The organism is Millionella massiliensis (assembly GCF_900104655.1).
Lineage (GTDB): Bacteria > Bacteroidota > Bacteroidia > Bacteroidales > Rikenellaceae > Rikenella > Rikenella massiliensis.
On record NZ_FNWD01000002.1, the window covers coordinates 2824077 to 2881747 of the forward strand.

Consider the following 57671-nt stretch of genomic DNA (forward strand, 5'->3'; position numbering starts at 1 on the left):
TTCGAGGTAGTCGATCATCGTGTTGTATTGTTCGACCAGCATCCCGACCTCGTCGCTGATTTTGCGGCTGGAGCGGATAGCGTCGATCTTCTGCATCTTCGAGATGTTGCCCATGGCTTCGTGGAGCTGGTTGAAGGGCTTGGTCAGCACGCGGTAGAGCAGTTCCGAGAGGATGATGGCGATGCAGAGAATGATTAGGAAGAGGTTCAGAATATCGGACAGCAGTTCGTGTTGCAGCACGCTGCTGTTGATGTTGGGGCTGTAGTATTGCAGGTTGAGGTAGCCGCGCACTTGGCCGTCGACGATCAGCGAGGTGAAGGCCGAGGTGTATTTCGAGTCGTCGGTTTCGGTCACGAACAGCGGGCGTTTCAGGTAGTGCAGGTAGCGGTATGCCGCGCTGTTCATCCGCGAGATGTATTCGGGATGGGCGGTCGAGGTGGCGAGCAGTTCGCCGAGCGGGTTGAAGAGGCTCAGACTGTAATCGATGTCGCGGTGTTCGTTGGCGAGCCACTCCTGAGCGGTTTGAGTGTCGAGCGGGTGGGTTTTGAGGTACTGTTTGAGGCTTTGGCTGAGTCGCTGGATGTTGTTGTTGACAAAACGGCGTTGTTCGGCGCTGAAGTTGGTCAGCGTGTGGTTGACGATGACCAGCGTCACGGCCAGCATCGCGAATACGACTACCCCGATCACCACGGCACGTATCTTGAACGTCATCCGGGTACCGAGCCGCTGGATGTTGAACGAGTAGCCAGCCAGTTCGAGCAGCAGACCGCACAGAATGAACAGCATCAGGAATATGTAGACGTAGAGCGATATGGCGTCGAGCAGTGTGGTCGCCTTGCGGCTGACGATCAGCACGCCGTAGTTGCCGTCCTGGTCGAAATAGTTATAGAGAAAGTGTTTTTGTCCGCCGCGGGTCAGGATGGTGTCGTGGCCGGGTGTGAACAGCAGGCTGAGCCCCTGGTAGTTGTTGCTGTTGTTGTGTCGGAAGGTGATCTGGTGGTCGGCCACGCGGGCATAGGTGAAGTCCCGGAAACGGATATCCAGATCGGGTTCGCTCCCGTTCGGTTGCATCTCCTGGCTATTGGTCAGCAGTTTGTCCTGCGGCGAGGTGGCCAGAATTCGGGCATACAATTTTTGGGCATTGTTCTGTGCCGTGGTATTTTCCTGCGTGACGAAGAATGAGATGTAGGCGCTGAAGATAACCAGCGATGCGACGAACGAACCGTAGTGGCGGTAATTGTGTCGGAGGTAGTCGGTGGCGGCCGAGATGGCGTAGAACAGCACCAGAATGTAACCCGTCTGACGGATTTGGAGCTCGACGGGCCACAGGATGAGCAGGATCAACAGAACGGTCAGCCCGATGCGCAGTACCAGTCGGCGGGTGCCGAAGAGGGACAGGCCGGTATGGACCAGCAGCAGCCGGATGCTGACGAACAGGACCGTCAGCAGGTAGAACATGGCGCTGTTGTACGACAGGTCGAAGATGTCGTAGATCTGGATGTTGATTTTCGGGGTGTAGATCGAGAGGATCAGCGCGTAGTGGAACACCGACACGACGACGGCCAGCAGCAGCGACATGAGCAATACGACCAGCGCTTTGCCCCGTTTGGAGAGGTGTTTGTACTGCCAGCTTAGTTTGGCCCGGACCTGGAACAGATAGGCGGTGTAGATAAAGAAGATGCCGAAACTCAGCAGCAGGTCGCCCAGCGAACTGAGTACCTGATTGTGCAGGCCGTAGATTTTGGTAAACAGGAATCCGTTACTGTTGGGCAGACCGGCATAGTGCAGTCCGATGCGCAGCAGGGCATAGATCAGCAGAAGCAGACCGGCATTACGGAAGGCATTGTGTCTGGTGGTGTTGAGGCGGGTGATGTTTTTGATGAAGAGGCAGAACAGCAGAATGGCTCCCCAACCGCACAGCTCGGCGCCCCAGGGCATGCTGTCCAGTGGTTTGGCCTGGATGTAAAAACTGTTTGACGGGGTGTCGATCCGTTCGGCGTTGCCCAGACGGCTGCGCAGGCTGTCGCCGGCCGGCAGCAGGGTGATGCGTTGTTCGGAGAAGATGGTGGAGTTGTAGTGGTCGGTCTCGCGGTTGTAGAGTTTGATGACCACGGCGGCGCTTCGGTTGTTGCGGCTGTGAAAGGTGGTGATGACCTGGTGGTCGCCGATTTGTCGGATCGTGTGGGTCGGGTTTCGCCACGTCTCGTTGATGTTGGGCCGGAATGCGTAGCTCGACCAGTAGACCATCGTCGAATCGCGGAACAGCAGCACCGAGACCCCTTTCGAGGCCCATTGGGCGGGCCGGTTTTCGTCCCAGATCCGTTGCAGGTAGAGACTGTCGTCCGGCGAGTCGAGCCAGCTTTCGACGATGGGGGTGGTTTCGCGTTCGATCTCGCGCAGCTCGCGGGTGACGCGGTCGCTGTCGGGGTCGATCTTTTCGCCTACCCGGAAGTGGGCATAGAACAGGTTGATTGCCAGCAGAACCAGCGCGAAGGGCAGTACGACGGGGCGTATCAGCCGGCGAAGACGCAGACCGAACGAGCGTAGCGGGTTGGACGTATGGTGGGCGGGGCGGAGCATGGACAGTGGGCGGGCAGGACGGTTAACGGTGGTGGTAAGGTTCGCCGTTGAGGATCGTGAAAGCGCGGTAGAGCTGTTCGACGAAGATCAGGCGGACCATCTGGTGGGAGAAGGTCATCCGCGAGAGCGAGATTTTCTCGTTGGCGCGTGCGTAGACAGCTGCCGAAAAACCGTAGGCGCCGCCCACGACGAAGACCAGTTTGCGGGTTCCCCGGTTCATGATGCCCTGGAGCCATTCTGAAAAGGCGACCGATCCGTCGGGCAGCCGTCCGTTTTCGTCCAGCAGCACCACGTGGTCGCCTGGTGCGAGACGGCTCAGGATCAGTTCGCCTTCGGTGGTTTTGATCTGCTCTTCGCGCAGGTTTTTGGCGTTCTTCAGCTCGGGAATCACGCTCTGGCTGAAGCGGACGTAGTGTCCCAGACGGTCGGTGTATTCGCGGATGCCGCTCTCGAGCCAGGCTCCGACGGTTTTGCCTACGACGATCAGTTCGATGACCATGTTTTACGGTTTGGGGTGCGTTGTTTTCAACAAAGCTACAAAATTGAGTCCGATTCCTATCGTATTTATTTCCTATTTTTGTGAGCCGGTCGTTGCGCCCGGGGCCTGTGAACGGGGAGAGGGGTGGAGTGAGCAGGAGGACGGGGGTGAGTAAAAGAAGGAAGTGGCGGTGTGAGTAGGAGACGAGGGGCCGGTGTGAGTGGGAGCAGCGCGTAAGCGTCTGCCGGAAAACGGACGGGCAGGCATCTTTCGGGGTGCAGCCATCAATCGGAACAAACGGAAAATACAATACTAAAGAATACGGACATGGAAAAAGCCTATGAACCTTTTGTCGATAAATTGATCGAACTGGCCATTGCCGAAGACATCGGCGACGGCGACCACACCTCGCTCAGCTCGATTCCGGCCGGCGAACGCGGTCGGATGAAGCTGTTGATCAAACAGGCCGGTATTTTGGCCGGTGTCGAGGTGGCCGAGCGGGTCTTCCTGCGGCTCGACCCGACGGTGACCTTCGAACACATACTGAAGGACGGCGACCGCGTGACGCCGGGCGACATTGCCTTCTATGTTGAGGGCAAGCTCATCACCCTGTTGCAGTCCGAGCGCATCATCCTGAACATCATGCAGCGCATGAGCGGTGTGGCGACACAGACCGCCATCTATGCCGATGAACTGAAAGGGTTGAAAACCAAGGTGCTCGATACGCGTAAAACCACGCCCGGGATGCGGGTGCTGGACAAAATGGCCGTGAAGATCGGCGGCGGCGAGAACCACCGTATTGGTCTGTTCGACATGATTCTGCTCAAGGACAACCACATCGACTTCGCAGGCGGCATTGCCAAGGCGCTGGCCGGGGCGCGTGCCTACCTCAAGGAGAAGAACAAGGATTTGAAGATCGAAATCGAGGTGCGTTCGCTGGAGGACATTGACGAGGTGTTCGCTGCCGGCGGTGCCGACCGGATCATGTTCGACAACTTCAGCGTCGAACAGACCCGCGAGGCGGTGAAAAAGGTGGCCGGACGGGCCGAAACCGAATCGTCGGGCGGCATCACCCTCGAAAACCTGCGGGCCTATGCCGAGTGCGGCGTCGATTTCGTCTCGGTCGGTGCGCTGACCCACCAGATCAAGAGTTTGGATATGAGCCTTAAAGCTGTCGAATAGATGAAAAAACGAGGATTTTGTCTGGCCGCTCTGGCGTTGGTCGCGGGAGTGGCAGTGGCCCAGCCCCGACAGATCGGATACGACGATATTGCCGGCGGTCGTCTTTCGGCACGGAGCGTCGGCGGTTTCCGACCGATGGCCGACGGCGAACACTATACGACCCTGCAGAACGGCGCCGTGTTGCGCTGGCGCTATGTCGACGGTCAGTTGGTCGATACGCTTTTCTGCGCTCCGGCCGACTTTCCGGCCGTGAACGGCTATGCGATGAGCGACGACGAAAGCAAGGTGCTGATTACGACGGGGCGTGTGCCGATCTACCGCCATTCGGCGCTGGCCGACTACTATGTCTTCGACCGTGAGACGAAAAGCCTTAAACCGCTGTCACAGAACGGGAAACAGCAGGAGGCTACCCTCTCGCCCGACGGCACGAAAGCCGCTTTCGTGCGGGACAACAACCTTTTCCTGGTGGACCTGACCGCCGCCCAGCCGACCGAACGGCAAATCACGACCGACGGAAAACGCGGGTCGATCATCAACGGCATTCCCGATTGGGTCTACGAAGAGGAGTACAGCTTCGCGCGTGCCTACGAGTGGGCTCCCGGTTCGGATGCCATCGCTTTCTACCGCTTCGACGAGAGCGGCGTGAAGGAGTATTCGATGAATACGTTTAAAGGCGCCCTTTACCCGCAGAACTACGACTTCAAATACCCCAAGGCAGGCGAAGCCAATTCGGTGGTCGGGATCAAGGTCTATCGCCTGGACGACGATTCGGTGGTCGATGTCGATCTCGATTCGGAAACGACCGACATTTACGTGCCGCGGATCGAGTGGGCATCGGACGGCCGGCTGGTGGTCCACTGGCTCAACCGGCTTCAGAATCACTACCGGATTCTGCTGGCCGACGCTTCGACCGGGGCTTCGTCGGTGTTGTACGAGGAGAAAAATCCGCGCTACATCGAACGCATCAACAACGAGACGGCCACCTTCCTGCCCGACGGGAAGGGCTTTGTGGTCAAGAGCGAACGCGATGGCTGGATGCACCTCTACCGGTACGACATGCAGGGCCGTCTGCTGAACCGCGTGACCGAAGGCGAGTGGGAGGTGACGGCACTCTACGGCATCGATGCCAAGGAGGGCAAGGTCTATTTCCAGTCGTGCGAGGGTTCGCCGCTGCGCCGGGGAGTTTACAGCATCGGGCTGAACGGCAAGGGCAAACGGCTGCTTTCGGCCGAAGAGGAGGTCGGAACCCACAGTGGGGTGTTCGGTGCGGGTTATCGCTATTGGATCGACTACTTCTCGAACAGCACGACGCCGACCGTGGTGACGCTTCGCCGCACGTCGGACGGCAAGGCGGTGCGGGTACTGGAGGACAACGCCGCCCTGCGCGAACGTCTGACTCGGGAGTACCTCCTGCCTACCAAAGAGTTCTTTACCTTCACCACGCCCGAAGGGGTGGAGCTGAACGGATATATCCTGAAACCGGCCGACTTCGATTCGACCAAACGCTATCCGGTTCTGATGACGCAGTACAGCGGACCGGGCTCGCAGCAGGTGGCCGACCGCTGGGGGTGGTCCTGGGAGGCGGCTCTGTTGCACGAAGGGGTGCTGGTGGTCTGTGTCGATGGCCGTGGGACGGGGCTGCGCGGCGAGGAGTTCCGCAAATGCACCTATGGCAACCTGGGCGGACTCGAAGTGCAGGACCAGATCTCGGCGGCTCGCTATGTGGGGTCGCTGCCTTTTGTCGATCCGGCGCGGATCGGGATCTACGGCTGGAGCTACGGCGGTTTCATGGCCCTGAACTGTATCCTGAAGGGGGCCGATGTATTTGCCCTTGCGGTGGCTGTGGCTCCGGTTACCTCGTGGCGTTACTACGACACGATCTATACGGAACTCTACAACGGTCTGCCGCAGGACAACGCTGCGGGATATGACGACAACAGCCCGATCCACTTTGCCCATCTGCTGAAGGGCAAACTGTTACTGGCTCACGGTACGGGTGACGATAATGTGCACATCCAGAATAGTTACGAGATGATCGAACAGCTGGTGCAGGCGGGCAAGGAGTTCGAGTGGATGATCTATCCGGACAAGAACCACGGCATGGGTTCGTCGCGCGACCACCTGTTGCGGCGTGCGATTCGCTTTGTGAAGGATAATCTGTAGCGTACGATCCGCACACGTTGCGGATGAATAAAACGGCGCGGGGTCAGGAACCGAATGTTCCTGACCCCGCGTGCTATATTCGCACTCCCGATACAGACGGGTAGATATGTTTCTATATAAGGCGTTGTATTTGTGGGTGTTAGTTTATGGTCTGAGCTCGGGTAGAAGGGTAAGTATGTATGTGCGCAAGCTCGGCGGAAGAACACACACACTGTACGGGCTCGTGTAATCGGATTTTGTTCCGGAGTCTTATTTCATTTGCTTGATCTCCCGCTTGGTCATTTCGGCCTGTACCAGTTCAGGTGAAGATACAGCCTGGTAGGATCTCCCGTCCTGTAGTTGACAGGTACCTTCGGAGGTGGCGAAATGGGGATTGTAATAGACCCACTCGAAGAAGGTTTCGGCGTTCGGCGAGGTGACATTGGGCTTTTCGTCCGGGAAATAGATAAGCATGCGGAGCTGTGTCTCCGCTGTGCCTTCGTTGTAGCTGCCGGCGCGGGCTATCGGTGTGCCGGGATAGACGATGTCGCCCTCCCGGACCTGAATGCTGCCGGCCTCCAGCACCGAGTAGTTGCAGAGCGTTCCGTCGGGATGTTCGATCAGAACGTTGTTGTTGTCGCTGTGGTAGCTGGCCGAAAGATGGGACTCCAGTTGTGCTGCTCCGTCGTGGACTTCGACCACGGTGCCTTTCCGGGCGGCGAAAACGGTGTCACCCGGGTTGAGCAGGAATTGCCAGGAATGCCAGCCGCGGGCGGGCTTCCCGTTGAGGAAGGTCTCATTGAGATTCAGAATGGATCGTGCCATGACGGGGGCGTGGGAGGTGCTGTACGGCAGACGGTAGACGAACGAACTGTCGAGCTTGGGATGGTGGTAGCCGCGGACGTAGGTGTAGCGGTAGGCACATCTGACCGGTCGTTCGGCATTGGCGGCTTCTACGGTCAGCAGACGTTGGGAGGGACCGCGCATGATGGTTTTGAAGGTGGGAGCCTGGCGGGTGTTCTGCCGTTCGGTGAACACGATGGCGATGGTGTAGCTCCCGACGGTGTGTTTGACGGCTGAGATCTCCAGGTTGGTGTTATCGACCCATTTGCTGTCGATTTCGATGTCGGCTTGTTGAGCGGATAGTGTGAGTGAGGTGCTGAGCAGCGCTGCTGTCAGCAAAAGGTGTTTGGTAATCATGGCGGGGGAGTTTAGACGTGCTTTCTGAGATATATACAAAAATTGCGCCAGATTTTACGATAAATCTGGCGCAATTCTTTCAGTTTGTAGTCTTGCCGGTGGGCTATCGGCTGTGCTCTACTTGACGAGTTTTGCGAAGAGCGGACGCAGGCTGACCATGTCGTGAACGATCTTGGGCAGGTCGGCGATGGCGACGCGTTCCTGCTGCATGGTGTCGCGGTGACGGATCGTGACGGTCTGGTCTTCGAGGCTCTGGTGGTCGACCGTAACGCAGAGCGGGGTCCCGATGGCGTCCTGACGGCGGTAGCGTTTCCCGATGCTGTCTTTTTCGTCGTACTGTACGTAGTGGTCGAACTTGAGGTCGTTGACGATCTGACGGGCGATGTCGGGCAGTCCGTCTTTCTTGACCAGCGGCAGTACGGCCACTTTCACCGGAGCGAGAGCGGCCGGGAAGCGCATCACGATACGTTCTTCGCCGTTTTCGAGTTTCTCTTCGGTATAGGCGGCCGAGAAAACCTGCAGGAACATGCGGTCGACCCCGATCGAGGTTTCAACCACGTAGGGGGTGTAGCTTTCGCCGCTTTCGGTGTCGAAGTATTGGATCTTCTTGCCGGAGTATTTGGCGTGTTGCGACAGGTCGAAGTCGGTACGGGAGTGGATCCCTTCGACCTCTTTGAAGCCGAACGGGAATTCGTATTCGACGTCGGTGGCTGCATTGGCGTAGTGGGCCAGTTTCTCGTGGTCGTGGAAACGGTAGTGTTCGTCGCCGAAACCGAGGGCGCGGTGCCAACTCATGCGGAACTGACGCCAGTGTTCGAACCACTGCATTTCGGTGCCGGGTTTGACGAAGAACTGCATCTCCATCTGTTCGAATTCGCGCATGCGGAAGATGAATTGCCGGGCGACGATTTCGTTGCGGAAGGCTTTACCGATCTGGGCGATCCCGAAGGGGATTTTCATGCGGCCGGTTTTCTGCACGTTCAGGAAGTTGACGAAGATACCCTGTGCGGTTTCGGGACGCAGGTAGACGGTGTTGGCGCCGTCGGCCGTGGAACCCATCTGGGTCTGGAACATCAGGTTGAACTGACGAACGTCGGTCCAGTTTTTGGTTCCGCTGATGGGGCAGACGATTCCGAGCTCTTCGATCAGGGCTTTGACGCCGGCCAGGTCATTGGCGTTCAGCACTTCGGTCATTTTCTCGTGTGCGGCGTCGCGTTTGGCCTTGATTTCCAGCACGCGGGGGTTGGTGGTGACGAACTGTTCGCGGTCGAAGGCGTCACCGAAACGTTTGGCGGCTTTGGCCACCTCTTTTTCGATCTTTTCGTCCTGTTTGGCGATCCAGTCTTCGATCAGCACATCGGCGCGGTAGCGTTTTTTGCTGTCTTTGTTGTCGATCAGCGGGTCGTTGAAGGCGCTCACGTGGCCTGAGGCTTCCCAGGTTTTGGGGTGCATGAAGATGGCGGCGTCGATGCCGACGATGTTTTCATGCAGTTTGGTCATGGCGTCCCACCAGTAGCGTTTGATGTTGTTCTTGAGTTCGACGCCCAGCTGGCCGTAGTCGTAAACGGCGGCCAGACCGTCGTATATCTCGCTGGAGGGGAAGATGAATCCGTACTCTTTGCTGTGTGCGATCAGCTTTTTGAAAAGTTCCTCTTGTGTCATCGGGATCTGTGTATTAGTCGAGGGGCAAAGTTAACTATTTTCCTTCGGGTTTGGGATAGTTCGGGGTCAGTACCGGCACGTTTTTGTTCACGAGCAACTGGCCGTCGGGCGATACCCATTTGTCGCCGCGTTCGCTCAGGTGGCAGGCCATGCTCTTGCGGAAGGCTGCCATGCGTTCGGCCTGTGCGGGATCGGCATGCAGGTCGCGGGTCTCGTTGGGGTCGGTTTTCAGGTCGAACAGCTGTTCCTGGCCGTTGCCGTAGAACCAGATGTATTTGTAGCGGCCGTCCACCAGACCGACCCAGCCGCTGCCGCCGTAGCAGGTGGAGTGCTCCAGGTCGAGCTGGGTGCGCCATTCGGCTTTTTTCGGGTCGCGCAGCAGCTCGAGGATCGACTGACCGTCTACGCCCTGCGGAATCTCGGCGCCGGCGGCGTCGAGGAAGGTGGGCAGGATGTCGCGGATTTCGACCAGCTCGTCACGGGTGGTGCCGCGTTTGACCTTTGCCTTCATCCCTTCGGGGTAGCGCACGATGAACGGAATGTGGGCCGAGCCTTCGTAGGCGTAGGTCTTGCGCCAGTGGTAGTGATCGCCAAGCATGTCGCCGTGGTCCGAGATGAAGATGATGATCGAGTTGTCGTAAAGCCCTTTCTCTTTGAGGGCTTCGATCACGCGGCCGATCTGTTCGTCGACGAAGGTGACGTTGGCTGCGTAGTGGCGGCGTGAGTTGAGGGCGTACTCTTCACCGAAGTCGCCATAGGCGGCAATCGGGTTTTTCACCGGATCATGCGGGTAGCGGATCGAGTAGGTCGAGTCCCAGCCGCCGGTGGCCGGGGCGGGCATCGGTACGTCGGCATACTGGTCGAGATAGCGGCGTGGCGGGTCGTACGGGCTGTGGGGGCGTGCGAACGATACCTTGAGGAAGAGGGGCTGCGATTTGTCGTAGTTGCGGATGAACTGTACGGCGCGTTCGCCGGTCCACCATGTGGGGTGGAGGGTGTCGGCCAGCGGATAGACTGCCGCGGCGTGGCCGTTCCAGTCGATGTGGCTCGAGTCGGGGTTGAGGCCGGGGGCCACGCGGGCAAACCACTGGCGGTAGTCGCTCACGAAACCGGGGTCTTCGACGCGGCCTGATTCATCCAGCTCGGTATTGGCGAAGCCGTGCAGGGCGCGCTGCGGATGCCAGTGCATTTTTCCGATTCCGTAGCTGTAGTAGCCGGCGTCGGTGAGCAGCTGGGGCAGCTCGATGGGGTAGTGGGGCGCCACTTTGGCATAATAACCGATCATGCCGTGGTGCCACGGAGCCTGACCGGTGAGCAGACCGGAGCGGGCCGGGGTACTGCTGGGCGTCGAGCTGTAGCCGTTGACGAACTGTACGCCGTCGGCGGCCAGTGCGTCGAGGTTCGGGGTGATGATATTGGGGTTGACCGTGCCGAGAAAGTCGAAGCGTTGTTGATCGCTCATCAGCAGGATCACGTTGGGACGTTCTTTGGGAGCTCCGTGTGCGGCTCCTATGGCGGCCAGGGCGGCCAGTGTCGCGAGGGTCTGTTTCATGATTGGGTTGGGTGAGTGTTCAAAGGTACGAAAAGCTCGTTTTATTTCGTTACTTTTGTGTCTGGATTATGGGAAGAATCGTTGCAATAGACTACGGCAGAAAACGGGTCGGACTGGCCGTTACGGACCCGCTGCAGCTTATCGCCACCGCTTTGGATACCGTCCCGGCTCACGAGGCGGTCGATTTTCTGGTCCGTTACGCGGAGCAGAACGAGGTGGAGTTGTTCGTGGTGGGCGAACCGCGCCAGATGAACGGCGAACCGTCCGAGTCGCAGCGCTATATCCGTCCGTTTGTGAACCGCCTGCGCAAGGTGCTGCCCGACATTCCGGTCGTCTTTCATGACGAACGCTTCACCTCCGTGCTGGCCCACCGGGCGATCATCGAAGGCGGGGTCCGGAAGATGGAACGGCGCACGAACAAGGGGCTGGTCGACCGGGTCAGCGCCGTCATCATCCTGCAATCCTATATGGAGTCGCGACATTGACCCGCGTGCGGTATCGGGCCGGAGAGAACGTTCGGCGCCAGGCGTGCATCGTGCGGGTGGTTATTGCGTGAGTCCGATGAATGTTGTCCTGAAAAAACACTGATAAACCATGATATTACCGATCTACATCTACGGATCGCCGGTTCTGCGCGAAGAGGCGCAGGATATTGACGTGAACAGCTATCCCAATCTGAAGGAGTTGATCTCCAATATGTTCGAAACGATGGAAGAGGCCGATGGCGTCGGGCTGGCCGCTCCCCAGGTGGGGCTCCCGATCCGACTCTTCTGCATCGACCTGACGCCGGTGGCCGACGAGGTTCCCCAGGGGATGCCCCTCAAACAGGTCTTCATCAACGCCCATATCTATGAACGCAGCGGCGCCGAAGTGAAGATGGGCGAAGGGTGTCTGAGCCTGCCCGGGCTGAACGAAGACGTCGTACGGCCCTCTCAGATCCGTATCCGCTATATCGACGAGAATCTGAAGGAACGTGACGAGGCGTTCGACGGTTTCCCGGCCCGCGTAGTGCAGCATGAGTACGACCACATCGACGGTATCGTCTTCACCGACCGCATTGCCCCGATCCGCAAAAACCTGATCCGTTCGAAACTGGCCGCCTTCACCAAAGGCAAGTGGCGGGCCGCCTATCGTTGCAAACTGGGAAAATAGTCACCGACGGCCGTGTCGCTCTGTTGCCGTCCGGCCCCGAACAGCGGAGGGTAGTCCATGAAAAGATTTTTAACCGAGACGGCCGAAGCACTCTATGCGGAGTACGGGAGCGGTATTTCCGATCTGCATATCATCTTTCCCGGTAAACGCGCCCGTCTTTTCTTCAACGAAGCGTTACTGGGCATCAGTGGCGGGCGTCCCATGTGGCAGCCCCGCTACCTCTCGATGGACGATCTGATCCGCAGCCTGTCGTCCCTGCAGAGCGGCGACCGGTTGCGGCTCGTGGCGGAGTTGTACAAAATTTACAGCCGTTACCACTCTGAACCTTTCGACCGTTTTTTTCGCTGGGGCGAGATGCTGCTGGCCGACTTCGACACCATCGACAAATACCTGATCGATGCCGGAGCGCTCTACACCAACATCAGCGACCTGCGTGACATTGAGGCCCGTTTCGGCGGTCTCTTTGCCGGGAACGACGAGGCCATGGAGCTGGTGCGCGGTTTCTGGCAGACGCTCGACCGGAAAAGCGTCCGCTCGGCCGAACAGCAGCAGTTTCTGCGGATATGGCGGTCGCTCCATGCGATATATTCTGAATACAAAACCCGCCTGCGCGAGCTCGGCATCGGATACAGCGGCATGATCTACCGCGACGTGGCCGAGAGTCTCGATCCGGAGGCGGTCGATGAACGGTTTGCCGGCAAACGTTTCTGTTTTGTCGGCTTCAACGCACTGAACGAGTGTGAAAAACGGCTCTTCGGCTACTTGAAGACGATCGATGCCGGCCGCTTCTACTGGGACTACGATAACTACTTTTTTAACTCTGAAGATCAGGAGGCCGGCCGATTTATCCGGCGTAACGTCGCCCGTTTCGGCGACGACGGGCCCGCGTTCGAACGCGACAACTTTGTCCGGCCCAAACGCATCCAGGTGATTTCGACCCCTTCCGACATTCTGCAATGCAAAGCCCTGTACAGCGAACTCGAAGAGATTAGCCGTGAACAGGGGCAGATCGACAAGGAGACGGCCATCGTGCTCACGGACGAAAATCTGCTCCTGCCCGTGCTGCACTCCATTCCGTCCGTGGCCCGGCAGCTCAACATCACGATGGGTTATCCGCTGGTCAATACCGTGCCCTATATCCTGTTGGAACGGCTGCTGATGCTGCAGAGCCACCAGCGCGAAGGACTCTTCTCCCACACCGATGTGCTGGGGGTGCTGGCCCATCCCTACGTGGCCGAGCGGTCGGCCGACGCGGCGCGTGAGGCCATCGAGCGGATCAATACGTGGCAAACCGTGTGGGTGCCGCCCGACTTTTTTGCCGGCGACGAGTTGCTGAGCTGCATCTTCCGGTCGGTGACCGACGTAGAGCAGATGCAGCGCTACATCGAGGAGATTCTCTCGCAACTGGGAGCCGTCGAGTCCTCCTCGGAGGAGGCGCGCGAACGCAAGGAGTTTATCTTTACGATTCTGGACCACGTGATTCGCCTGGGGAACACCGTGCGCGAATGCGGCATCGAGCTGCCCGTCGGAATCTACGTGTCGCTCCTGCGGCAGACACTGAACGGCACCCGTGTTCCGTACGAGGGCGAACCGCTCAGCGGGCTGCAGGTGATGGGGATTCTGGAGACCCGCAACCTCGATTTCGACAACGTGATTCTGCTGTCGCTCACGGACGACAATTTCCCTGGTAATCTGGAGGGAAGTTCCTACGTACCGTTCAACCTGCGTCAGGCCTTCGGGCTGCCCACGCCGCAGGATCACGAGGCGATGTATGCCTATTATTTCTACCGCCTGATCGCGCGTTGCCGGCGGTTGACGATGCTGTACAGTTCGGCGGCCGACGAAAAGCAGACCGGCGAGCAGAGCCGCTATATCTATCAGCTGGAGTACGAGTCGCCCCATCAGCCCGAACGGGCCAACATCAACCTGCAGATCGACTACCGTCCCGTGGAGCCGATTCGGGTCGAGAAGTCGCCCGAGGTGATGCGGCGGTTGGAACGGATGGAGTTTTACCCCTCGAAGCTGAACCGGTACATCGACTGTCCGCTGAAGTTCTACTTTGCCGACATTGAGCGGCTCGAAGTGCCCGATCAGATCGAGCCCGAAGTGACCCATCTGGATGTCGGGAATACGCTTCACCGGGCGATGGAACTGCTCTACACGCCGATGCTCGGGCAGCCCGATGCGGCCCGTCGCATCGCGGCACTGACCGATGATGAGGTGCGCGAGGCGGTCGAACAGGCCATGGCCGACGTGATGGGGGCACGCGGGCAGCAGATCGAACTGAGCGGCCGGATGCAGCTGCACCGGGACATCGTATCGCGATACGTCAGCCATATCCTTCGTTTCGATATGCGCGAGGGGGGCGAACCTTTCGTTGTGTACGGGCTGGAGCGTAAGTTGAAGCACACCTTTGTGTTCGGCGGACGTTCCGTCGTGCTGGCGGGGGTGGCCGACCGGATTGACCTGCTGGCCGACGGCTCGTTGCGGATTGTCGATTACAAGAGTGGCGGCGATACGCCGGAATTCCCTTCGCTGGAGAGTCTCTTTACGAACGACGGGGTGTCGCAACATGGCGAGGTGCGTTGCTATAAGCATAACGGAGCCATGCTGCAAACGCTGCTCTATGCCCTGGTGCTCGGTGCCGAGGAACGGGCACCGGTGGCTCCGGCGCTCTATGTGGCGCGTAAGATGGGATCTGAGGCATTTTCGCCGGTGCCCGCCTGCAAGGACGAGACGATGCCGGTGGCCCGTTTCCGGGTCGAGGAGGCTCAGCCGCTGATGCAGGGGCTGGAGGCGATTTTCGCCTCGATGCTTGACCCGCAGATACCTTTCGTGCAGACTGAATATCGCGACAAGTGTGCCGTGTGCGATTTCCGCCGGATCTGCCGGAGATAATCGGCCGGGGGAGCGAGAAACGTTTTTTCGGATTTTTCCTAAATACAAATTCTTGACGCAGATCGTGCGGGGGGGAGTAATGTTGTAAATAGAATCAGGGTTGGAAACAGGTCGAACGTGATATGAATGGAGTGCCGGGTGCTTTGCGGGGGAAAAGATGTTGGGCCTGACCGTTGAGAGATGATAAGAAAAAGGCGCGGTCCGGATGAATTCTTTGTACGAAAGATTCATCCGGACCGCGCTTTTGTGATTTAGCCGGGGGTGTTGCACCACCTCCTGCGAGGGGCTTATTGGTTGAGCAGAGTCTTGATCTGTTTGCACCACACCTCGTAACCGGCGGAGGTCAGATGGATGTTGTCGCCGGAGTAGAGGCCGGGCAGGAATTTGCTGTCGGGACCAACGAACCAGGCGGTCGGATCGACATACTCTACGTTTTGCGGCAGGTCGGCCGTCCGTTCGGCGAGCAGTTGGTGTACCCGGAGGCTCTTCTGACGCATCGGGTCGGCGTTGTCGGCACCGGTCGGCAGCAGACCGAACAGAATGATGCGGCTGTTCGGGAAACGTCCGGCGGCCTCGCGGGCAACCGCTTCGATGCCGTCGGCAACCTCGTCGGGTTGGTCGCCGGCGATCAGGTTGTTCACCCCGATGGTGATGATCAGCGTTTCGGGACGGGCAACCTCATAGTTACCGTTTTGCAGACGCCACAACAGGTTTTGGGTCCGGTCGCCCGAGATCGCGGCGCTTTCCCACAGGGTACTGTCGCCGATCACCGCGTCCATGGCGGCGCGGCCGGGCTTGTAGGCCACACGGTTGCGGCAGCCGCCGAAACCCTGGGTGATGGAGTTACCCAGCAGCAGCACGCGCAGCCCTTTGTTCGGGCCGAGTTGTTGGGCATGTCGTTCCAGCGTGGCGGTGATGTCTTCGGCTACACTGTGCCACTCCGAACCGGCGATCCATCCGGCGGCCGAACGGTATTCGTTGCCGGGAACGGGGCGGGTGCAGGGGTTGGTGTAGAGACCTGCGGCACGAAGCATGAAGGTGACGATCGGCTCCGGATTGTTGAGCGAGTGGGGGTGGTGATCGACGCCCGGTTTGCGGATGATCTCCAGATGGGTGCCTCCGGCGGCGGTGTAGCGTTTCTCGAAAACGTTGGTGTTGTCGACCGGCGGAACGACCTGGTCGGCCTCACCGACAATGTGCAGCAGCGGAATGTCGGTCCGGGCCATGGCTTCGGCGTGGTCGATCGGATTCTTTTTCCAGTCGCGCAGCTCCTGGTCGCTGTCGAAGCCGTAGGCGGCCATCATCAGACGGGTGTCTTCCGCTCCGGCTTCGCCGCGGCCTGCGGGCCAGCTCTTGAGGTCCATGACCGGCGCGTCGGCATAGATGCAGAGCGTCTGTTTCGGATGGCGAACGGCCCAGTTGTAGATGGGCAGGCCGCCGCGGCTCATCCCCTCGAGGGCGATGCGTTTGCTGAATCCGGCACGGGTCATCATCTTGTAGAATTTATCCCAGCGTTTGAGGGCCTCTTCCGCGCCGTAGAGGTTGGCTACGTCGCAGTAGGCAATGGCGAAGCCGTTTTCGAGCAGGGCGATGTCGGCCTGCGGTTCGTGGCCCCAGAAGCGGGCGCGGAGTACCCAGGGCTGTCCTTCGGCAGCGGCGCGTGGCAGGACGAGGTGGCAGGCGACGCCTTCGCCCTCTTTGCCCCACGGCATGGTGAAGTTATACTGGGCGTGGCCGTGGAAGTTCACGCTGTCGGTCGGAGCGGGCAGCACGGCCGGATAGCCCGGGGCGGGACGGCCGCAGTTGCGGAGGATGTACTCGCCGATGGTGCGGGCCATTCGTCCGGCTCCGATCGAGGAGGGGTGGATGCGGTCGGGCATCAGAACACCGTCCCAGGTGTTGCCGAACAGGTTGTAGAGGTTGATGATCGGCAGGTTGTCTTCGAAGGCGAGCTGCCGCACGAGCGGAACGATCTGACCGCCGATGACCTGGTCGCTGATGTTGTCGTCGGTGAAGCACTTGACGGGGCTGAGCAGGATCACTTCGGGATGGGACGGAAGTTCGCGGTAGCTGCGGATCAGGGCGCGGTAGTCGGACAGAAATTCGGTGGCCAGATAACCGCGGTTCTGAGGTTTGGAGTCGTTGGTGCCGAGTTTGATGAGCACGATGTCGGGCGCGAACTCGAGCGAGGCTTTATATTCGGCAGTCTGGGTGTAGGGCAGGTCGCCGTGGTTCAGCAGGGTGCGGCCTGAGACACCGAAATTGCACACTTCGTACTCGTCGCCGAGGTACTCCTGCAATTGGGCGGGGTAGCTGTTGGCGTCGCGGTTGGCGATGCCGGCGCCGTAGGTGATGCTGTTGCCGACACAGGCCACACGCAGCGGAGTTCGTGCCTGGGCGCTGATGCTGAGCATCCAGCCCAGCAGGCAGATGATGATCAGGTTGAACTTTTTCATGCGGGATAGGTTTGGGGTGTTGTAAAATGGGCCCCGCGAAAGGCGGAGCCGTGGTTCTGTGGGGTTAAGATAAAGTCCGGTGTAGTGTGCGTCTACAGGTCGGCGGCGCGGGCGGCGGGAGCCATGTCCAGCGAGGCGAACTCTTCGCGCAGGTATTTGTAGTAGCCGGTGATGGCGATCATGGCGGCGTTGTCGGTGGTCAGCGAGAAGGGCGGGATGTAGGTTCTCCAGTCATATTTCTCGCCGGCGGCGAGGATGGCTTCACGCAGACCGGAGTTGGCCGATACGCCTCCGGCGACGGCGATCTCGGTAATGTCGTATTGTTTGGCGGCCTTGATGAGTTTGTTCATCAGGATGTCGACAATGGTAGCCTGCAGCGAGGCGCAGAGGTCGGCCTTGTGTTTTTCGATGAAGTCGGGATCGTCGGCCACGTGGTCGCGCAGGAAGTAGAGGAACGAGGTTTTCAGACCGCTGAAGCTGTAATCGAATCCGTTGACCGACGGTTTGGCGAATTTGAAGGCTTTGGGGTCGCCCTCCCGGGCGAGTTTGTCGATCAGCGGGCCGCCGGGGTAGGGCAGGCCCATGATTTTGGCGCATTTGTCGAACGCTTCGCCTGCGGCGTCGTCGATGGTGCTACCGAGGATCTCCATGTCGAGGTAGTCGCGCACCAGTACGATCTGCGAGTTGCCGCCCGATACGAGCAGGCACAGGAACGGGAACCGGGGTTTGGGTGCGTCGGGCCGGTCGGGCGTGGTGACGAAGTGTGCCAGGATGTGTCCCTGCAGGTGGTTGACCTCCATGATGGGGGTGTCCTGGGCGATGGCGAAGCCTTTGGCGAAGGAAACGCCCACCAGCAGCGAACCGAGCAGACCGGGGCCGCGGGTGACGGCGATACCGTCCACTTCGGCGGGGGTGACGCCGGCCCGTTTGAGGGCCAGGTCGACCACCGGGACGATGTTCTGGCCGTGGGCGCGCGAGGCGAGTTCGGGAATGACGCCGCCGTATTCGGCGTGGACGGCTTGGGAGGCGATGACGTTCGAGAGCAGTACCCCGTCGCGTATGACGGCTGCCGAGGTGTCGTCGCACGAGGATTCTATGCCGAGAATGGTGATTTCCATGTGTGCTGGGCTATCGGGTGATGTAGAATGACAAAGATATGAATTTTTCGGGTTTTGTCTTTTTGTAATTTTTGTGTATTTTCACACGTGGATAGTTAACCAGTTTGTGGGCGTATGAATACAAAACGTTTGTGTCAGATCGCTGCCGTGGCGCTTGCGGGCGCTCTGACGGCATGTGGCGGAGCAGGCTCCGCGAAAAGTGCTGCCGGGGCGGCCGATACGGTGGTGCGTCGCTATGTGGGGACGTTGCCGGCGGCCGACTGTCCGGGGATTGTTTTCGACGTGACGCTGGCCGCTCCGGCCGACTCGGCTTCGGGTGATTTCACCCTGTCGATGACCTATCTGGAGGCCGAGGATGGCAAGGACCTGACGGTCGATTCGCGCGGACGCTGGGAAACGGCGACCGGGATTGCCGGTGATCCGTCGGCGGTTTACTATCGGCTGGTAGAGCCGGGTACGCGCCCCGACACGACCAATTTCCTCTATATGGGCGACAGTATTGTGTTGTTGGGCGCCGGTTTGCAGCGTATCGAATCGGGGCTGAACTATACCCTGCAACTGCAAAAATAGCAGTAGGACGGGACGATGATTTTTATGCCCGGCGGGGGTGAGAGGAAAAGATGGATAGCCTCGGAGAACTTTATAATAAAAAAGGTGTTCGATATCGGAAAAATGGCCTGCTTTTTGCAATAGTCAAGAATGTTCCGGGTAATTAGGAATACTCCCCGAGCGGAAATATTCGCAGATCCGGATATGTCAAATGATAATACCAGGTAGAGTAATGGCTGAAAAAGATAATAATGCGGCTGCCAAAGAAGCTTTGGCCGAAGCAAAAAACAAACTGAAAGAAGCCGGACAGGCCGTCAAGGAAGCTGCTGCTCATGCGGCTACGGCGGTGTCGATCAAAACCGAAGACGTCAAGGAGACGGTGAAGGAGCGGGCTGCTCAGGTCAAGGAGACGGTTGCTGAAAAAGCGGCTCAGATGAAGGAAACCGTGGTTGAAAAGGCTGCCCAAATGAAGGAGACGGTTGCCGAAAAGGCGGCTCAGGTGAAAGAAACCGTTGCCGAAAAGGCCGATCAGGTTAAAGAGAAAGCCGGCGAGGTGGGTGAAGCGGTGAAGGAGAAGGTGAACAGCGGAGTGGCTACTGCAGCCTCGGCCGTGTCGGCCGCCGCTCAGAAGGTGAGCGCCAAAGCCGACGAGGTGGAGGAGAGCGCCAAGGCCAAGATGGGCCGGGACTAACCTGTTCACAAAACCCTGCAATTGTTCGTCCCTTTTCGCAGACACCGGGCGGTGCGGAAGAGAGTTTCGCGACCGTGGTGCATCGGGCGGAGGGGAAGAATTGCGGGTGAGAAGTTGCGACATTGTACAAAGGGTTTCCGAATAATCGTTCGGAAATGTTGAAAAGACGGGAGACGGGGGCGACGTTATGGGCATTCTGCCCGGTGGGTTTGGATTCGCCGCCCTCGCCTCTCCGTTTTTTGTTTTTTTTGAGGGATTTGAATGCCGTTGCTCGACGGTATTCTGGTCTGGAATGGATTGAGACGGAAGCAGCCGTGTCCGGTTGAAAGTGTCTGCCGCAATTGAAGGTGCAGAATGGATTGAAGAGGCAGAGCAGAGGCCGGAGAGGGGGATGAAGAGGCGGAGCGAAAGGAGAGGATCGGGAAAACGGCCATGGAGTGAGGGCAGGGGGAGCATGAGAGACGAAGTGGAGCGGAAGGTAGGCCGGGAGGTGCGGAGTGTATCAGAGGAAGGAGAGGGTGTGGAGTGGAACGAGAGAGACGGCCGGTGAGAGAGTGTGGGAGGCGCGTGGTGCTGGAGGGGCAGGACTGGACCGAATCGGATGAATAAAAAAGCCTCAGAATGTCTGAACAGCATTCTGAGGCTTTCTGTTTTTGATATTCCCGGATTGTAGTGGGAATCTGGGAAATAAGGTTGAGAAGGGCTCTTTGCAAGGCGCGTTCCGGTCAGGGAGGAACCCCTTTACCCTATGGCCTGATGAAACGAGGCGGGAACAGGACGGGAAAATGGAACCGGTTTCAGTCGCAGTTTAGTACTCGAACCAGTCGCCCCGGGCCCGCAGCACCTGTTCTATGATGTCGCGCACGCATCCGCGGCCGCCCGGGTAGGCCGACACGTAGTGGACCACCCCTTTGACCGTGGGGTCGGCATCGGCCGGAGCCGTGGCCAGACGTACGGCCCGCATGGGTGGAATGTCCGGGAAGTCGTCGCCCATGTAGATCATCTCGTCGAGCGGCACGCCGCACTGTTCGGAAAAGTGGTGGAGCGACTCGATTTTGCTCTCTTTGCCCGTGTAGATGTGTTCGATTCCGAGCCCCTCCATGCGTCGGCGGAGCTGGTCGCCGTGGCCTCCCGAGATCACCCCGATCGGGTAACCCTTCTTGACGGCGCGGACAACGGCCAGCCCGTCGCGAACGCTGTATTCACGCAGAAATTCGCCGTCCGGCGTTATCAGAATGCGGCCGTCGGTGAAAACCCCGTCGACATCGAAAACAAATGCCCGAATCTTGGCTACCTCTTCCTTGAAATTACCCATAATACGATGTTCTCTCGGTTTGTGTTGTTTGGATCGTTCCGCCGGGGGAGGATGGCTGAAATGCCGGGGGCGCTCCCGGACGGCGGTTGACAAAGTTAATCAATTCTGTCGACAAACAAGGCTGTGGGCTGGCCGTCGAGCGTGAGGACGAACAGATCGTTCGCGCCTCCCGGGGTGACGCCCAGTGTGCGGGCGATCTGTTCGGCTGAGGCCGGGAAGCCCCGGCGGTGGATGTTGAAACGTCGGATGCCGCGGCTGCGCAGCGTACGGGCGACCTCTTTGGGGCGGTAGGGCATGCGTTGCGTGATCCGGTACGCCGTGCCGGCAAAATCGGCGGGTACATGGTCCGATACGAGGTATTCACCCACCGGCGCAATGGTCCCGTGCGTCTGGCAGACAGCGGCGTAGGCGGCCACGGCGCGTGCCTTGTAAAAGGCGACGTCCGGCACCAGCAGGATCGGCAATTCGTCCGGTCGGCTGGCGGACGGAAACGGGGTGTCGAGCGATACCTGGCTGAAATCGAAACGGCGCACCTGGCCGTGGCGGATAATCGTTGTCCGCAGGTAGGGTGTAGCTTCGGCCTCCGCGGCGAATCCCACTTTGGCCAGCACCTCCTTGCATTCGCCGTCGAGCGAGATTACTTCGGCGCACGCTCCGGGACCGAAAAGCCGGTAGACTTCGGCTACGTCGAAGAGCGGCGACAGTTTGACCACGATGCGGCGGGCAAGGCTACGCAGCGTGGGGAGCATTTGCAGGATGTCGGGCGAGCTCTCTTCGATCGAATAGACCCGTTTCCCGTCGGCCTGTTTGCGCGATGGATCGACGTAGATCAGGTCGGCGTTGCGGTATTCGTCGGGCAGGGCGGCGACAAAGTCTTCGGCCGAGGCGCGTACCACGGTGATGTTGTCGGCTCCGAGGCGGCTGAAGTTCCACCGGGCGATGGCGGCTCGCAGCGGGTCGGTCTCGACCGTCACGACCCGTTCGAAAGCGCGGCTCAGCGCCAGGCTGTCGACCCCCAGACCGCACGTCAGATCGATCGCCAGTCGCCGTTCGCCGTCGGGGATGGCGTCGAGGATCCCCGCGGTGCGGGCGGCGGCGGTCGCTTCGCTGCTGGCCTGCTCGTAGGCGATTGGCGGTACGATGCACCGTGCCGCATGGTAGCCGGGCAGTTTGGTGCGGCACTTCTGGAGCATCTGGATCTGTCGCGTGACGGCCGGATGGCGCAACTTCAGAGCCAGACGGGCCGGGTTGTCGTCGATATGTTGCTCGACCAGGGCCAATCCTTCGGGTGAGGTGAGAAAATCGAATTCGTTCGGTTCCAATCTGTTGGTGCTTTTTGTGGGTGGTGGATTTCTGGGGTAGGGTGGGGCGGGCGTTGTCTGCTGCGCTGCCCGAGATAGCGAGCGGTCGTGTCGGTTTACTGCTGCTGGCCGAAACGGTACAGGGCGTCGAGGAAGGCGACCTGAAAACTGCCCGGTCCCTGGGAGTTGGCCAGTGCCTCTTCGCCGCACAGTCCCATCAGCGTCATGGCGTTCAGCGCCGCTTCGGCCGGGTCGCCGTTCACGGCGGCGAAGGCTCCGCATATGGCCGTGGCGGTGCATCCCATCCCCGTTACGCGTGCCATCATGGGGGTGCCGTAACGGTTTTCCAGCACTCGCTCGCCGCACACGATGTAGTCTGTCGGGCCGCTGATGACGACCGTTGTCCGGAGGTGCTCCGACAGGGCCGAGGCGGCGGCTACGGCGGCGTCCGATCCGGCGGTCGAGTCCACCCCCTTGGTGTGGGTCGTCGCTCCCAGACCGAAACCGGCCGCTACGGCCATGATCTCCGAACCGTTGCCGCGAACGATGGTCGGCCGGGCGACGCGCAGCAGGTGGTCGTTCACCTGGTTGCGATAGGGGGTGGCACCGGCTCCCACCGGGTCGTAAACGATCGGTATGCCGGCCTCGCTGGCGGCGCGCATGGCGCATTCCATGCCACGCACCCATTCCGGCGAGAGGGTCCCCACGTTGATGACCAGCGCACCGGCCAGCCGCGCCATGTCGGCTGACTCCTCCTCGCTGTGGGCCATCACGGGCGATGCGCCGACGGCCAGCAGGGCGTTGGCCGTGTTGTTCATCACCACGTAGTTCGTAATGTTGTGTACCAGGGGAGACTGCTCCCGGATTGCGGCCACGTCGCGCCGCAGAGATTCGTTCCGTTCCATAAAAGAAAGGTGCAAAAGTTCAGTTTCGGTTTCGAAGCGAATGGGTCTCTTGTTGTCGCGCCGTGGGCGGCGACGGGAAACTCCGCTTCCGTGGCTTTCTGTCCGAAATCGGATAAAACGGCGGCAAAAACAGGCTTGCCTTCCTGTTTTGCATCCGGCTTTTCCTATCTTTGCAGAATAGACGCAAATCTAATAACCCGAATCCAAATATGAAAAAACTCTTCATCGCAGCCGCCGCGCTGTGCACGCTCGGTTACGTCCACGCGCAGAAGGCGCCGGCCGACTACGTAAACCCCTTCATCGGCACCTCGAATTACGGTACCACCCAGCCCGGACCGGTCGTGCCGCAGGGGATGGTCAGCATGTCGCCCTTCAACACCATTCCCCGGCCCGAACACAAGGTCCATACGAACAGCTGGTGTTCGACCCCCTATGTGTGGGACAACAAGTGGACCATCGGTTTCACGAACGTCAACCTCAGCGGGGTGGGGTGTCCCGACCTTGGCTCGCTGCTGCTGATGCCCACCACCGGTAAACTCGAAGTCGATTTCCAGAAATACGCCTCGCCGCTCGAGGACCAGGTGGCTCGTGCCGGCTACTACTCGGCTCGCGTCTCGGCCTACGACGTGCTGGCCGAAATGACCACCACCACCCGCACGTCGCGTTCGCGCTACACCTTCCCGGCCGGACAGTCGCACATCCTCTTCAACATCGGTCAGGGGCTGACCACCGAGTCGGGCGGATATGCCAAAATTGTCTCCGACAGCGAAATCGAAGGGTTCAAAATCATGGGCGACTTCTGCTATGGCGTGCCGCAGTCGGTGATCCCGATTTACTTCGTGGTGCGCACCAGCAAACCGGCCCAGAGCGTACAATACTGGAAAAAACAACCCTCCTTTGCCGAGAGCGCCGTCAAGAGCTGGAGCAGCACCAGCGGCCGCTACAAAGTGTATGACCGGTTCAAACAGCCGCTGGCCGGCGACGACATCGGCGTGGCCTTCAACTTCTCGACCACGGCCGACGAAACGATCGAAGTGAGTGTCGGCGTTTCGTTCGTGAGCATCGAGAATGCCCGCGAGAACCTCGACCGCGAACAGCAGGGCAAGAGTTTCGACGCTATCCGCACCGATGCCGTCGAGGCCTGGAACCGTGTGCTGGGTGTCGTCAGCCTCGACGGGGGGACCGAAGACCAGAAAGTGCAGTTCTACACCGCCCTCTACCACAACTGGGTGCATCCGTTCGTGTTGCAGGACTGCAACGGCGACTATCCCGAAATGGAGAGCGGCCTGACGCGCCGCATGCCCGCCGGGGTCGACCGGCTGACGATGTTCAGCGGTTGGGACGTCTATCGCCTCACGCCCTTCATGGGGGCGCTCTTCTTCCCGAAACGGCAGAACGAGATGGCGCAGAGCATGATGCAGATGTACCGCGAGTCGGGCAACCTGCCCAAGTTCGAGATTGCCGCCAAAGAGTTCATGGTGATGGAGGGCGACGCCGCACTGCCTTACATGACCTCCTGCTGGTTCCTCGGCCTCACAAAGGGCATCGACACCGAGACCCTCTATCAGGCCATGCTCAAGAATGCGACCGCTCCGGCCGAAGAGAACCGCGTGCGCGGCGACCAGTCGTTCTACAACGAACACCACTACATTCCGCTCCGCAACAAATATGACAACTCCGTGTCGCAGGCCATCGAGTTCTACATGGCTGACTGGAGCCTGGGACAGATGGCCAAGGCGCTCGGCAAAACGGCCGATTACGAGATGCTCAACACCCGCGCCATGGGATACCGCACCTATTTCGACAAGAATTACGGTCTGTTGCGTCCCGTGCTGCCCGACGGCACCTTCATGCCGGGCTTCAACCCCCGCGAGGGTGAAAACTTCCAGCCGGTGAACGGCTTCCATGAAGGCAGCTCGTGGAACTATTCGTTCGACATCCCGTACGACATTCCGGGGCTGGTCAAACTCTACGGTTCGTCCAAACGGTTCGTCGATTCGCTGAGCGTCTGCTTCGATAACGGTTACTTTGACATGACCAACGAACCCGATATGGGTTATCCCTACTACTTCTCGTATGTTAAGGGCAGCGAGTGGAAAACCCAGTACTACGTGAACCAGTGCCTGCAACGCTACTTCGGCAACAAACCGGGCGGTCTGCCGGGCAACGACGATGCCGGTACGATGAGCGCCTGGCAGAACCTTTCGATGATGGGAATCTATCCGGCCTGCCCGGGACGTCCGGACTATGTGATCACCACGCCGACCTTCGACCGCGTGACGATCCAGCTCGATCCGGAGTACTACTCGCAGAAGGAACTGGTCATCGAGGCAGTGAACCGCACCCCGGAGAACATCTACATCGAAAAAATCGAACTCGACGGTAAACCTTTCCGCGGTTACTTCATCTCACATAAGCAGCTGACCGATGCCGGACGGCTGACCATCTACTGTACCGATAAACCGAAACGGTAGGATCGAATCGCCCCGCGCGGGGGAGTGATCGTTTGTCCGCCGCACGGAGGCTTATTGTACGAAAAGACCCGGTATGGAGCGTTTTTGCAAGCTCCATACCGGGTCTTGCCCGACCGGACGGGACGATACCGACGGTGAATTGTCCCGCGCACGGGGATCGATGGGGTATCCGGGACGGTGAGAGGCTGCTTTTTGCGGCTCGCTCCAGTCCTAAGAAGGGAGTGGATGCTCCCGAAGTGATTACGTCGGAGACCGAACGGTTCTTGTGAAATTTTACTTTGTGAAACGTAATGTTTATCTAATCCAATACCCATGAAAAAAACACTCTTGACGGCTGCGCTTGGACTGCTTACGGCAGGTGCGTTGGCCGGCGAAACCTACCGGATCACCTACGCTGCGCCCGGACGTGGCGGTCGGACGGCTGCCGTGCGCACCGTGCTGACCATCGATGGCGAACAGTGCCGCATTGGCCGCGAGATCGACACCGCACTGATGCTCAAACAGCATCCCGACTGGCTCAAACGTCAGGCCGAAAGTAACATGCCGCAGGTCAACCAGGTGCAGTACATCGACTATGGTACCGGCCGGTATTACAGCGTGGCCGAGTTGCCGCAGAATCAGGTGATCGCCACCGAAGAGCGGTTTGTGCTCGACTCGGCGCTGGTCATCGAACCGAGCGATACGGTGATTTGCGGCTACCGGTGCAAGGTGGCCACGACCGTAATCCGTTCGAACACCATCAAGTACTGGTTTACCGACGAGGCCGGTACGCGCGGAACCATTCAACCGGCAGCCGACCTGCCCAACGGTCTGGTACTGATGACCTCGCGCAACGGAAACATCGGGCTGAAGGCCCAGTCGATCGAAAAGATCGACCGGCCGGCGAACGAACCGCTGATTCCCGCCTTCAGCGAGCTGGTCGATGCACCGATGTACCGCTATCGCGTCAACAATGCCGGTGTGATTACGATTCCCATCTTCGACAACGAATATATCGGCATCACGGCCTCGAATGCGCCGCGGACGATCGATTCGCTGCAGTCCGGCGTGATTTACCGGCTCAGCGGCGGCACCGTGATCCTCAAAAAGGTCAAACTGCCCCAGGCAACCCAACGGTGGAACATCTTTGCCAAGGTGGTCGAGAAGGCCGACAAGGATGCTTATGATCGTACCGGCTCGATCTTTGTGATCCCGACCGGCAAGGAACAGTCGTTCCTCGACGCGCTGATCGGCGGCATCGGCAGCGTGCCCGCATTCGAAGCGCACGACAGCTCGCGCTATCCCGGTATTATTGCGACCGACACCTACGACACGCCGGTCGAGATGATGCGCTTCTTCACCCCCTTCGGTGTCGGAGGCTATAACTCGCATCAGGTCCCCGGACAGGTTTGGGCCGATTCGGTGATCTATCATCAGGATGTAACTCACCTCGCCCCGCTGCTCGAAGGCGAAGTGTGGATCGGTGCCTACATCGGCAACTGGGCGTCGCAGGCTCACAAACTCTCCCTTACGCTCAAGTTCCACCCCGACGGGGAGTCTCGTCCGGACCATACGGTGATTCCGGTGTTCAACTCCGTGAACCTCATGGAGCAGGGCGGTCAGGGCTATCCCGCATTCCTGGGGAACGATTCGCTGCGTGTGACGATTGACGTGCCGCACAACATTCAGGGTGCACAACTCGTCTATCTGACCACCGGCCATGGCGGCTGGGGCGGCGGTGACGAGTTCAACCCCAAGGAGAATACGATTCTGCTCGACGGAGAGAAGATCTTTACCTTCATTCCATGGCGTGAAGACTGTGCCTCGTATCGCGACCGCAACCCGGCTTCGGGTAACTTCAGCGATGGCCTCTCGTCCAGCGACTACAGCCGTTCGAACTGGTGCCCCGGTACGGTCACCAATCCGGTTTACATCCCGCTGGGCGACCTGCCCAAAGGACGCCACACCATTGCTGTGACTATCCCGCAGGGCAAACCCGACGGAGGGGCGTTCAGCTACTGGTGTCTTTCGGGTGCCATTATCGGTCGTCAGGTCGAACAGTTTGGCGAGGGTACATCACGAACCGCGTTGAGCGACGTGAAAACTCACCCCGCAAAGGCTCACAAGGGCGACAAGAAAGGCAAAAAGTCGGCCAAACGAAACAAATAGCACGTTGGCCGGTCGGGGCGGAGTGTTGCTCTGTTCCGGCTCGATGAGGCGCCCGGTTCCCCGATGACCCGATGGTCTGGGAATGTTCCCGGTTTACGGACGAAAGGTGTGCCCGTGCCCCATGTGAGAAAAGAGACGTCGGGGACGGTTCCTGTTATTCTGGAATCGTCCCCGACGTTTGTTTTTAGGGGGACTTTGGGATACTGTCGGTCGACTTTAGTTGTTGTTGCGGGCATCGACACCCCAAAGCAACTTGTTGCGCAGGGTCTTGTAGAACGAGTTTCCGGCCGGGCGGATCACCCGCAGCATGTGCGTGGCTTTGGCCAGACTGAAAATGGTGCCGTTGGCGACCGTGCGCTCCCGGTTGTCGATCGTGGCGATGGCCTGTTCGCCGTTGCGGGTTTCGACGCGCAGTGTTACGACGCTCGTGTCGGGTACCACCAGCGGACGGATGTTCAGGTTGTGCGGCGCGATGGGCGAAAGAATCAGACAACGGCACCCCGGTGCGAGGATCGCCCCGCCGACGCTCATCGAGTAGGCGGTCGAACCGGTCGAGGTCGAAACGATCACACCGTCGGCCCAGTACGTCGCCACATTCTCGCCGTCGATGCCGATCTCGACCGACACCATGGCCGTGCCATTTTTCTGAATTGTGAACTCGTTGACCGCCAGTCCCTGTACGCCGCCTTCGATCTGCAGCAGTGTGCGCTCTTCGATCGTGTATCGCCCGTCGCGCAGCTCGTCCATCGCCGCGCTGATGTCTTCGAGCGCAACGGCGGCCATGAAACCCAGCCGACCCGAGTTGATTCCGAGAATCGGGATGTGGCTCTCGCCCATTTTGCGCACGGTGCTCAGGAAAGTGCCGTCGCCGCCGAAACTCAGTGCCAGGTCGTGTCCTGCGGGGCTTTCGGGGTTGAGCGTAAAGTCGAGGCCGCGTCGATGAAGCTCGTCGGTGATGATGGGCAGCGAGGGATTCTCCGGGCGCGAATAGAGGGCGATTTTCATAGTGGAAACTTCAAAATTTCGTATCTTTGTCCGCTTAAATCGAACGTTGAGTGTGGAGACTGTGACTGTCGGGGCCGTGCTAATTGCTGCGCAAGCCATCGGCCACACGGTGGGGCAGGGGCGGCCACGCCCGGACCGCAGATCGTGTCGGAGCCCGGGGAACGAGCATCGGCCGACTGCCATGGTTCTTTCGCGAAAAATCCGCAAGTTGCCCATTGCCGACCGGAACGAACGATTAAACGAAAACAAAAGTAACGAAAATATGACCAAGTTAAGTGTAAACATCAACAAGATCGCCACGCTGCGTAATTCGCGTGGCGGCAATATGCCCGACCTGCTCGAAGCGGCACGCAACATCGAACGCTTCGGCGGGGAAGGGATCACCGTACACCCCCGTCCCGACGAACGCCACATCCGGTATGCCGACGTGCGGGCTCTCAAACCCATCCTGACCACCGAATTCAACATCGAAGGCTATCCCGGCGAACGCTTCATCGAGTTGGTGAACGAAGTGCGTCCCGCTCAGGTCACCCTCGTTCCCGACGCGCCCGATGCCATCACTTCGAACGCCGGTTGGGATACCATCACGCACCGTGACATGCTGCGAGACATCGTGGCCCGCTTCAAGGAGAACGGTATCCGCGTCTCGATCTTCGTCGATGCCGATCCGCGCATGGTCGAAGCCGCCGTGGCCACCGGAACCGACCGCGTGGAACTCTATACCGAAGCCTACGCAACGGGTTACAAGAGTGATCCGGCCCGTGCCATCGCCCCCTTTGTCGAAGCGGCTAAAACGGCCGGTGACTGCGGGCTGGGCGTGAATGCTGGCCATGACCTGAGCCTCGAAAACCTCGAATACTTTGCAGCCAACATCCCCGGACTGCTCGAAGTGTCGATCGGCCACGCGCTCATCTCCGAAGCGCTCTACCTCGGTCTCGAAAACACCGTGCGCCTCTATTTGCAAAAACTCCAGAACGCGGCCAATGGGCGAAAATAACCGTGCGCTGACCGACCCCCTGTTCCGCAAGATCGGCGCGATTGCCGATCAGCGCGGCGTGCGGGCCTATGCCATCGGCGGCTTCGTGCGCGACTACTATCTGATGCGTCCCTGTACCGACATCGACATCGTGATTGTCGGCGGAGGCACGGGCGGCGGAATCGCCGTGGCCGAGGAGCTCGGACGGCAGGTCGGCAGCCGGGTCAACGTCTTTCGGAACTTCGGCACCGCCATGCTCCACGTGGGGCAGTGGGAGGTGGAGTTCGTCGGGGCACGGCGCGAATCCTACCGCGCCGACTCGCGCAAACCGATCGTCGAGGACGGCACCATGGAGGACGACCAGCGCCGGCGCGACTTCACCATCAACGCCATGGCTTTCGGCCTGAATGCCGATAATTTCGGTGAACTGGTCGATCCGTTCGAGGGGATGGAGGATATGGAGGCGCAGCTGATCCGCACGCCCCTCGATCCCGATACCACCTTCTCGGACGACCCCCTGCGTATGGTTCGCGCCATCCGTTTCGCCACGCAGCTCGATTTCCGCATCGATCCCGTGACCTTCGAGGCGATCCGTCGCAATCGCGAACGGATCAAAATCATCTCGCGCGAACGGATTGCCACCGAAGTCGAAAAGATCATGCGTTCACCGCGTCCGTCGAAAGGGTGGAGGCTCTTCGACGAAAGCGGCCTGCTGGAACTGATCTTCCCGCAACTCACCCGGCTGAAGGGGGTCGATACCGTGCGCGGCCGGGCCCACAAGGACAATTTTATCCATACGCTGAAGGTGCTGGACAACATCGTGCCGAACACCGACAACCTCTGGTTGCGGTGGGCTGCCCTGCTGCACGACATCGGCAAACCGCGGACCAAGGCGTGGGACGACCGCATCGGCTGGACGTTCCACGGGCATGAGGTGGTCGGTTCGAAAATGATACCGGCCATCTTCCGTGAGCAGAAACTGCCGATGGACGAGCGGATGAAATATGTGCAGAAACTCGTGTTTCTCCACCTGCGGCCCATCATCCTCTCCGAGGAGGAGGTGACCGATTCGGCCGTGCGTCGTCTGCTCTTCGAGGCCGGCGACGACGTCGAGGATCTGATGACCCTGTGCGAGGCCGACATCACCTCCGGCAACGACGCCAAGGTGCGGCGCTATCTGGAGAATTTCGCCCTGGTGCGGCGCAAGATGAAGGAGATCGAGGAGAAGGACCATATCCGCAACTTCCAGCCGCCCATCACCGGCGAGATCATCATGGAGACTTACGGGATTCCCCCCTGCCGCACGGTAGGCGTCATCAAGGAGCAGATCAAGAATGCCATCCTGGACGGGGTGATTCCCAACGAATATCAGGCCGCATACGCCCTGATGGAAGAGCTGGCCGCTGCCGAGGGGCTGACTCGGGCGGAACGCTGAATCCGGCCGTAGAGGGGCCGAGCTGATGGCTTAAGGTTTGGAGCGGGGAGGAGAAGGGCAGGTCACAGAGGAGGGTAGAGGCTCGGTGGGCGAAGAAGGGATTTTTGGGCGTGGCTGAAAGGATGGAAACGGCCGACCCGGGCTGCGGAGAAAAGACAGCGAAGGGACGCCCGAAAGAGCATTGCGGCAAAAAGTTGCGACCCCGCAGGGGCTGCAAAGAATAAAAGCCCTAAATTTGCGTTCTGATTCTTGAAAGAAGGCATGCGATTCACCCTCGAACATACAGACCCCCATTGTGCCGCGCGGGCCGGCGTGTTCCGTACCGACCACGGCGAAATCCAGACCCCCATCTTTATGCCTGTCGGCACTGTCGGCAGCGTCAAAGGCGTCTTCCATCGTGATCTGATCGACGAGGTCGGAGCGCAAATCATCCTCGGCAATACGTATCACCTCTACCTGAGACCCGGCACAGACATCCTCTACAAAGCCGGCGGCCTGCATCGTTTTGCCGGATGGGATCGACCCATACTGACCGACAGCGGCGGATTTCAGGTCTTCTCGCTCACCGGCATCCGCAACCTCACCGAGGAGGGGTGTCGTTTCCAGTCGCACATCGACGGCTCGCGCCACATGTTTACGCCCGAAAACGTGATCGATACCCAACGGCTTATCGGAGCCGATATCATGATGGCCTTCGACGAGTGTCCGCCCGGCACCGCCCCCTACGATTATGCCGCCAAGTCGTGGGCCCGCACGTCGCGCTGGCTGGAGCGCTGTTTCGAACAGTACCGCAAAACCGAGTGTCCCTACGGCCACCATCAGTCGCTTTTCCCCATCGTGCAGGGGTGTACGTACCGGGATCTGCGGGAGCAGTCGGCCCGTTTCGTGCAGCAGTTCGATGCTGACGGGTATGCCATCGGCGGCCTGGCGGTCGGCGAACCCGCCCCCGTGATGTACGAAATGATCGAAGTCGTGAATGCCGTCCTGCCGCAGGATCGCCCCCGCTACCTGATGGGAGTCGGTACGCCCATCAATATTCTGGAGGCTATTGAGCGTGGCGTGGACATGTTCGACTGCGTGATGCCCACCCGCAACGGCCGCAACGGCATGCTCTTTACCAGCGAAGGCATTATCAATATCCGGAACCAGAAGTGGGCCGAGGACTTCTCGCCCATCGACCCCATGGGCCATACGTTCGTCGACCGGCACTACACGAAAGCCTACCTGCGCCACCTGACCGTGGCCGGCGAGATGATGGCCGCCCAGATTGCGTCGCTGCATAACCTCGGATTCTACCTCTGGCTCGTGGGCGAGGCCCGCAAGCATATCGTGGCCGGCGATTATGCTGCGTGGAAGGCCGAAATGGTCGTGAAACTGGGGCGCCGACTCTGATAACCCGATGCAGACCATGACGAAAATCCTCAAAAACCTCAAACTGCAAATCATCGACCGGTACATCATGCGCCGGTTTCTGGGGACCTATCTGTTCGCCATCGCGCTGATTATCCTGATCGTGGTCATCTTCGACGCCGCCGAAAAGATCGACGACTTCCTCGAAAGCCATGCCCCCATCTCGGAGATCGTGCTGGGCTACTACGTGAACTTCATCCCCTATTTCGTCAACCAGTTCAGCGGGTTGTTCACCTTCATCGCCGTTATCTTCTTCACCTCCAAGATGGCCTACAATACCGAGATCATTGCTATCCTCTCGAGCGGGGTGAGTTTCCGGCGCATGATGTGGCCCTATTTCGTCTCCGCACTGCTGATCACCCTGCTCAGCCTCAGTCTGAACCTCTTTCTGATCCCGGCGGCTAACGCCAAACGGCTTGCCTTCGAGACCCAGTATATGGGCAAGCACAAGTCCGTCTACGAACCGCATATCTATCGCCAGCTGGAGCCCGGCACCTTCGTTTACATCCGCGGTTTTCAGGGGCAGACCAAGGTGGCCGAGTATTTCGCCATCGAAACCTATGACGGTGGGAACATCGTCAGCACGCTCGAAGCCCAGAATGCCCGTTTTGACAGCGTCAGCGGCCACTGGCGTGCCAACAAGTACCTGACCCGTCACTACGAAGGCGAACGTGAAATACTGACCAAATACGACTCTCCGCTGGATACGGCCGTGAACCTGACGGCCGACGAGTTGGGCCGCACGCAGGACCTGGTGCAGACCATGAACTCGGTCAAACTGCTCCATTTCATCCGCCAGCAGAAGGCCAAAGGATCGGACATGGTGCCCATCTTCCAGGTCGAAGCCTATTCGCGGTGGGCCTATCCGATTTCGACTTTCGTGCTGACGCTGATCGGCGTGGCACTCTCCTCGCGCAAGGTGCGTGGTGGAACCGGCCTCCATATCGGGATCGGCATCACGCTCTGCTTTACCTATATCGTGCTGATGCGTTTCACCGGCGAATTCGCCAAAGGCGGTGTCATGCCGCCGGTTGTCGCCGTCTGGCTGCCCAACGTCGTCTATGCCCTGATCGGTATCTACCTCTACCGCAAGGCTCCGAAGTGATTGTACTTAAAGTCGCGTAAACATTTCTTTCTGACGCGAAACCATTCGATTGGGGGTGGGCGGGGAAAACTCCGCTCGGAAAATCGAACGGAAATGCCTATCTTTGTTTATACCAAACCAACACCCCTATGATCGAGAGAGAGCAGACGGACTTTTTCCTGGTCGAGGCCTATAACGCAGCCGTGCGTGCCGGTGCCAAAATCATGGAAATCTACACCCGTTACGACGACTTTTTCGTCAGTCTGAAGGCTGACAGCACCCCCATCACCATTGCCGACAAAGAGGCTCATACGTTGATAAAGAATCACCTGAGTGTGACCCGTATCCCGCTCCTGTCGGAGGAGGGACGCGACCTCTATTACGACGAACGCCGCGGATGGGACCTCTTCTGGATGGTCGACCCGCTCGACGGAACCGAAGAGTTCATCAAACGCAATGGCGAATTTACCGTCAATATCGCCCTGATGGTCGACAACGCCCCCTTCCTCGGTGTGATCTACATTCCGACGACCGAAACCATCTATTTCAGCGACCCCGACCGTGGATCGTTTTGCAAGACAGGCATAAAACCCGACATCGATTCGGCTTGCACCATCAGTCAGATCTTTGCCGATGCCCGGCGGCTGCCCGTGGTCGCCGAGCGGAACACTCCGTTGAAGGTGGCCCTCAGCCGTTCGCACGAATCGAACCAGGTGCGCGATCTGATCCGGCAGCTCCAGGATCAGGTGGGCGAAGTACGGATCGTCGAGTATGGCAGTTCGCTGAAAATGTGCCTTGTGGCCGAAGGTGCGGTGGATTGTTATCTGCGCACCACGCCAACTTCGGAATGGGATACCGCTGCCGGTGAAGCGATTGCGCGCGGCGCCGGTGTACGCGTGGTAGCCCTCAGCGGCGAACCTCTTCGCTACAACGAAGAGTCGCTCGAGAATCCTCCATTTATCTGTTTGACCCGACATTTGAGCGGATATGAGTGGCAACAATAGCGATTTGACAAACTTTTCCCCCGACGATGTCGGGGTAGCCAACGGCAACTATTTCGGATTGCCGTTTACGCCCGAGCAGGCCGAACTGGTGCTGCTGTCGGCTCCGTGGGACGTGACCGTCTCCTATAACCACGGCACTGCGGCCGGACCCGAAGCGATTATCGCCGCATCGACCCAGGTCGAACTGCGCGATGCCCATTATCCCGATGGGTGGCGGCGGGGGATTGCGACCCAACCAGTTGATCCGTGGATCGCTCCCGCATCGGCGCGGCTGCGGCAGGTGGCCGAACAGGTGATTGCTCACCTTGAAGCGGGCGGTGCCACCTCTGACCCCGAAATCGCGGCTCCGCTGGCCGAAGTCAATGCGGCCTCCGAGCGGCTCAATGCGATTATCTGCGAGCAGGCCTCAGCGATTCTGGCGCAGGGCAAAACGGCGGCCCTTGTCGGCGGCGACCACAGTACGCCGCTGGGGCTGATCCGTGCCGTAGCTGCGGCGATGGCCGGGCGCGGCGAGGAGTTCGGAATCCTCCACATCGATGCCCATGCCGACCTGCGCGACGCATACGAAGGCTTTACCTGTTCCCATGCATCGATCATGCACAACGCCCTGCAGCTGCCACAGGTTTCGCGGCTGGTGCAGGTCGGTATCCGCGACTACTGCGGAGCCGAGGTCGAACTGGCGCAGCAGAGCGGGGGGCGTGTGGTGCAGTTCGACGACTATAAGCTGGCCCGTAATGCCTTTGAGGGGGTTGCGTGGGGAACGCAGTGCGACGCCATTATCGAGCAATTGCCGGAGAATGTCTATGTCAGCTTCGATATCGACGGTCTTTCGCCCGACAACTGCCCCGGCACGGGAACGCCCGTACCCGGCGGGCTCTCCTATCGCGAAGCGGTTTATCTGTTGGCCCGGTTGGCCGAGTCGGGACGGCGCATCGTCGGTTTCGACCTGACCGAAGTGTCGCCCGCCGACAACGATGGCGAGTGGAACGCCAATGTAGGGGCTCGGGTACTCTACAAACTCTGTAACCTGACCCTGAAAACGAAAAAGTAGATTTTTGTTGATCCGATAGCGGACCGCGCCTTTGATCGAGTATCGAGGCGCGGTCTGTGTTTTTGGAGAGGGGAAGTGGGCAAAACGTTATTATTATGGCGACAAAAGTGGCGGGTGAGGAATTTTTTGTGGATAGATGGATAGAATTAGGGTGATAATTAGGTCGATATGTAGTTTGCCTGAATTATAAATTTAGCTATGAATTTCTTATTCCGCGAGGGAAACATCTGGGCGGGAAGAAACGGTTCTTCTGGAGGCCGCCGGAGTAGAAGGGAAGTTCCGTTTGCATGCACATTGTTACGAAGGTTGGAAACGAAACGGGAGAGGTGAGAATGGCAAACGGTGGTGGGCGGAGGACTATGGCGCGGGTGGTGCGTGCTGGCTGCTCCGTACGAATTTTGGGGTGTCGGAACAAATAAATCGATCGATGAACCGCTGCTTTACAGGAGTTATTACTAAAAGTTATATCTTTGCCCTCCCGTTTGGCAGGCCCGCTGCGGCGGCGTGTCGAACGAAAATCATTTTTTCTTGACAGACAGGTAAAACCTATGCGTAAAATCCTCACCTTCTCGTTCCTTCTGGTATTGGGGCTTATTGCCTCGCAAACCCTGCCTGCCTGGATGAGTGGCGACCACTATGCCACATTCAAAGGCGTGACCGACACCCTGCTTTACATCTGCCTGGCCTTCATCATGATCAACGTGGGCCGGGAGTTCGAAGTCCAAAAAGAAAAATGGCGCAGCTATGTGAGCGACTACTTCATTGCCATGGCCACTGCCGCGCTGCCTTGGTTTCTCGTGGCGCTGTACTACGTGTTTATTCTGCTCCCATCGAGTTGTTACGGCAGCTGGGATGCCTGGAAAGAGAGCCTGCTGCTGAGCCGTTTCGCTGCGCCGACCTCGGCCGGTATTCTTTTCACGATGCTGGCGGCCATCGGGTTGCGGTCCAGCTGGATGTACCGCAAAATTCAGGTCCTCGCCATTTTCGACGACCTTGACACCATTCTGCTGATGATTCCGCTTCAGATCATGATGGTCGGCTTCCGGTCCGAAATCATCGTGATCCTTGCCGTGGTGACCGTGCTGCTCGGCTTCGGATGGCGCCAGCTCGCCCGTTACGACATGCGGCAGGAGTGGTGGGCCATTCTGCTCTATGCCGTGGCGGTGATCTTCGTCACGTGGCTTGTCAACCGGCTCTTCCACATCCATATCGAGGTGCTGTTGCCTGCCTTTGTGCTGGGGATGGTGATGCGCCACAAGCATATCGATACGCCCGTTGAGCGGAAGGTGTCGACCGGTGTGTCGTTCCTGTTCATGCTGCTCGTGGGACTGAGCATGCCCTACTTTGCCGGTGGGGGGATGACGGCGTTTTCGGCCCATTCGGTCGCCGAAGGCGGTGCTCCGTCGATCCTCGGTTCGCAGCCGATGATGCCTTGGGGAACGATTGCGTTCCATGTGGTGATGGTGTCGCTGTTGTCGAATGTCGGCAAACTGGTGCCGATCTTCTTCTACCGCGACCGGATGTTCGAAGAGCGGCTCGCGTTGTCGGTGGGGATGTTTACCCGCGGCGAGGTCGGTGCCGGGATCATCTTCATTGCCCTGGGCTACCACATCGGCGGACCGGCGCTGATTATTTCGGTGCTCACGCTGATATTCAACCTGATTCTGACCGGTGGCTTCGTGGTTTGGGTCAAACGCCTGGCCATGAAAGCCTACGGCACGCAGCAGTCGCAGGCGATGTAACGCACGCGACGAGTTTGTGCCGAAGGAGAGTGATCTTATTCCTTGAATAGCATTTGGCCCGTGTTCTGCGGTTTCTGATACCGTAGAACACGGGCCAAATGGTTTAAGGATTGATCTGCCCGAAGCGACACAAAATCGTCTGTTGTTCATTGACGCGACAGCACGGCACTCTAGACAACACGGCGCTCTGTGGCAATCTTATTTGTCGGCTTTGGGGGCGACGCTCAAGGTGATTTGTTTTTGTTCTCGAATCACATCCAGGCTCGTTATCTCCTCGCCCTGGCTGGTGAATTTCTCAAATGCCTGGAAGTCGGTGATGCGAGTGCCGTTGATGGCTTGCAGCAAATCGCCGTTCCGCAGGCCGACGCTGGCTGCCTGAGATTCGGCGGGGACGGCTTCGATGGCTATCCCGGCTTTGTCGAACCCTACACCGAAGGCCGACAGTTCATTCCCGCTGACCTCTTTGAGCGTAGCTCCCCACCATGTCTTGTAAACGGTGGCTTCGCCTTCTGCGTCCAGTGTGATTTCCGGGACCGGAATCTGAGGGGTTTTGGCCAGGGCTTTTAACTTCTTGCTTCTGACGCCGAAGTCGTCCATGTCGAAATTGGAGAAACCGATTCCCCAGGCCGGAGAGTCGTCGCTGACGCGGAAGTCTCCCGTGGCGGCATCGATGAATTTCGGGTCTCCGGTGATGGAGTGTAGGTCGGCGCTGTTGACGGCAAATTTCGTCCGGTTTGCTTCGCTGGTCGCAAAAAGGTTGTAATCCAGCTCCTTGCCCCATCGCTCGTCGCTGGTCAGTGCGGCTTGCATGACGGCAGGCTGGTAGGCGTCGAAGACGATGTTGTGCTTGAAAATGTCGCCGCTCTCTTTCGGCCATACGTGGGGGTGCAGGCTGTTGTTCACGATAACGTTGTTCGTGACGATGCGGTCATACCCTTCGCGCAGTTTGAGTCCGCCCCGCAGCAGCAGGTTGTTGTAGATTCTGTAGTGGCTCGAACCGTCGTCCAGGTCGATGTCCCATCCGTGGTCGCACCGCCACCGGTTGTTCCGTAATACGTTGGGCTCCATCATGTCCAAGTAGTGCATGTCCGGATGCTCGATGACCTTTTGGGAGAATGTGGCCACGTCCGGGGTCCAGTACCGGTCGCGTCCCCAGGAGTTGAAGCTGCCGTGGTCGCCGGTCTCCAGCACGGTGTTGAAGATGTCGCAGTGCTCGATCACGTGTCCGCCGAAGGTCCCTTCGCTGATGTTGATCCCCGCTCTGGGGACGTCGTAAATGGAGCAGTGGCTCACGTGGATGCGGTAGGCCATCGAGATCTGGATCGGAGCGGTTTGCTTTTCGTCCCGGCCGGTCATCGTGATCAGGCAGTCTTCCACGGTGCACTCCTGCGGATAGTTGTCCGATTTCGGGCCGCGTTTCGTGTCCATCTTTTCATAGTCCTGCGGCCCGTATCGGAACAGGGGGCTTCGGACGGAGTTCGGGTCGCCGACAAAGGCGATGCCGTTGGCTCCGCTGTGGTGGATATAGCATCCCTTGATGGTGATGTGCTTGTTGTAGTTGTTCACAAAGATGGTGTTGCCGCCGACCTGGTCGAACTCACAATCCTCGATGGTACACTCCTCGGCTCCGTTGTAGACGATCGCCCCGCCCCGGTAGATGGTCCAGTCCGACCGGAGCAGCTGTTCTTTGTTCTCCATAAACGTGCGGTTCGTGTGTCTGAAGACCAGCCCCTGTAACGAAATGCCCGTTACGGGATTGTTCCGCTCGCCGTTGAACTCGATCAGGTGGGGCAGACAAACGACCTCGACTTTCGCCTGGTTGAGGTCCGTGCCGGCTGTCGGCATGTAATACAGGTTGTGTCCTGCCTTGTCGTAGTACCATTCGCCCGGAACATCCAGCTCCTCTTTGATGTTTTCGACCATTCGGAAAACGGGGTGCATCGGCGAGGGGCGGTTGTTCTGCCATCCTCCGACCAGCTGGAGGCTGTTGTCCGGGTTCTTGCCGGTGATGATCCAGTGCATGTCGCCCCACAGGTACTCGTGCATGGCGTGCACGAAGCCCTCTTCGGGGTGTGACCAGGTGGCGATCTTCTCGGGGTTCAGCGGGTCTAACGCCTTGTCCGGGGTGGCCGAATGGTTCAAAACCCAGGTGTCAAACACGTTTTTGCCGGCTCCCGGGTCGGCATTGGGAAAACGGGCCATCCGCTGCCGCGTGCCGTCGATGTACAACTGATCGATGGCGACGTCGTCGGGTACGGTTGCGGTATAGATGCCGTTGGCTGCTTCCTGCCATTTCAGTTTCAGTTCCCGGCCGCCGCTGATGATGGCCTTGCCTTCGTTCCTGGCGCGAAAGGTTACGGTTGTGGGGTAGTCCTTGCTGTCTTCGGGCGTGAAGCGGATGGTTTGCGGGAGGTAATAGATCCCGTCCTCGAAAACGACCGTTACCTCCTGGTCGCGAGCGAATTCGCGTGCCAGCTGTTGGGCGCGTGCAAAGGTCGCTACCGGTTTCTTCTCGCTCCCCGGCCAGGTGTCCCGTCCGTTCGGAGCTACATGGATGGTTTGGGCATTCAGCTGCGTGAGGCTCAGCAGACATGCCCCCAGTAAGAGGGATTTCAGTCTCATGGATTGAAAAGGGTTAAGAGAGTGTGGGTTTGTTGGAGACGCATGGCGCTCGTGCTGCGTTTCTCCGGGTTATACAATGTGAATGGGGTGTTACATAACAACAAATCGCGGGTGGGACGAACGGGTATAAGGGTCGGCTCTCACCTGGATCGGGTTTCGGTTTTGCCATCCGGGCCGGTTGCCCCATCCTGGTGGCCGGATTTATGCTGGGGCGGGGGTGGATGGTGTGTATGTGCACCAGAAACTGCTAACGGTTGTAAATGGTCAGTCCGACAGCCGGCATCTGGTCGGTCATTTGTGCCGATTGGGGCAGGATCGGAGCTGGAATGCCGGTCGGGTGGGGCAGACGGTCGGCCGGGTAGAGTTCGCGCAGCGACAGCGGCGAGGTGAAGACCCGCGCTTCGTCCCACAGCCCTGCGCCGATAAACGATTCCAGCACCTGGCGTCCGCCTTCGACGATGAGTGACTGTACCTCGTAGGGTTTTCCGCGCAGGGTGCCGAGCATGTCGTTGAGCGTCTCATAGCTCTCGACGGCGACCAGTTCCGAGCCGGCGAACCGTTCGGCAGCTTCGGCCCGTCGCTCCGGCGCGGTGAACAGTACGGTCCGTGCAGCGCCGTCGCTGAAGAGGTTGAGGTCGGTCGGCAGGCTCAGCGTGCGGTCGAAAACCACCCGCAGCGGATTACGCCCCTGCCAGGCGCGGACCGTCAGCGACGGGTTGTCGAGAGTTGCCGTCCGCGTGCCCACCAGTATCGCGTCCTCCTCGGCCCGCCAGCGGTGGACCAGTACACGCGCCGCTTCGCCCGTCATCCAGGCGGCCGGCAGTGCGGACGAAGGACGCTCGGCATCCAGGTAGCCGTCCGCGGTCTGGGCCCATTTCAGGATCACGTAGGGTCGGCCTTCGTTCTGAGCCGTGAAGAAACGCCGGTTGAAAAAGAGGCACTCTTCCTCGAGCAGTCCCACACGCACGTCGATTCCCGCCTCGCGCATTCGGGCCACGCCCCGTCCGCTCACTTCGCAGTAGGAGTCGATACATCCCACCACCACGTGCGGAATCCGTTTTTCGACAATCAGCTCGGCGCAGGGTGGGGTACGGCCCCAGTGGCTGCACGGTTCGAGATTCACGTAGAGGGTGCTCTCGGGCAGCAGGTTGCCGTATCCGTTGGCTTCGGCATCGGCCACCGCATTCACTTCGGCGTGCGGCCCGCCGCATTTGCGGTGCCACCCTTCGCCGATAATCCGTCCGTCGTGGACAATCACGCACCCCACCATCGGGTTGGGCGATGCGCTACCGGCACCCAGAGCTGCCAACTCCAGGCACCGTTTCATGTATCTTTCTTCGGTCATGGAGACAAATTTACGTATCTTTGCTCAATATGACTCTGCGTGAAATTCATAATCTCTCGGTCGAACGTCTCGAACCCCTCTACGGGCGCGACGAAGCCCGGTCGGTGGTCGATCGGCTGATGGAGGACAAATATGGTGTCGGAAGGCTCGAACGGGTCACCGACGGTCACCGCCCGTTTTTGCGCGAGGCGGAGTGGCAGGCCGATCTGCAGCGGCTCGAAGCGTGGGAACCGGTTCAGTACGTAATCGGCAGCGAGGAGTTTTGTGGCCGACGATTTGCCCTTTCGCCCGAGACGCTGATCCCCCGGGTCGAAACCGAACAGCTCGTGCGGAGGCTGCTGGAACGTCCGGCACATCGTCGCGTGCTGGATGTCGGTACCGGCAGCGGGGCGATTGCCGTGACACTGGCGGCCGAGTGGCCCGACGCTGAAGTCGAGGCTTGGGATATTTCGGCCGGGGCGCTGGCTACGGCTGCTGCCAATGCCGCCGCGCACGGAGTCGAACGGCGGGTGCGTTTCGTGGAGTGCGACGTGCTGGCCGCTCCGTCGGTGGCAGAAAAGTTCGATCTGGTGGTCAGCAATCCGCCTTATGTATTGGACTCGGAGCGGGAGCAGATGCGGGCCAACGTGACCCGATACGAGCCCGGCCGGGCACTCTATGTGCCCGATTCCGACCCGTTGCGGTTCTACCGGGCGATTGCGCGGTTGCCGCTGCTGACCGACGGCGGGGAACTCTGGTTCGAGATCAACGAACAGTTTGGCGGGCAGACCTGCGAACTGCTCGTCTCGCTCGGTTACACCGGGGTGCAGTTGGTGCAGGATCTGTACGGTCGTGACCGGATGGTCGGTGCCCGTTGGCCGGGATCGACCTCGAAAGAAGAATGACGCGGGGTGCCGGAGGCAAGAAAGGTACGAGAGGCAGGGTGTGGGAGAATGAAAAGTGCGAAGTGAAGATGGCGGTGCGTCTCGTTAGTGCGGTTTCGCGGATCGATAAAAGAACGTTTATGGTATACTACGACGACGAGGAGAACGGTTCCCGGAGGGGACGTCGGCGACGGCAGACGGTTCCGATCGACTATTCCCGACCGGCCAAAAGCGTCGAACAGGCGTTGCAGGCGTTGATGGCGAGTTGTGCCCGCAGCGAACGGTGCATCAGCGACGTACGTCGTTCGCTCTACCGTTGGCGGATGGAGGCGGCGGATTGTGAAACGATCATCGCCCGGCTGGTGAAGGAGCGGTTTGTCGATGAACGACGCTATGCCGCGGCCTACGTGCGCGAGAAGATGAGTTGTTCGGGTTGGGGGCGGCGGCGTATCGAGATGGGCTTGCGGGCCAAGGGGATTCCGCAGGAGTACATCGACGAGGCGTTGGCGCAGATCGAACCCCGGCAGCAGACCGACAAGCTGGAGTCGATGCTCTACCGGCGGCTGGTACGCGAACGGGACAAGGCGAAAAACTCCTACGACCTGCAGATGCGGCTGACCCGTTGGGCCATGGGGCGCGGGTTCGAGTACGCCGAGATTCAGGATACGTTGCAGCGGATCATGTCCGACACGTATCAGCCCGATGAGACGCTGGAGCCGTGGTAGTCGTCTGGAGGGCACTCCGGCTGGGCCGGGGAACGGTTCGCTGCCGTTCTGCCTGGAACACTCTCCGGAGCGGATACACTCAATGGATGAAGATGAACAGACACAAGATAATCGTTATGCTGGCGGCCGGTCTGGGCTTGTTGCCCGGGAGACCGATGGCCGCCGTCAAGAATTATGGGGCGGAGTACTATCGCTCGCCCGTTGGTTTTACCATCACGCTGGCCGGCAACGTCGGCGAGATCCGTTCCGATCATTTCCACACCGGGATGGACATCAAGGCCCTGCAGGGGATCGGTAGTCCGGTCTATGCCGTTGCCGACGGTTACGTTTCGCGTATCGGGGTGTCGCCCACCGGCTACGGCAATGTGCTCTATGTGACGCATCCCAACGGAGAAACCTCCGTGTATGGCCACCTGAATGGCTTTGCACCGCAGATCGCCCGCTGGGTGCGGGCCCGGCAGTATGCCAAACGTTCGTTTCGGGTCGATCTCTACCCTGAGCGCGATCAGTTTCCCGTCAAAAAGGGCGAGCGGATCGCTTTTCTCGGCAACTCCGGCTCTTCGGGCGGGCCCCATCTCCATTTCGAAATCCGCGACGCGCAGGGACGGCCCCGGAATCTGGTGGCGCAGGGCGTATATGAGGTGAGCGACCGAGTACCGCCCACCGTTAGCCGGATTCTGCTGTACGAGGTCGATTCCGCCCATGGGGCTCCTTTTCGGGTGTTGCGGCAGAGCGTGGCTGTGCAGACGCTCCCCGGCGGGAAGGCCGTCCCGGCCGACAGCGTGCTACGCCTCGGACGAAAAGGCTACCTGGCTTACGAAGTAATTGACTATAAGGATGGAAAGACCAATACCATGGGGGTCTATTCCATCGAACAGCGTGTCGACGGTCAGCTCAATTTCAGCTTTGCCATCGACCGGCTCAATTTTGCCACGACCGCTTACGTCAACACCTTTGTCGATTATCCTGAAAATCATCGTGCCCGTCGAAGCTCCGTGCTGCGGGCCTATGTCTCGCCCCACAACCGGTTGGCGGTCTATGGGCCGGCGCGTAAAACGACCGACGGAACGATCTCCGTCGAGGATGGGATCGGGCGACAGGTCGAGACCGTCGTGGTGGACGACGCCGGCAACCGGACGACGCTGCGCTTCCGGATCGAACCCGGTGAGCCGATCGAACCGGAACTGCCGGCCGGAGTGCCCGTTCCCTGGTGGAAGGAGCATACGTTCACGCTGCCTGGTGCCGAAGTGACCCTGCCCGGCGCCGCCCTGTATGAGACCATGCGCCTCGATGCCCGTCTCGACACCATCGGCAAACGGGCTGTGGTGAGGGTCGGAACGACCGATGTGCCGCTCCAGAAGGCGGCTACGGTGAGCCTCGATGCCGACGGCTGGCCCGAATCGTTACGGTCGAAGCTGCTGGTGGTCGGGGTGAGCGACGCGGGTAAAATCACCAACCTCGGCGGAGGGTGGGATGCTGCGCGGCAGGCTGTCGTCACGACCGTCAAACGGCTCGGAACGTTTGCCGTCGAGGTCGATACCGTGGCACCGGTGGTCAAACCCGTCTACGCCTCGGGGGCCCGCATCCCGACCGGCAAATCGGTGCGGTGGCAGGTGACCGACGACCTCTCCGGCATTGTGCGCTATACGCTCACCGTCGACGGAGAGTGGGAACTGCTGGCCTGGGACCCCAAAACGCGGACCATGGAGCATGTCCCCACGCGCGGAGAAACGCCCGTCAAACACGCCGTGGTGCTGACCGTGCGCGATGCCCGCGGAAATACGAAAACTTTTAAAGCAACCTATATATGGTAACTCCCATTATCGAAGTGTGCGCCAACTCGGCGGCCAGCTGTGTGGCCGCCGAACAGGGCGGAGCCGCCCGGGTCGAACTCTGTGCCGGCATCCCCGAAGGGGGAACCACGCCCAGCTATGGCGAAATGGTGACGGCACGCCGGGCCATCGGCATTCAGTTGAATGTCATCATCCGTCCGCGCGGCGGCGATTTCCTCTATACCCCGGCCGAGGTGCAGACCATGCTGCTCGACATCGAAGCGGCCAAGGCTGCCGGTGCTGACGGGGTGGTGTTCGGCTGTCTGAATCCGGACGGGACGATCGACATGGAGCGGAACCGACAACTGAAAGAGGCTGCCGGCAGCCTCTCCACTACCTTCCACCGGGCGTTCGACGTGTGTCGCGACCCGTTCGAGGCGTTGGAACAGATCATCTCGCTCGGTTTCGACCGCATTCTGACCTCCGGGCAGGAGGCTTCGGCTCCGCAGGGCGCCGGGCTGATCGCGCAGTTGGTCGAACGTGCCGCCGGTCGCATCATCATTATGCCCGGTTGCGGCGTGAATGAGAACAACGTGGCCGAACTGGCCCGTACGACCGGTGCGCAGGAGTTCCACATGTCGGCCCGTCATCGCGTCGAGGGGGGTATGGTCTACCGCAACGAGCGGGTCTCGATGGGCGGCACCGTGACCGTCGAGGAGTTTGCGCGCGAGATTACCGACCCGCAGCGTGTGGCCCGTTCGATCGAAGCGCTTCGCCATGTATGATCTGGTGGTCGTAGGCGGAGGGCCTGCCGGACTGATGGCCGCCGGTACCGCCGCCCGTGAGGGCGGACGGGTGCTGTTGCTCGAAAAGATGGAAAAACCGGCCCGGAAACTCCGTATCACCGGCAAAGGACGCTGTAACGTGACCAACGACCGACCGGCCGGCGAGTTTCTCGCCAAAGTGCGGCAGGGGGCATCGTTCTTCGAATCGGCTTTCCGGGCCTTCGACAACCGGGCGACGATCCGCTTTATTGAGTCGCTGGGCGTCCCTTTGGTCTGCGAACGGGGCGGACGTTACTTTCCCGCTTCGGGGCGGGCCTGGGATGTGGCCGATGCGTTGGTCAGCTGGGCGGTCCGCTGCGGCGTGGAGATTCGTTGTCACGCTGCCGTGGCGTCGTTGCGTCTGGACGGAGACTGTGTGGCGGGAGTGAAACTCGTCGGGGGCGAGATGGTGGCAGCGCGTGCCGTGCTGCTGGCGACCGGCGGGGTGAGCTACCCGGCGACCGGCTCGACGGGCGATGGACACCAGATGGCCTTCGACGCGGGGCATCGGATCGAGCCGCTCCGTCCGGCGCTGGTGCCGCTCGAAGTGGAGGTGCCGGCGGGTCTGAAGGGGCTGGCGCTGCGAAATGTGGCGCTGACGCTTCGCGTTGACGGCGAGGTGGCCGAGGAGCGGTTCGGCGAGATGGAGTTCACGGCCGAAGGGGTCGTGGGCGGAGCCATTGTATTGCAGGTGAGCCGAACGGCTGTCGATGCACTGGCCGATGGCCGTCGAGTGCAGGCGGTCGTGGACCTCAAACCGGCTCTCGATGAGGCGAAGCTCCGCAACCGGATTCTGCGCGAGACGGCCGAACTGGGGGCCGGCGCCCCGTTGCGGGTGCTGATGCAGAAACTGCTGCCGGAACAGCTCCGAAAAGCGATCGCCTCGGTGGCCGGTCTTGCGTTGTCGCGTCCGTTGGGCGGGCTGACGGCAGCCGAGGTTTCCCGGCTGATCGCTGTGCTCAAGGGGTGGAGCTTCCCCGTGCGGGACTATCGTCCCTTCACGGAGGCCATCGTGACGGCCGGCGGGGTCGATCTCTCGGAGGTCGATCCGCAGACGTTGGAGTCGTCCAAAGTGCGGGGGCTGTACTTCGCGGGTGAACTGCTCGACATCGATGCCGATACGGGGGGCTACAATATTCAGATTGCCCTCTCGACCGGCTACCTGGCCGGAATGTCGGCAGTGAAACGGTAGGCGTTGCCCTTTTTGTGCGTGTTCCCTTGGAGTGAAACCGTGTGAAAGACGCAATGGCGTGCGGTTTTCGCGAGGTGGCGAAATCGAAGGGGTGGGGGCGGAGCGCAACGCAGAGAACTGTAATGTGTATGTTCAATGTGCGGTATGTCTGTAGCGGCATACCGACAAAATATGGTGTATGAATAGTTATCAGTGGTATACCCGGTTGCGGCATGCCTGGACGGCGGCTCACTGGCACGGTTATGCCGTCCACTCGCCGATGATGTACCGGTTTATTCGCGAAGTGGTGATGCCCACGCGCCGGCGCGACCTGCCGGCGGCGATCATCGGCCGTTACGGAGCCGACCGCGTGGCCGTGGTCGATTCCGTAGCCGAACTGGAGAAGGTGCAGGGAAAGGAGATCGCGCTGCTGCGTGAACCGTTCCGGTCGGCCGACGAAAGGGCGGCGTTCGAGGCGTGGTTCGACCGGACTCATGTTGTTGCGGCCCATTTGCAGGGGCTGCTGGTGCTCTTTTTCGACCCGAAACTCCAAAAACAGTTTTTCCGCATCAGAAATTGACTAACTTGCAGCCATGGAAAATCGCGAAGAGATCATCTCGATCGAACAGATACGCAAAACCTACGAAGTCGGCACGCAGCAGGTCCATGCGCTGGCCGGTGTCGACCTGAAGATCTGGCGTAACGACTATGTCGCCATCATGGGGCCATCGGGCTCCGGCAAATCCACGCTGATGAACATACTGGGATGCCTCGACACCCCGACCGCGGGCCGCTATGTACTGAACGGAACCGACGTGAGTCACATGGACGAAGAGGAACTGGCCGAAGTGCGGAACAAGGAGATCGGCTTCGTGTTCCAGACCTTCAACCTGCTGCCGCGCTACACGGCTCTCGAAAATGTGGCCGTGCCGTTGATCTATGCCGGGGTGTCGAAATCCAAGCGGATGAAACGGGCCGACGAGGCGCTGCACAGCGTAGGGCTGGGCGACCGCATGGAGCACCGGCCGAACGAAATGAGCGGCGGACAGCGTCAGCGTGTGGCCGTGGCGCGTGCGCTGGTCAACAATCCTTCGATCATCCTGGCCGACGAACCGACCGGAAACCTCGATACCAAAACCTCGATCGACATCATGCACCTCTTCGAACGGATATACCGGGAGGGGAATACCGTGATCGTCGTGACCCACGAGGAGGATATTGCACAGTATGCCCGACGGATCGTTCGTCTGCGCGACGGGGTGATTGAATCCGATTGCGTGAACGACCGTCCGACGCTCGGCAATTAACACCCCTGTTGTCGTTACTTTTTGTGAGAGAGTGGGTGCGAATGTTTGCGGGGCGTTCCGTTTGCACGTGGAAGGGCGGAAACAGATAATTTGTAAAGCGTTGAAAAAACGCTGAAAATGGAGTGATTCCTCGTCCTGCGGACCATTGCCGCAGGACGAGCGCACGAAAACCGATATTCGACTTATGAAAATCTATACGCGCACTGGAGACAAGGGTACGACCTCGCTGGTCGGCGGAACCCGTGCCCCGAAAAACGATCCCCGGATCGAAGCCTACGGCACGGTCGACGAGCTGATAGCTCACACCGGCTACCTGCACGATATGCTCGACGCAACCCGCGAACAGGAACGGGCCGAACTGAAGTGGATTCTCGATCGGCTGATGAGTTGTGCTTCGCTGCTCGCCTCCGAGGATACGATGCTCGACAAACTGCCCCCGGTCTATGACGAGGATATCGTCCGTTTGGAGAACGGTATCGACCGTTTGCAGGAGGGACTTCCCGAGTTGAGGCATTTTACCCTCCCGTGCGGACATCCCGTGCTGTCGTACTGTCATGTCTGCCGGACCGTTTGCCGTCGGGCCGAGCGTCGCGTGGTGAGCGCCGCCGATCGCTATCCGACCGTTCCGGACGTTGTCCGCGGTTACCTCAATCGCCTCTCCGACTATTTCTATGCGCTCGGACGGCGGATGGGACACGATCTGGGGGCCGACGACGTACGCTGGGAACCCCGTCTCGCCTCTGCGTCCGATTCGGAGTAGGCGAGTATCGGAGGTGTTGTCGGAATACAGGGATTCCGGAAATTTTCACGGTCCGGCACCGAACCGTAAAATAAGCCCCGCCGGGACTTCCCGCGGTAAGAATTGCACGGAACGGGAAACATCATCGAAAAATAATGCCCTCAGCAATAGCTGTATTCCGAAAAAATGTTACTTTTGCGAATTCCGGAGTGGAACGGGACGGAGGTCCGGCCAACGCTCCGGAAGTGAGAGCTAACAAATACGCGAAAAACTATGTACTGGACACTTGAACTGGCATCCAAACTCGAAGATGCACCCTGGCCTGCCACGAAAGATGAGTTGATCGACTATGCCGTTCGTTCGGGCGCGCCGCTGGAAGTGATCGAAAACCTCCAGGAGATCGAGGACGAGGGCGAAATCTACGAAAGTATCGAAGACATCTGGCCCGACTATCCGAGCAAAGACGACTTTTTCTTCAACGAAGACGAATACTAGTTTTTGTCCGCCGCACCCTACGCGGCATTCCGGCCTCAGGAACCCGATGGGGATCGAGGCAAGTTTTTTACCGTACATGACCTTATACCGTTGTTTCCATGCTTAGTCGCCGACTGCTTCGCATCAAGACCGTCAAATCGCTTTACAGCTATTTCCAATCGGGTGGGGAATCGCTCATCCGCTCCGAAAAAGAGCTGACCGAGAGCATCCGAAAAAGTTACGAACTCTACCTGATGATGATCGCCCTGATCGGCGAAGTGGCCGAAGTGGCACGCGAAAGAATCGCCATCGGACAGGCCAAACTGATGCCCACCGCCGAAGACCTCAATCCCAACCGGCGTTTTGTGGACAACCGCGTGATCGCCCTGATCGAGCAGAGCGCCGCCCTCGATGACGCCATGGTCCGTTACAAGGCCGGCTGGTCCGGTCAGGAGGCGCTCATCAAACGCCTCTATCAGGACATGATTGCTGCACCCTACTACCAGCGCTACATGGAAAGCCCGGTGCCCGAGACCGAAAAAGAGGCCTTTGCCGCCGACCGTCGTCTGGTGGTCGACTTCCTGACCACGCATATCGAAGACAACGAATACCTCGAAGAGGCGCTCGAAGAGATGTCCATGTTCTGGGTCGATGACATCTCCTACTCGCTGGGACTTGCCATCCGCACCATCGGTCTGCTGAACGAAACCTCGACCGATCTCGACGTCATGCCGATGTACAAGAGCGACGACGACAAGGAGTATGTCGAAACCCTCTTCCGCAAAGCCCTCGTGTGTCACGAAGAGTATTTCGGGTACATCGACAAGTTTACCGAAAACTGGGACTTCGACCGCATCGCCTTCATGGATAAACTCATCATGCTCGCCGCCATCACCGAGCTGGTGCAGTTCCCCACTATCCCCGTCAAGGTGACCCTCGACGAATTTATCGAGATCTCGAAATACTACTCCACACCCGGCAGTAGCGTCTTCGTGAACGGTATCCTCGACAAACTGGTCGTGTGGCTGACCGAACAGGGCAAGATTGCCAAAACCGGACGCGGGCTGATCGACAGCTCCGTGCCCAAAGAAAAAACGACAACCCATGCGTAGAACCTTCGTCGGGATTTGCCTGTTCGCACTGGCTGCCGTCGGCATGATCGCCTGCGGCAACCCGTCAGCGACGGGTGGAGCGGCCGAAACCGACGACAGCAACCTGCTGACCGTGACCCTGCCCATTGCCGACAGTGCCGGGCTTAATCCGGGCGGAGATTACGTCTCGGCCCGCTCGTACGATACGATCGCCATGGGTCGAATGGCCGCCGGCGATGTGGTGGAGGGGCGTTTCCGCGTGGCGAACGTATCCGACAAACCGCTGGTCATCATCGAGGTGATTACGGGATGCGGATGCACCACGGCCGACTATGATCCCGCACCGATCGCGCCGGGCGATACCATCGTCATGACGTGGCGTTTCGACAGCCGCGGCCGCTTCGGCCAGCAGTTCAAGTCGATCGAGATCATCACCGCCGAACGTCAGTGCGCTACGGTCTATCTCGACGGCGAGGTGCACATGTAGTCCTGCGGGAGGCGAGGGGGAGATGAGACGGATGGGGATACAGCCCCGATGAGGCGTCCGGCAGGCGGGTGGAGGAGCGTGGAGGTGAAAAATTCAACGCTTAGGTACTAAACGGGCGGAAATTCCGTTACTAAACACAGAAAGAACAATAAAAACAACTAAATAAAACTCGAAAATTCATGACACTCAACACAATCCTGCTTCAAGGTGGAGCTCAAGGCGCTGCTCAGACGGGTAGCAACTGGTCGTTCATCGTGATGATGGTGCTGATCTTCGTGGTGATGTACTTCTTCATGATCCGTCCGCAGCAAAAACGCCAGAAAGAACTCAACAAATTCCGCAATTCGCTCGAAAACGGCACGAAAGTGATTACCGCCGGCGGTATCTACGGTACCGTCAAAGAGGTATCGGAAGACAGCGTGCTGATCGAAGTCGACAACGGCGTGAAACTCCGTGTGGCCAAAAGCATGGTGATGCGCGATCCGTCCGACATGATGCAGCGATAGGGTAGAGTGCCCTGCCATACACCGCCAGGCCGGTTGTCAGTCCCTCTGAGGATGGCAACCGGCCTGGCGTATTTTTTATGCTTTCGTCAGTGCTTCTTTTTGCTGCGTAGGGGGCTCCTCGAATCGATTGCCGAATGGCTCCCCGATGGATTGGAGAGTATAGGAGTTAAAGGGTGTGGTATCGATGGCCGCAACTTTAGACGATTGATGGGGGGATATGCCGGCGACAGCGAAATATCGGCGGGCGGGGGAACACCAGGGATGCCGGGGTGTCCCGAACAGTGTTCGTCGTGAGGTTTCCCGGATGGCCAGATTGGCGCCTTTGGCTTGTGTGCAGGCGAAGATGAAAGTGTGCAGGGGAAAAGGTCAGGGAAGCGTCAGGCCGCCGTCGTTCAGTTGACGGATTTTACCTTCGGCCAGCAGTCTGCGTAGGGTGGCCAGCACCGCCATCGGTCGTCCGCCGACCTGTGCCATCAGAGCACGGAGCGTGATCGATCCCCCGGCCGGCAGGTCGTTCAAAATCCGGAGCAACTCGTTGCGGATACCCGTGTAGGCGTCGTTTTCGTTGACCATCTCCTCGCGGCGTCTCGACAGGCAGACATCGCAGACCCCGCAGGGCTCCGGATGCGGTTCGTCGAAGTACTCCCGCAGCATCACACTGCGGCATTGCGATCCGTTCTCGGCATACTCCACCATCGCCGCGGCGCGCAACTCTTCCATCTCGCGGCGTCGGTGGTAGGTCGCGGGGGCGATCGCCACATCCTCGACCGGCAACCGCTCCTCCTGCAGAATCAGCAGCGGCGAACTGCGCCGCGGAATATAGCGGATGACCCGCATGACCGACAGTTGGTAGAGCAGCTCTTTGACCCGCGCCTCCGAGTAACCCGACATTCGGGCGATGTAGGCTTCATCCACGGCCACGAACTCCGTGAAGAGCCCCGTGTAGAGCCGCAGCAGGACACGCAGAAAGCTGTCCAGATCGGTGCGGTCCACCTGCAGTTTGTAGAGCTCCTCGCGCGAGGTTCGGAACATGATGCGCGTGGGGTTGTCCAGCACGTCGGTCAGGGTCATGTAGCCGTTCAGCTCCAGCAGCTTGATCGAATTGAACACGGTCAGCGGGAAGAGTTTGAAGCGTGTCGAAAACTCCATCAGGTCAAAGTCGAAAACTGCATCCTTGCCTCCGCCGACGGTTACCTGCAGGTGGTTGAAGATCGCCTCGTAGACCTTGCGCACTGTCTCCAGCGGCGGGTACGACGTCTCGATTCGTCGTCGGGCGGCCCGGGCGTCCATCTCGTTGTAGAGCAGCACCGCATAGGCGGGTTGGCCGTCGCGTCCGGCACGTCCCGCCTCCTGATAGTAGGCCTCCATGGAGGCCGGTATCTGGTCGTGGATCACGAACCGTACGTCGGCCTTGTCGATCCCCATTCCGAAGGCGTTGGTGGCTACGATCACGCGAATCTCGCCGCGCAGCCACGCCTCCTGTTTCGAGGCACGCATCCGGAAGCCGAGACCGGCATGGTAGAAGTCGGCCGCAATGCCTTCGGCCTGCAGCTGGGCGGCGATCTCCTCGGTGGCTTTGCGGGTGCGGGCGTAGACGATGCCGCTGCCGGCCACGCCGCGGATCACGCGCAGCATCTGTTCCATTTTGTTTTCCCCGTGGCGCACCACGAAGCGGAGGTTCGGTCGGGCGAAGGAGCCGCGGAAGAGTTGCGGATCGTCGAGCCGGAGGTGGCGCGTGATGTCGTCCAGCACGAGCGACGTGGCAGTGGCCGTGACGGCCAGAAACGGCACCCCGGGAAGCCATTCGCGAAGCCGGGCGATGCGCAGGTAGTCGGGCCGGAAGTCGTAGCCCCACTCCGAGATACAGTGCGCCTCGTCGACCGCCACGAGCGACACCTCCATTTTGCGGACACGTTCGTGGAAGATGCGCGTCTGGATCCGTTCGGGGGCGATGTAGAGCAGTTTGACGTCGCCGTACACGCAGTTGTCCAGCGCGATGTCGATCTCCCGCGACGAGAGGGCCGAGTGGATCGCCACGGCATTGATGTGGCGGCGGCGCAGGGCGTCCACCTGGTCTTTCATCAGGGCGATGAGCGGCGTGATGACGATCGTCACGCCGGGCAGGGCCAGAGCCGGTACCTGGTAGGTCAGCGATTTGCCGCCCCCGGTGGGCAGCAGGGCCACCGTGTCGCGTCCGGCCAGCACGGAATCGATGATTTCGCGTTGCAGGGGACGAAAGCTCGGGTAACCCCAGTATTTTTCGAGTATCTGTTGGATCTGCGGCATGTTTCGTTCACACGGTACGGGCCGGACTGCCGGACGTGAAACAATATCGCGTGCGGCACGTGTCGGCCTCGACCGGTAAACAAAATTAAGCAAATTAATGTTACCTTTGCGACTGCCGGCGCAACCCTGCGAAGGGGGCCGGCCGTAAAACCTTTCAGAAAGACCCTGCATCATGCCACGCATTATCTCCCCCTCGTTCCTCTCCGCCGATTTTCTGCATCTGGGCGACGCCGCCCGCATGGTGAACGAGAGTCGGGCCGAATGGTTCCACCTCGACGTGATGGACGGCATGTTCGTGCCCAATATCAGTTTCGGGCTGCCCGTGGTCAAGGCGCTGCGCAAGGCGACCGACAAAACCCTCGACGTCCACCTGATGATCGAGCGTCCGGAGCGTTACGTGGCCGATTTCCGTGCCGCCGGAGCCGACTACCTGACCGTGCATGTCGAGGCATCGACCCACCTGCACCGCACCATTCAGGCCATCCACGACGCCGGAATGCGTGCCGGCGTGGCACTCAACCCCCATACCCCGATCTGCATGATCGAGGAGATTGCGCCGATTGTGGACATGGTGCTGATTATGAGTGTCAATCCCGGATTTGGCGGGCAACAGTTCATCGCCTCGTCGCTCGACAAGGTGAGCCGCACCCGCGACCTGCTGCTCCGCAAACGCAGCAATGCGCTGATCCAGGTCGACGGCGGTGTGAATGCCGAAAACGCCGCACCGCTTTTCGAAGCGGGGGCCGATGTGCTGGTGGCCGGGAATGCCGTTTTCGGGGCTCCGGATCCCGTGGCCGCCATTCAGCAGCTGATCGAGGCGTAACGCCTCTCCATTACTCCCCAAGTAGCTACCCTCATGTTATCCGTAGATAATCTGACCGTTTCGTTCGGCGGAACCGACCTGTTCCGTGACATCTCGTTTCTGATCAATCCCAAGGAACGCATCGGCCTCGTTGGCAAGAACGGAGCCGGGAAGTCGACCATACTCAAGATCATAGCCGGGCTGCAGACGCCTACCTCCGGCACCGTCTCCAAGACCGAAGACTGTACGATCGGCTACCTGCCGCAGCAGATGCGCGTGGCCGACGATACGGACCTGGTGACCGAATGCGGCAAGGCCTTCGACGAGATCATCGCCCTCGAACGCGAGATCGAACACTGCACGGCCGAAATCGCCGCCCGAACCGACTACGAGTCGCCCGAATACGAAAAACTGATCCACCGCCTGCACGACGCCACGGAGCGTTACCACCTGCTCGACGGCGACAACCGTGATGCCGAGGTCGAAAAGACCCTGCTCGGCCTGGGCTTCAAGCGCGAAGAGTTCAACCGCCCCACCTCGACCTTTTCGGGCGGATGGCGCATGCGGATCGAGCTGGCCAAACTGCTGCTCCGCAAACCGTCGCTCTTCCTGCTCGACGAGCCGACCAACCACCTCGATATCGAGAGCATCCAGTGGCTCGAAGCCTACCTGCAGAATTACGGCGGTGCCGTGATCCTTATCTCGCACGACCGGGCCTTTCTGGACAACGTGACCAACCGGACGATCGAAATCTCGTGCGGCCGCGCCACCGATTATAAGGTGCCGTACAGCCGTTACGTCGAGCTGCGGGCCGAGCGTCGCCAGCAGCAGATCGCCGCATACGAGAACCAGCAGCGGATGATCGAAAAGACCGAAGAGTTTATCGAGAAGTTCCGCTACAAACCCACCAAGTCGAACCAGGTGCAGTCGCGTATCAAGCAGCTCGAAAAGCTCGACCGACTCGAAGTCGAAGAGGAAGACAATGCCGCGATGAACATCCGCTTCCCGTCGGCGCCCCGTTCCGGTCAGATCGTGATCGAGGCCAAGGAGGTCGGCATGACCTTCCCGGCCCGCGACGACAAGGCCGAGAAACATGTCTTTTCGGGAGCGAACATCGTGGTCGAGCGGGGCGAGAAGGTGGCGCTCGTGGGACGAAACGGCGAGGGGAAAACCACCTTCGTGCGCATGACACTCGGCGAACTGACCCCCACCGAAGGGCAGATCCGAGTAGGGCATAACGTTCACATCGGTTACTTCGCCCAGAATCAGGACGACCTGATGGATGGTGATTTTACGGTGTTCGATACGCTGGATCGGGTAGCGGTGGGCGAAATTCGCACCCGTCTGCGCGACATTCTGGGCGCTTTCCTCTTCCGCGGCGAAGATATTGACAAGAAGGTCAAGGTGCTGAGCGGCGGCGAACGTTCGCGTTTGGCCATGGCCCGTCTGATGCTCGAACCCTACAACCTGCTGGTGCTCGACGAACCGACCAACCACATGGACATGCGTTCGAAGGATATTCTCAAACGCGCCCTGATGGCCTACGACGGGACGGTGCTCGTCATCTCGCACGACCGCGAGTTCCTCGACGGCCTGGTGAGCAAAGTCTATGAATTCCGCGACGGGCGCGTCAAGGAGCACCTCGGCGGAATCTACGACTTCCTGCAGGCGCGGCAGATTGAGAACATGCGTGAAATCGAACGTACGCATCCGACCCCCGCACCATCCGCCTCGGCACCCAAACCCGAGACCAAGGCCACTCCCAAAAGCGAGGAACGCCGGAAACCGGAGCTCTCCTATGCCGAGAAGAAGGAGCGTGACCGGCAGATCACCCGCCTGCGGAACGCGATATCCCGGCTGGAGAGCGAGATTGCGGAGCTGGAACAGAAGACCTCCGAGCTCGATAGCCGGCTGATGGATCCCGAACAATACACCATGGCCCTGTTCGAAGAGTATAATCAGCTGAAGAATCAGTTGGATGCGAAAATGACCGAATGGGCCGAAGCAACCGAAAAATTAGAGACTTATGGCAAACAATAACGACACTCCGGCGGGCCGGAGCTTTTTCCGGCGTGCGACCGACGCCGAAGCCCGCGAACTGCCCCAGGAACAACCGGATCGTCCGATCCGTCGTTCGGAATCCTCCGGCGAACGAGCCGCCGACCGTCCCTTCCGGCGAGGTGCCGGAGCGTCCGACCGCCGTGCCGGTGCTCCCCGGCCCGCTCCCCGCAAAGAGCGCGACGAACGTCTGCCCGATAACATTGTCTTCGGGATTCACCCCGTACGGGAGGTGATCGAAGCCGGAACCGAGATCGAAAAGATCTATGTCCGCAAGACCGCCGGCGAGACGCTGACCCTGGCCGAGCGCAGCAACGTCGGAGCGGCCAACGCTCTGCGTCAGCAGGCCATCGAAGCCGGTATCCACGTGCAGGAGGTGCCGGTCGAAAAACTCAACCGCCTGACCCGAAACGGGAACCATCAGGGAGTGGTGGCTGTGATCGCCGCCATCTCCTATAAGGATATTAACGAGTTGGCCGAAGAACTCGAGGCACAGATCGCCCGGGGGGAAGCGCCGCTGGTGATGCTGATGGACTCGGTGACCGACATCCGCAACTTCGGCGCCATTGCCCGCAGTGCCGAGTGTGCCGGTGTCGCCGCGCTGGTGATGCCCGCCAAAAACTCTGCTCCGGTCAACGCCGAAGCCATCAAAAGTTCGGCCGGCGCCCTCACGCTGATCCCCGTCAGCCGCGTGGGATCGCTCAAAGGAGCCATCAATCTGCTCAAGAACATCGGGATGCAGTGTGTGGCCGCCACCGAGAAGAGCAATACGCTGGTCTACGAAACCGACTTTACCCGTCCGACCGTCATTGTGATGGGGGCCGAAGACCGGGGCATCTCGCGCGACGTGCTGAACCTGTGCGACGTACAGGCCGGAATTCCGCTGGTCGGTCGCATCGAATCGCTGAACGTCAGCGCCGCCGCAGCCGTGATTCTGTTCGAAGCACGCCGCCAGCGTTTCGAGCAGGAGTAAGCCCGACGAACGGTAGAAAATCAGGTCGATCCCGTCCGGCCCTCGTATAAAAAAACAGATGTATGGCAACAAAGCAGAAAAAAGTTCTATATTTGCGTGTTGCATAAAATGGTAAA

The 57671-nt window shown here is 59.6% G+C and carries 45 protein-coding genes (1 of these 45 only partly in view); 31 read left to right on the forward strand and 14 right to left on the reverse strand.

Translation table 11 applies throughout. The annotated features are described in order from the left end of the window. Positions 1-2580: the 5' portion of a sensor histidine kinase gene (locus BQ5379_RS10705; RefSeq protein WP_071135426.1), read on the reverse strand. It extends 795 nt beyond the left edge of the window; only the first 2580 of its 3375 coding nucleotides appear in the window; the start codon lies at positions 2578-2580; the stop codon falls past the left edge of the window. A gap of 22 nt (positions 2581-2602) precedes the next feature. Further along, a complete protein-coding gene (gene rlmH, locus BQ5379_RS10710; RefSeq protein WP_071135427.1) occupies positions 2603-3079 on the reverse strand; it encodes a 23S rRNA (pseudouridine(1915)-N(3))-methyltransferase RlmH in 477 nt (158 codons plus the stop codon). Positions 3080-3385: 306 nt separating this feature from the next. Between rlmH and nadC the strand changes: the two genes are divergently transcribed. Beyond that, positions 3386-4240, forward strand: a complete 855-nt coding sequence (nadC, locus tag BQ5379_RS10715) for a carboxylating nicotinate-nucleotide diphosphorylase (RefSeq protein ID WP_071135428.1) — start codon at positions 3386-3388, stop codon at positions 4238-4240. Further along, positions 4241-6403 (forward strand): S9 family peptidase, encoded by a 2163-nt coding sequence (locus BQ5379_RS10720; RefSeq protein ID WP_071135429.1) that lies wholly within the window; start codon positions 4241-4243, stop codon positions 6401-6403. Positions 6404-6652: 249 nt separating this feature from the next. Here the strand turns inward: BQ5379_RS10720 and BQ5379_RS10725 are convergent, their stop codons facing one another. The 3 genes from BQ5379_RS10725 to BQ5379_RS10735 all read right to left on the reverse strand — a co-directional run bounded on the left by BQ5379_RS10725 (position 6653) and on the right by BQ5379_RS10735 (position 10796). After that, positions 6653-7582, reverse strand: coding sequence for a M23 family metallopeptidase (locus BQ5379_RS10725; RefSeq protein ID WP_071135430.1), 930 nt, complete (start codon positions 7580-7582; stop codon positions 6653-6655). 117 nt (positions 7583-7699) lie between these two features. Further along, positions 7700-9244 carry a glycine--tRNA ligase gene (locus BQ5379_RS10730; RefSeq protein WP_071135431.1) on the reverse strand — a complete coding sequence of 515 codons (1545 nt, stop codon included), beginning with the start codon at positions 9242-9244 and terminating at the stop codon, positions 7700-7702. Positions 9245-9278: 34 nt separating this feature from the next. Further along, complete coding sequence (locus BQ5379_RS10735; RefSeq protein WP_071135432.1) at positions 9279-10796, reverse strand: arylsulfatase; 1518 nt, start codon at positions 10794-10796, stop codon at positions 9279-9281. A 68-nt stretch (positions 10797-10864) separates the two neighbouring features. Here BQ5379_RS10735 and ruvX point away from each other — a divergent pair, with 68 nt between their 5' ends. From ruvX to BQ5379_RS10750, 3 genes are all read left to right on the forward strand, one after another. Then, entirely contained in the window at positions 10865-11281 is a 417-nt protein-coding gene (gene ruvX, locus BQ5379_RS10740; RefSeq protein WP_071135433.1) for a Holliday junction resolvase RuvX, read from the forward strand. Between the two features lie 109 nt (positions 11282-11390). Beyond that, on the forward strand, positions 11391-11948 hold the full coding sequence (gene def, locus BQ5379_RS10745) for a peptide deformylase (protein ID WP_071135434.1): 558 nt from the start codon (positions 11391-11393) through the stop codon (positions 11946-11948). A gap of 57 nt (positions 11949-12005) precedes the next feature. After that, positions 12006-14846: a PD-(D/E)XK nuclease family protein gene (locus BQ5379_RS10750; RefSeq protein ID WP_071135435.1), complete on the forward strand. Its 2841-nt coding sequence runs from the start codon at positions 12006-12008 to the stop codon at positions 14844-14846. A 287-nt stretch (positions 14847-15133) separates the two neighbouring features. Here BQ5379_RS10750 and BQ5379_RS10755 read toward each other — a convergent pair whose 3' ends face one another. After that, positions 15134-17302, reverse strand: a complete 2169-nt coding sequence (locus BQ5379_RS10755; protein WP_071135436.1) for a GDSL-type esterase/lipase family protein — start codon at positions 17300-17302, stop codon at positions 15134-15136. 92 nt (positions 17303-17394) lie between these two features. Continuing rightward, positions 17395-18420 carry a tRNA (adenosine(37)-N6)-threonylcarbamoyltransferase complex transferase subunit TsaD gene (gene tsaD / locus BQ5379_RS10760; RefSeq protein ID WP_071135437.1) on the reverse strand — a complete coding sequence of 342 codons (1026 nt, stop codon included), beginning with the start codon at positions 18418-18420 and terminating at the stop codon, positions 17395-17397. A gap of 114 nt (positions 18421-18534) precedes the next feature. On the opposite strand from tsaD, the gene BQ5379_RS10765 reads away from it, so the two are divergent. Then, complete coding sequence (locus tag BQ5379_RS10765; protein ID WP_083377721.1) at positions 18535-18990, forward strand: copper resistance protein NlpE N-terminal domain-containing protein; 456 nt, start codon at positions 18535-18537, stop codon at positions 18988-18990. 211 nt (positions 18991-19201) lie between these two features. Continuing rightward, the gene (locus tag BQ5379_RS10770) at positions 19202-19660 is read left to right on the forward strand and encodes a hypothetical protein (RefSeq protein WP_071135439.1); all 459 of its coding nucleotides are present in this window, start codon (positions 19202-19204) and stop codon (positions 19658-19660) included. Between the two features lie 808 nt (positions 19661-20468). Here BQ5379_RS10770 and BQ5379_RS10775 read toward each other — a convergent pair. The 3 genes from BQ5379_RS10775 to thiM all read right to left on the reverse strand — a co-directional run bounded on the left by BQ5379_RS10775 (position 20469) and on the right by thiM (position 23181). Then, complete coding sequence (locus BQ5379_RS10775) at positions 20469-20975, reverse strand: KdsC family phosphatase (RefSeq protein WP_071135440.1); 507 nt, start codon at positions 20973-20975, stop codon at positions 20469-20471. Positions 20976-21070: 95 nt separating this feature from the next. Continuing rightward, positions 21071-22297: a THUMP-like domain-containing protein gene (locus BQ5379_RS10780; RefSeq protein WP_071135441.1), complete on the reverse strand. Its 1227-nt coding sequence runs from the start codon at positions 22295-22297 to the stop codon at positions 21071-21073. 95 nt (positions 22298-22392) lie between these two features. Further along, the gene (gene thiM / locus BQ5379_RS10785) at positions 22393-23181 is read right to left on the reverse strand and encodes a hydroxyethylthiazole kinase (protein ID WP_071135442.1); all 789 of its coding nucleotides are present in this window, start codon (positions 23179-23181) and stop codon (positions 22393-22395) included. A gap of 209 nt (positions 23182-23390) precedes the next feature. On the opposite strand from thiM, the gene BQ5379_RS10790 reads away from it, so the two are divergent. Both BQ5379_RS10790 and BQ5379_RS10795 read left to right on the forward strand, forming a co-directional pair. Further along, positions 23391-25655 carry a GH92 family glycosyl hydrolase gene (locus BQ5379_RS10790; RefSeq protein ID WP_071135443.1) on the forward strand — a complete coding sequence of 755 codons (2265 nt, stop codon included), beginning with the start codon at positions 23391-23393 and terminating at the stop codon, positions 25653-25655. A gap of 312 nt (positions 25656-25967) precedes the next feature. Continuing rightward, complete coding sequence (locus tag BQ5379_RS10795; protein ID WP_071135444.1) at positions 25968-27803, forward strand: peptide-N-glycosidase F-related protein; 1836 nt, start codon at positions 25968-25970, stop codon at positions 27801-27803. Positions 27804-28019: 216 nt separating this feature from the next. On the opposite strand, the gene BQ5379_RS10800 is transcribed toward BQ5379_RS10795, so the two are convergent. Beyond that, positions 28020-28808 carry an NAD(+)/NADH kinase gene (locus BQ5379_RS10800; protein ID WP_071135445.1) on the reverse strand — a complete coding sequence of 263 codons (789 nt, stop codon included), beginning with the start codon at positions 28806-28808 and terminating at the stop codon, positions 28020-28022. A gap of 262 nt (positions 28809-29070) precedes the next feature. Between BQ5379_RS10800 and BQ5379_RS10805 the strand changes: the two genes are divergently transcribed. The 7 genes from BQ5379_RS10805 (at position 29071) to BQ5379_RS10835 (ending at position 37510) form a co-directional block, all read left to right on the forward strand. Further along, positions 29071-29805, forward strand: coding sequence for a pyridoxine 5'-phosphate synthase (locus tag BQ5379_RS10805; protein ID WP_071135634.1), 735 nt, complete (start codon positions 29071-29073; stop codon positions 29803-29805). Beyond that, a complete protein-coding gene (locus tag BQ5379_RS10810) occupies positions 29792-31219 on the forward strand; it encodes a CCA tRNA nucleotidyltransferase (RefSeq protein ID WP_071135446.1) in 1428 nt (475 codons plus the stop codon). The genes BQ5379_RS10805 and BQ5379_RS10810 overlap by 14 nt, the downstream gene beginning before the upstream one ends. Before the next feature lie 261 nt (positions 31220-31480). Continuing rightward, entirely contained in the window at positions 31481-32611 is a 1131-nt protein-coding gene (gene tgt / locus BQ5379_RS10815; RefSeq protein WP_071135635.1) for a tRNA guanosine(34) transglycosylase Tgt, read from the forward strand. A 16-nt stretch (positions 32612-32627) separates the two neighbouring features. Then, positions 32628-33734 (forward strand): LptF/LptG family permease, encoded by a 1107-nt coding sequence (locus BQ5379_RS10820; protein WP_071135636.1) that lies wholly within the window; start codon positions 32628-32630, stop codon positions 33732-33734. A 128-nt stretch (positions 33735-33862) separates the two neighbouring features. After that, complete coding sequence (gene cysQ, locus BQ5379_RS10825) at positions 33863-34717, forward strand: 3'(2'),5'-bisphosphate nucleotidase CysQ (RefSeq protein ID WP_071135447.1); 855 nt, start codon at positions 33863-33865, stop codon at positions 34715-34717. Beyond that, entirely contained in the window at positions 34701-35768 is a 1068-nt protein-coding gene (locus tag BQ5379_RS10830; protein ID WP_071135448.1) for an agmatinase family protein, read from the forward strand. Before cysQ ends, BQ5379_RS10830 begins: the two co-directional genes overlap by 17 nt. A 548-nt stretch (positions 35769-36316) precedes the next feature. Then, positions 36317-37510 carry a cation:proton antiporter gene (locus BQ5379_RS10835; RefSeq protein ID WP_071135449.1) on the forward strand — a complete coding sequence of 398 codons (1194 nt, stop codon included), beginning with the start codon at positions 36317-36319 and terminating at the stop codon, positions 37508-37510. A gap of 198 nt (positions 37511-37708) precedes the next feature. On the opposite strand, the gene BQ5379_RS10840 is transcribed toward BQ5379_RS10835, so the two are convergent. Together BQ5379_RS10840 and ribD are read right to left on the reverse strand one after the other, a co-directional pair. After that, positions 37709-40132, reverse strand: coding sequence for a right-handed parallel beta-helix repeat-containing protein (locus BQ5379_RS10840; protein WP_071135450.1), 2424 nt, complete (start codon positions 40130-40132; stop codon positions 37709-37711). A 247-nt stretch (positions 40133-40379) separates the two neighbouring features. Further along, complete coding sequence (ribD, locus tag BQ5379_RS10845; RefSeq protein WP_071135451.1) at positions 40380-41477, reverse strand: bifunctional diaminohydroxyphosphoribosylaminopyrimidine deaminase/5-amino-6-(5-phosphoribosylamino)uracil reductase RibD; 1098 nt, start codon at positions 41475-41477, stop codon at positions 40380-40382. Between the two features lie 29 nt (positions 41478-41506). On the opposite strand from ribD, the gene prmC reads away from it, so the two are divergent. The 12 genes from prmC to yajC all read left to right on the forward strand — a co-directional run bounded on the left by prmC (position 41507) and on the right by yajC (position 51436). Next, entirely contained in the window at positions 41507-42361 is an 855-nt protein-coding gene (gene prmC / locus BQ5379_RS10850) for a peptide chain release factor N(5)-glutamine methyltransferase (protein WP_071135452.1), read from the forward strand. A gap of 119 nt (positions 42362-42480) precedes the next feature. Further along, positions 42481-43065, forward strand: a complete 585-nt coding sequence (locus BQ5379_RS10855; RefSeq protein WP_159431249.1) for a regulatory protein RecX — start codon at positions 42481-42483, stop codon at positions 43063-43065. An 86-nt stretch (positions 43066-43151) separates the two neighbouring features. After that, complete coding sequence (locus BQ5379_RS10860) at positions 43152-44879, forward strand: M23 family metallopeptidase (RefSeq protein ID WP_083377724.1); 1728 nt, start codon at positions 43152-43154, stop codon at positions 44877-44879. Further along, on the forward strand, positions 44873-45622 hold the full coding sequence (locus BQ5379_RS10865; protein WP_071135454.1) for a copper homeostasis protein CutC: 750 nt from the start codon (positions 44873-44875) through the stop codon (positions 45620-45622). The genes BQ5379_RS10860 and BQ5379_RS10865 overlap by 7 nt, the downstream gene beginning before the upstream one ends. Then, complete coding sequence (locus BQ5379_RS10870; protein ID WP_071135455.1) at positions 45615-46853, forward strand: BaiN/RdsA family NAD(P)/FAD-dependent oxidoreductase; 1239 nt, start codon at positions 45615-45617, stop codon at positions 46851-46853. Before BQ5379_RS10865 ends, BQ5379_RS10870 begins: the two co-directional genes overlap by 8 nt. 178 nt (positions 46854-47031) lie before the next feature. Then, on the forward strand, positions 47032-47412 hold the full coding sequence (locus BQ5379_RS10875) for a hypothetical protein (protein WP_071135456.1): 381 nt from the start codon (positions 47032-47034) through the stop codon (positions 47410-47412). Between the two features lie 13 nt (positions 47413-47425). Further along, on the forward strand, positions 47426-48139 hold the full coding sequence (locus BQ5379_RS10880) for an ABC transporter ATP-binding protein (protein WP_071135457.1): 714 nt from the start codon (positions 47426-47428) through the stop codon (positions 48137-48139). 184 nt (positions 48140-48323) lie between these two features. Continuing rightward, entirely contained in the window at positions 48324-48899 is a 576-nt protein-coding gene (locus BQ5379_RS10885) for a cob(I)yrinic acid a,c-diamide adenosyltransferase (RefSeq protein WP_071135458.1), read from the forward strand. 252 nt (positions 48900-49151) lie between these two features. Then, positions 49152-49373, forward strand: a complete 222-nt coding sequence (locus tag BQ5379_RS10890; RefSeq protein ID WP_027291484.1) for a DUF2795 domain-containing protein — start codon at positions 49152-49154, stop codon at positions 49371-49373. Between the two features lie 98 nt (positions 49374-49471). Continuing rightward, positions 49472-50464 (forward strand): transcription antitermination protein NusB, encoded by a 993-nt coding sequence (locus tag BQ5379_RS10895; RefSeq protein ID WP_071135459.1) that lies wholly within the window; start codon positions 49472-49474, stop codon positions 50462-50464. Continuing rightward, on the forward strand, positions 50457-50930 hold the full coding sequence (locus BQ5379_RS10900; RefSeq protein WP_071135460.1) for a DUF1573 domain-containing protein: 474 nt from the start codon (positions 50457-50459) through the stop codon (positions 50928-50930). Before BQ5379_RS10895 ends, BQ5379_RS10900 begins: the two co-directional genes overlap by 8 nt. A 179-nt stretch (positions 50931-51109) precedes the next feature. Continuing rightward, entirely contained in the window at positions 51110-51436 is a 327-nt protein-coding gene (gene yajC, locus BQ5379_RS10905) for a preprotein translocase subunit YajC (RefSeq protein WP_071135461.1), read from the forward strand. A gap of 366 nt (positions 51437-51802) precedes the next feature. Here yajC and BQ5379_RS10910 read toward each other — a convergent pair whose 3' ends face one another. Beyond that, a complete protein-coding gene (locus BQ5379_RS10910) occupies positions 51803-53722 on the reverse strand; it encodes a RecQ family ATP-dependent DNA helicase (protein ID WP_071135462.1) in 1920 nt (639 codons plus the stop codon). Positions 53723-53894: 172 nt separating this feature from the next. On the opposite strand from BQ5379_RS10910, the gene rpe reads away from it, so the two are divergent. From rpe to rlmB, 3 genes are all read left to right on the forward strand, one after another. After that, positions 53895-54545, forward strand: coding sequence for a ribulose-phosphate 3-epimerase (gene rpe / locus BQ5379_RS10915; protein ID WP_071135463.1), 651 nt, complete (start codon positions 53895-53897; stop codon positions 54543-54545). Positions 54546-54578: 33 nt separating this feature from the next. Beyond that, the gene (abc-f, locus tag BQ5379_RS10920; RefSeq protein ID WP_071135464.1) at positions 54579-56564 is read left to right on the forward strand and encodes a ribosomal protection-like ABC-F family protein; all 1986 of its coding nucleotides are present in this window, start codon (positions 54579-54581) and stop codon (positions 56562-56564) included. Positions 56565-56772: 208 nt separating this feature from the next. Continuing rightward, positions 56773-57555: a 23S rRNA (guanosine(2251)-2'-O)-methyltransferase RlmB gene (rlmB, locus tag BQ5379_RS10925; protein WP_071135638.1), complete on the forward strand. Its 783-nt coding sequence runs from the start codon at positions 56773-56775 to the stop codon at positions 57553-57555. The last annotated feature ends 116 nt before the right edge of the window (positions 57556-57671 follow it).

What these genes read in the sequence shown, in the direction of transcription:
- BQ5379_RS10820 (WP_071135636.1), top strand. Translation starts at nt 32,628, where the DNA reads ATGACGAAAATCCTCAAAAACCTCAAACTGCAAATCATCGACCGGTAC.
- thiM (WP_071135442.1), bottom strand. Translation starts at nt 23,181, where the DNA reads ATGGAACGGAACGAATCTCTGCGGCGCGACGTGGCCGCAATCCGGGAG.
- BQ5379_RS10865 (WP_071135454.1), top strand. Translation starts at nt 44,873, where the DNA reads ATGGTAACTCCCATTATCGAAGTGTGCGCCAACTCGGCGGCCAGCTGT.
- ribD (WP_071135451.1), bottom strand. Translation starts at nt 41,477, where the DNA reads ATGACCGAAGAAAGATACATGAAACGGTGCCTGGAGTTGGCAGCTCTG.
- BQ5379_RS10880 (WP_071135457.1), top strand. Translation starts at nt 47,426, where the DNA reads ATGGAAAATCGCGAAGAGATCATCTCGATCGAACAGATACGCAAAACC.
- BQ5379_RS10870 (WP_071135455.1), top strand. Translation starts at nt 45,615, where the DNA reads ATGTATGATCTGGTGGTCGTAGGCGGAGGGCCTGCCGGACTGATGGCC.
- rlmH (WP_071135427.1), bottom strand. Translation starts at nt 3,079, where the DNA reads ATGGTCATCGAACTGATCGTCGTAGGCAAAACCGTCGGAGCCTGGCTC.
- BQ5379_RS10765 (WP_083377721.1), top strand. Translation starts at nt 18,535, where the DNA reads ATGAATACAAAACGTTTGTGTCAGATCGCTGCCGTGGCGCTTGCGGGC.
- BQ5379_RS10770 (WP_071135439.1), top strand. Translation starts at nt 19,202, where the DNA reads ATGGCTGAAAAAGATAATAATGCGGCTGCCAAAGAAGCTTTGGCCGAA.
- BQ5379_RS10885 (WP_071135458.1), top strand. Translation starts at nt 48,324, where the DNA reads ATGAAAATCTATACGCGCACTGGAGACAAGGGTACGACCTCGCTGGTC.
- tsaD (WP_071135437.1), bottom strand. Translation starts at nt 18,420, where the DNA reads ATGGAAATCACCATTCTCGGCATAGAATCCTCGTGCGACGACACCTCG.
- BQ5379_RS10875 (WP_071135456.1), top strand. Translation starts at nt 47,032, where the DNA reads ATGAATAGTTATCAGTGGTATACCCGGTTGCGGCATGCCTGGACGGCG.
- BQ5379_RS10890 (WP_027291484.1), top strand. Translation starts at nt 49,152, where the DNA reads ATGTACTGGACACTTGAACTGGCATCCAAACTCGAAGATGCACCCTGG.
- BQ5379_RS10910 (WP_071135462.1), bottom strand. Translation starts at nt 53,722, where the DNA reads ATGCCGCAGATCCAACAGATACTCGAAAAATACTGGGGTTACCCGAGC.
- BQ5379_RS10860 (WP_083377724.1), top strand. Translation starts at nt 43,152, where the DNA reads ATGAAGATGAACAGACACAAGATAATCGTTATGCTGGCGGCCGGTCTG.
- BQ5379_RS10835 (WP_071135449.1), top strand. Translation starts at nt 36,317, where the DNA reads ATGCGTAAAATCCTCACCTTCTCGTTCCTTCTGGTATTGGGGCTTATT.
- prmC (WP_071135452.1), top strand. Translation starts at nt 41,507, where the DNA reads ATGACTCTGCGTGAAATTCATAATCTCTCGGTCGAACGTCTCGAACCC.
- BQ5379_RS10795 (WP_071135444.1), top strand. Translation starts at nt 25,968, where the DNA reads ATGAAAAAAACACTCTTGACGGCTGCGCTTGGACTGCTTACGGCAGGT.
- BQ5379_RS10855 (WP_159431249.1), top strand. Translation starts at nt 42,481, where the DNA reads ATGGTATACTACGACGACGAGGAGAACGGTTCCCGGAGGGGACGTCGG.
- BQ5379_RS10830 (WP_071135448.1), top strand. Translation starts at nt 34,701, where the DNA reads ATGAGTGGCAACAATAGCGATTTGACAAACTTTTCCCCCGACGATGTC.
- BQ5379_RS10720 (WP_071135429.1), top strand. Translation starts at nt 4,241, where the DNA reads ATGAAAAAACGAGGATTTTGTCTGGCCGCTCTGGCGTTGGTCGCGGGA.
- rpe (WP_071135463.1), top strand. Translation starts at nt 53,895, where the DNA reads ATGCCACGCATTATCTCCCCCTCGTTCCTCTCCGCCGATTTTCTGCAT.
- tgt (WP_071135635.1), top strand. Translation starts at nt 31,481, where the DNA reads ATGCGATTCACCCTCGAACATACAGACCCCCATTGTGCCGCGCGGGCC.
- BQ5379_RS10790 (WP_071135443.1), top strand. Translation starts at nt 23,391, where the DNA reads ATGAAAAAACTCTTCATCGCAGCCGCCGCGCTGTGCACGCTCGGTTAC.
- BQ5379_RS10755 (WP_071135436.1), bottom strand. Translation starts at nt 17,302, where the DNA reads ATGAAAAAGTTCAACCTGATCATCATCTGCCTGCTGGGCTGGATGCTC.
- yajC (WP_071135461.1), top strand. Translation starts at nt 51,110, where the DNA reads ATGACACTCAACACAATCCTGCTTCAAGGTGGAGCTCAAGGCGCTGCT.
- BQ5379_RS10725 (WP_071135430.1), bottom strand. Translation starts at nt 7,582, where the DNA reads ATGATTACCAAACACCTTTTGCTGACAGCAGCGCTGCTCAGCACCTCA.
- BQ5379_RS10750 (WP_071135435.1), top strand. Translation starts at nt 12,006, where the DNA reads ATGAAAAGATTTTTAACCGAGACGGCCGAAGCACTCTATGCGGAGTAC.
- BQ5379_RS10895 (WP_071135459.1), top strand. Translation starts at nt 49,472, where the DNA reads ATGCTTAGTCGCCGACTGCTTCGCATCAAGACCGTCAAATCGCTTTAC.
- ruvX (WP_071135433.1), top strand. Translation starts at nt 10,865, where the DNA reads ATGGGAAGAATCGTTGCAATAGACTACGGCAGAAAACGGGTCGGACTG.
- BQ5379_RS10810 (WP_071135446.1), top strand. Translation starts at nt 29,792, where the DNA reads ATGGGCGAAAATAACCGTGCGCTGACCGACCCCCTGTTCCGCAAGATC.
- BQ5379_RS10900 (WP_071135460.1), top strand. Translation starts at nt 50,457, where the DNA reads ATGCGTAGAACCTTCGTCGGGATTTGCCTGTTCGCACTGGCTGCCGTC.
- BQ5379_RS10735 (WP_071135432.1), bottom strand. Translation starts at nt 10,796, where the DNA reads ATGAAACAGACCCTCGCGACACTGGCCGCCCTGGCCGCCATAGGAGCC.
- BQ5379_RS10730 (WP_071135431.1), bottom strand. Translation starts at nt 9,244, where the DNA reads ATGACACAAGAGGAACTTTTCAAAAAGCTGATCGCACACAGCAAAGAG.
- def (WP_071135434.1), top strand. Translation starts at nt 11,391, where the DNA reads ATGATATTACCGATCTACATCTACGGATCGCCGGTTCTGCGCGAAGAG.
- nadC (WP_071135428.1), top strand. Translation starts at nt 3,386, where the DNA reads ATGGAAAAAGCCTATGAACCTTTTGTCGATAAATTGATCGAACTGGCC.
- BQ5379_RS10805 (WP_071135634.1), top strand. Translation starts at nt 29,071, where the DNA reads ATGACCAAGTTAAGTGTAAACATCAACAAGATCGCCACGCTGCGTAAT.
- abc-f (WP_071135464.1), top strand. Translation starts at nt 54,579, where the DNA reads ATGTTATCCGTAGATAATCTGACCGTTTCGTTCGGCGGAACCGACCTG.
- BQ5379_RS10840 (WP_071135450.1), bottom strand. Translation starts at nt 40,132, where the DNA reads ATGAGACTGAAATCCCTCTTACTGGGGGCATGTCTGCTGAGCCTCACG.
- cysQ (WP_071135447.1), top strand. Translation starts at nt 33,863, where the DNA reads ATGATCGAGAGAGAGCAGACGGACTTTTTCCTGGTCGAGGCCTATAAC.
- BQ5379_RS10775 (WP_071135440.1), bottom strand. Translation starts at nt 20,975, where the DNA reads ATGGGTAATTTCAAGGAAGAGGTAGCCAAGATTCGGGCATTTGTTTTC.
- BQ5379_RS10800 (WP_071135445.1), bottom strand. Translation starts at nt 28,808, where the DNA reads ATGAAAATCGCCCTCTATTCGCGCCCGGAGAATCCCTCGCTGCCCATC.